The 56,169-nt window shown below is 57.5% G+C and carries 55 protein-coding genes and 3 pseudogenes (1 of these 58 only partly in view); 33 read left to right on the top strand and 25 right to left on the bottom strand.

Annotation, left to right across the window (positions count from 1 at the left end; translation table 11 throughout):
• Window positions 1–1,023, bottom strand: the 5' portion of a protein-coding gene (locus tag JJD74_RS21580) for an MFS transporter (RefSeq protein ID WP_042560157.1). The gene continues 276 nt to the left of window position 1, outside the view; the window shows 1,023 of its 1,299 coding nt (coding positions 1–1,023); the start codon lies at window positions 1,021–1,023; the stop codon falls past the left edge of the window.
• Window positions 1,024–1,097: 74 nt separating this feature from the next.
• Between JJD74_RS21580 and JJD74_RS21575 the strand changes: the two genes are divergently transcribed.
• Both JJD74_RS21575 and sthA read left to right on the top strand, forming a co-directional pair.
• Entirely contained in the window at window positions 1,098–2,144 is a 1,047-nt protein-coding gene (locus tag JJD74_RS21575) for an FAD:protein FMN transferase (RefSeq protein WP_200616765.1), read from the top strand.
• Window positions 2,145–2,345: 201 nt separating this feature from the next.
• Complete coding sequence (gene sthA, locus JJD74_RS21570; protein WP_042560156.1) at window positions 2,346–3,740, top strand: Si-specific NAD(P)(+) transhydrogenase; 1,395 nt, start codon at window positions 2,346–2,348, stop codon at window positions 3,738–3,740.
• Window positions 3,741–3,782: 42 nt separating this feature from the next.
• Here the strand turns inward: sthA and JJD74_RS21565 are convergent, their stop codons facing one another.
• Window positions 3,783–4,505 (bottom strand): glycerophosphodiester phosphodiesterase, encoded by a 723-nt coding sequence (locus JJD74_RS21565; RefSeq protein ID WP_042560155.1) that lies wholly within the window; start codon window positions 4,503–4,505, stop codon window positions 3,783–3,785.
• Window positions 4,506–4,519: 14 nt separating this feature from the next.
• A complete protein-coding gene (locus JJD74_RS21560) occupies window positions 4,520–5,101 on the bottom strand; it encodes a PilZ domain-containing protein (protein ID WP_047302229.1) in 582 nt (193 codons plus the stop codon).
• A 94-nt stretch (window positions 5,102–5,195) separates the two neighbouring features.
• Between JJD74_RS21560 and JJD74_RS21555 the strand changes: the two genes are divergently transcribed.
• From JJD74_RS21555 to JJD74_RS21545, 3 genes are all read left to right on the top strand, one after another.
• Window positions 5,196–6,446: a lipoprotein-releasing ABC transporter permease subunit gene (locus JJD74_RS21555; RefSeq protein WP_200616764.1), complete on the top strand. Its 1,251-nt coding sequence runs from the start codon at window positions 5,196–5,198 to the stop codon at window positions 6,444–6,446.
• 7 nt (window positions 6,447–6,453) lie between these two features.
• The gene (lolD, locus tag JJD74_RS21550; protein WP_164488114.1) at window positions 6,454–7,137 is read left to right on the top strand and encodes a lipoprotein-releasing ABC transporter ATP-binding protein LolD; all 684 of its coding nucleotides are present in this window, start codon (window positions 6,454–6,456) and stop codon (window positions 7,135–7,137) included.
• A 63-nt stretch (window positions 7,138–7,200) separates the two neighbouring features.
• Complete coding sequence (locus tag JJD74_RS21545; RefSeq protein WP_042560151.1) at window positions 7,201–8,445, top strand: lipoprotein-releasing ABC transporter permease subunit; 1,245 nt, start codon at window positions 7,201–7,203, stop codon at window positions 8,443–8,445.
• Between the two features lie 99 nt (window positions 8,446–8,544).
• Here the strand turns inward: JJD74_RS21545 and JJD74_RS21540 are convergent, their stop codons facing one another.
• Together JJD74_RS21540 and JJD74_RS21535 are read right to left on the bottom strand one after the other, a co-directional pair.
• Complete coding sequence (locus JJD74_RS21540) at window positions 8,545–9,894, bottom strand: heavy metal sensor histidine kinase (RefSeq protein WP_200616763.1); 1,350 nt, start codon at window positions 9,892–9,894, stop codon at window positions 8,545–8,547.
• A complete protein-coding gene (locus JJD74_RS21535; protein ID WP_200616762.1) occupies window positions 9,894–10,574 on the bottom strand; it encodes a heavy metal response regulator transcription factor in 681 nt (226 codons plus the stop codon). Before JJD74_RS21535 ends, JJD74_RS21540 begins: the two co-directional genes overlap by 1 nt.
• Window positions 10,575–10,748: 174 nt before the next feature.
• Between JJD74_RS21535 and copI the strand changes: the two genes are divergently transcribed.
• Window positions 10,749–11,282, top strand: coding sequence for a copper-resistant cuproprotein CopI (copI, locus tag JJD74_RS21530; RefSeq protein ID WP_042560147.1), 534 nt, complete (start codon window positions 10,749–10,751; stop codon window positions 11,280–11,282).
• 61 nt (window positions 11,283–11,343) lie between these two features.
• Window positions 11,344–12,174, top strand: a complete 831-nt coding sequence (gene queF, locus JJD74_RS21525) for an NADPH-dependent 7-cyano-7-deazaguanine reductase QueF (protein WP_042560146.1) — start codon at window positions 11,344–11,346, stop codon at window positions 12,172–12,174.
• Window positions 12,175–12,200: 26 nt separating this feature from the next.
• Here queF and JJD74_RS30910 read toward each other — a convergent pair.
• The 3 genes and pseudogenes from JJD74_RS30910 to JJD74_RS21515 all read right to left on the bottom strand — a co-directional run.
• Window positions 12,201–12,314, bottom strand: a pseudogene (locus JJD74_RS30910) (metal ABC transporter ATP-binding protein); the annotation flags it as partial.
• A gap of 47 nt (window positions 12,315–12,361) precedes the next feature.
• A complete protein-coding gene (locus JJD74_RS21520; RefSeq protein ID WP_042560145.1) occupies window positions 12,362–12,625 on the bottom strand; it encodes a DUF4404 family protein in 264 nt (87 codons plus the stop codon).
• A 109-nt stretch (window positions 12,626–12,734) separates the two neighbouring features.
• Window positions 12,735–13,355: an HAD family phosphatase gene (locus tag JJD74_RS21515; protein ID WP_200616761.1), complete on the bottom strand. Its 621-nt coding sequence runs from the start codon at window positions 13,353–13,355 to the stop codon at window positions 12,735–12,737.
• 198 nt (window positions 13,356–13,553) lie between these two features.
• Here JJD74_RS21515 and JJD74_RS21510 point away from each other — a divergent pair, with 198 nt between their 5' ends.
• Complete coding sequence (locus JJD74_RS21510) at window positions 13,554–14,243, top strand: MlaA family lipoprotein (RefSeq protein WP_042560143.1); 690 nt, start codon at window positions 13,554–13,556, stop codon at window positions 14,241–14,243.
• A gap of 53 nt (window positions 14,244–14,296) precedes the next feature.
• Here JJD74_RS21510 and JJD74_RS21505 read toward each other — a convergent pair whose 3' ends face one another.
• A complete protein-coding gene (locus JJD74_RS21505) occupies window positions 14,297–14,596 on the bottom strand; it encodes a PilZ domain-containing protein (RefSeq protein ID WP_042560142.1) in 300 nt (99 codons plus the stop codon).
• Window positions 14,597–14,870: 274 nt separating this feature from the next.
• Between JJD74_RS21505 and rssB the strand changes: the two genes are divergently transcribed.
• The gene (rssB, locus tag JJD74_RS21500) at window positions 14,871–16,052 is read left to right on the top strand and encodes a two-component system response regulator RssB (RefSeq protein ID WP_200616760.1); all 1,182 of its coding nucleotides are present in this window, start codon (window positions 14,871–14,873) and stop codon (window positions 16,050–16,052) included.
• Window positions 16,052–16,534, top strand: coding sequence for an anti-sigma factor antagonist RssC (rssC, locus tag JJD74_RS21495; RefSeq protein WP_042560140.1), 483 nt, complete (start codon window positions 16,052–16,054; stop codon window positions 16,532–16,534). Before rssB ends, rssC begins: the two co-directional genes overlap by 1 nt.
• Before the next feature lie 216 nt (window positions 16,535–16,750).
• Here rssC and tal read toward each other — a convergent pair whose 3' ends face one another.
• Window positions 16,751–17,677 carry a transaldolase gene (gene tal / locus JJD74_RS21490; RefSeq protein WP_200616759.1) on the bottom strand — a complete coding sequence of 309 codons (927 nt, stop codon included), beginning with the start codon at window positions 17,675–17,677 and terminating at the stop codon, window positions 16,751–16,753.
• Window positions 17,678–17,879: 202 nt separating this feature from the next.
• Window positions 17,880–18,842: a cellulase family glycosylhydrolase gene (locus JJD74_RS21485; RefSeq protein WP_115147220.1), complete on the bottom strand. Its 963-nt coding sequence runs from the start codon at window positions 18,840–18,842 to the stop codon at window positions 17,880–17,882.
• A gap of 291 nt (window positions 18,843–19,133) precedes the next feature.
• Between JJD74_RS21485 and JJD74_RS21480 the strand changes: the two genes are divergently transcribed.
• The 8 genes from JJD74_RS21480 (at window position 19,134) to JJD74_RS21445 (ending at window position 28,803) form a co-directional block, all read left to right on the top strand.
• Window positions 19,134–19,574 (top strand): low molecular weight protein-tyrosine-phosphatase, encoded by a 441-nt coding sequence (locus JJD74_RS21480; protein ID WP_042560138.1) that lies wholly within the window; start codon window positions 19,134–19,136, stop codon window positions 19,572–19,574.
• Between the two features lie 39 nt (window positions 19,575–19,613).
• Window positions 19,614–21,842, top strand: a complete 2,229-nt coding sequence (locus tag JJD74_RS21475; protein WP_200616758.1) for a polysaccharide biosynthesis tyrosine autokinase — start codon at window positions 19,614–19,616, stop codon at window positions 21,840–21,842.
• Between the two features lie 36 nt (window positions 21,843–21,878).
• Entirely contained in the window at window positions 21,879–22,961 is a 1,083-nt protein-coding gene (locus JJD74_RS21470; RefSeq protein WP_200616757.1) for a glycosyltransferase, read from the top strand.
• 15 nt (window positions 22,962–22,976) lie between these two features.
• On the top strand, window positions 22,977–24,089 hold the full coding sequence (locus JJD74_RS21465) for a polysaccharide pyruvyl transferase family protein (RefSeq protein WP_047302206.1): 1,113 nt from the start codon (window positions 22,977–22,979) through the stop codon (window positions 24,087–24,089).
• Complete coding sequence (locus JJD74_RS21460) at window positions 24,086–25,318, top strand: polysaccharide biosynthesis C-terminal domain-containing protein (protein ID WP_042560134.1); 1,233 nt, start codon at window positions 24,086–24,088, stop codon at window positions 25,316–25,318. The genes JJD74_RS21465 and JJD74_RS21460 overlap by 4 nt, the downstream gene beginning before the upstream one ends.
• Window positions 25,309–26,412 carry a hypothetical protein gene (locus JJD74_RS21455; protein WP_042560133.1) on the top strand — a complete coding sequence of 368 codons (1,104 nt, stop codon included), beginning with the start codon at window positions 25,309–25,311 and terminating at the stop codon, window positions 26,410–26,412. The genes JJD74_RS21460 and JJD74_RS21455 overlap by 10 nt, the downstream gene beginning before the upstream one ends.
• Before the next feature lie 12 nt (window positions 26,413–26,424).
• Window positions 26,425–27,474 (top strand): acyltransferase family protein, encoded by a 1,050-nt coding sequence (locus tag JJD74_RS21450; RefSeq protein WP_200616756.1) that lies wholly within the window; start codon window positions 26,425–26,427, stop codon window positions 27,472–27,474.
• Between the two features lie 198 nt (window positions 27,475–27,672).
• Window positions 27,673–28,803: an SGNH/GDSL hydrolase family protein gene (locus JJD74_RS21445; protein ID WP_115147224.1), complete on the top strand. Its 1,131-nt coding sequence runs from the start codon at window positions 27,673–27,675 to the stop codon at window positions 28,801–28,803.
• Between the two features lie 164 nt (window positions 28,804–28,967).
• On the opposite strand, the gene JJD74_RS21440 is transcribed toward JJD74_RS21445, so the two are convergent.
• Both JJD74_RS21440 and galU read right to left on the bottom strand, forming a co-directional pair.
• Window positions 28,968–29,378, bottom strand: coding sequence for a mannose-1-phosphate guanylyltransferase (locus JJD74_RS21440; protein ID WP_200616755.1), 411 nt, complete (start codon window positions 29,376–29,378; stop codon window positions 28,968–28,970).
• Between the two features lie 47 nt (window positions 29,379–29,425).
• Entirely contained in the window at window positions 29,426–30,259 is an 834-nt protein-coding gene (galU, locus tag JJD74_RS21435; RefSeq protein WP_200616754.1) for a UTP--glucose-1-phosphate uridylyltransferase GalU, read from the bottom strand.
• A 390-nt stretch (window positions 30,260–30,649) separates the two neighbouring features.
• Between galU and galE the strand changes: the two genes are divergently transcribed.
• The 6 genes from galE to JJD74_RS21405 all read left to right on the top strand — a co-directional run bounded on the left by galE (window position 30,650) and on the right by JJD74_RS21405 (window position 36,851).
• Window positions 30,650–31,666: a UDP-glucose 4-epimerase GalE gene (galE, locus tag JJD74_RS21430; protein ID WP_200616753.1), complete on the top strand. Its 1,017-nt coding sequence runs from the start codon at window positions 30,650–30,652 to the stop codon at window positions 31,664–31,666.
• A gap of 231 nt (window positions 31,667–31,897) precedes the next feature.
• Window positions 31,898–32,134 (top strand): hypothetical protein, encoded by a 237-nt coding sequence (locus JJD74_RS21425; RefSeq protein ID WP_016775457.1) that lies wholly within the window; start codon window positions 31,898–31,900, stop codon window positions 32,132–32,134.
• A 145-nt stretch (window positions 32,135–32,279) separates the two neighbouring features.
• Window positions 32,280–33,341: a polysaccharide biosynthesis/export family protein gene (locus tag JJD74_RS21420; protein ID WP_047302187.1), complete on the top strand. Its 1,062-nt coding sequence runs from the start codon at window positions 32,280–32,282 to the stop codon at window positions 33,339–33,341.
• 11 nt (window positions 33,342–33,352) lie between these two features.
• On the top strand, window positions 33,353–34,018 hold the full coding sequence (locus tag JJD74_RS21415; protein ID WP_047302185.1) for a YjbF family lipoprotein: 666 nt from the start codon (window positions 33,353–33,355) through the stop codon (window positions 34,016–34,018).
• A 29-nt stretch (window positions 34,019–34,047) separates the two neighbouring features.
• Window positions 34,048–34,776: a capsule biosynthesis GfcC family protein gene (locus JJD74_RS21410; protein ID WP_200616779.1), complete on the top strand. Its 729-nt coding sequence runs from the start codon at window positions 34,048–34,050 to the stop codon at window positions 34,774–34,776.
• Window positions 34,773–36,851 carry a YjbH domain-containing protein gene (locus tag JJD74_RS21405; protein ID WP_200616752.1) on the top strand — a complete coding sequence of 693 codons (2,079 nt, stop codon included), beginning with the start codon at window positions 34,773–34,775 and terminating at the stop codon, window positions 36,849–36,851. The genes JJD74_RS21410 and JJD74_RS21405 overlap by 4 nt, the downstream gene beginning before the upstream one ends.
• Window positions 36,852–37,721: 870 nt before the next feature.
• On the opposite strand, the gene JJD74_RS21400 is transcribed toward JJD74_RS21405, so the two are convergent.
• The 3 genes from JJD74_RS21400 to JJD74_RS21390 form a co-directional block, all read right to left on the bottom strand.
• Window positions 37,722–39,116, bottom strand: a complete 1,395-nt coding sequence (locus tag JJD74_RS21400) for an undecaprenyl-phosphate glucose phosphotransferase (protein ID WP_042560124.1) — start codon at window positions 39,114–39,116, stop codon at window positions 37,722–37,724.
• Window positions 39,117–39,505: 389 nt separating this feature from the next.
• Window positions 39,506–40,165 (bottom strand): winged helix-turn-helix domain-containing protein, encoded by a 660-nt coding sequence (locus tag JJD74_RS21395; protein ID WP_115147230.1) that lies wholly within the window; start codon window positions 40,163–40,165, stop codon window positions 39,506–39,508.
• A gap of 272 nt (window positions 40,166–40,437) precedes the next feature.
• A complete protein-coding gene (locus JJD74_RS21390; RefSeq protein WP_042560122.1) occupies window positions 40,438–41,178 on the bottom strand; it encodes a winged helix-turn-helix domain-containing protein in 741 nt (246 codons plus the stop codon).
• A gap of 567 nt (window positions 41,179–41,745) precedes the next feature.
• On the opposite strand from JJD74_RS21390, the gene JJD74_RS21385 reads away from it, so the two are divergent.
• Window positions 41,746–42,579 carry an undecaprenyl-diphosphate phosphatase gene (locus JJD74_RS21385; RefSeq protein ID WP_200616751.1) on the top strand — a complete coding sequence of 278 codons (834 nt, stop codon included), beginning with the start codon at window positions 41,746–41,748 and terminating at the stop codon, window positions 42,577–42,579.
• Here JJD74_RS21385 and JJD74_RS21380 read toward each other — a convergent pair whose 3' ends face one another.
• From JJD74_RS21380 to JJD74_RS31525, 3 genes are all read right to left on the bottom strand, one after another.
• The gene (locus tag JJD74_RS21380; protein ID WP_115147233.1) at window positions 42,580–42,951 is read right to left on the bottom strand and encodes a DUF2388 domain-containing protein; all 372 of its coding nucleotides are present in this window, start codon (window positions 42,949–42,951) and stop codon (window positions 42,580–42,582) included.
• Between the two features lie 75 nt (window positions 42,952–43,026).
• Window positions 43,027–44,013: a tRNA dihydrouridine(20/20a) synthase DusA gene (gene dusA / locus JJD74_RS21375; protein ID WP_200616750.1), complete on the bottom strand. Its 987-nt coding sequence runs from the start codon at window positions 44,011–44,013 to the stop codon at window positions 43,027–43,029.
• Between the two features lie 160 nt (window positions 44,014–44,173).
• Window positions 44,174–44,524: a DUF7079 family protein gene (locus JJD74_RS31525; RefSeq protein ID WP_234451823.1), complete on the bottom strand. Its 351-nt coding sequence runs from the start codon at window positions 44,522–44,524 to the stop codon at window positions 44,174–44,176.
• A gap of 583 nt (window positions 44,525–45,107) precedes the next feature.
• On the opposite strand from JJD74_RS31525, the gene JJD74_RS21370 reads away from it, so the two are divergent.
• The 4 genes and pseudogenes from JJD74_RS21370 to rimA all read left to right on the top strand — a co-directional run bounded on the left by JJD74_RS21370 (window position 45,108) and on the right by rimA (window position 48,776).
• Complete coding sequence (locus JJD74_RS21370) at window positions 45,108–45,470, top strand: DUF6124 family protein (protein WP_200616749.1); 363 nt, start codon at window positions 45,108–45,110, stop codon at window positions 45,468–45,470.
• 454 nt (window positions 45,471–45,924) lie between these two features.
• Window positions 45,925–47,001, top strand: a pseudogene (locus JJD74_RS31520) (methyl-accepting chemotaxis protein); the annotation flags it as partial.
• Window positions 46,987–47,859 carry a methyl-accepting chemotaxis protein gene (locus JJD74_RS31515; RefSeq protein ID WP_395602944.1) on the top strand — a complete coding sequence of 291 codons (873 nt, stop codon included), beginning with the start codon at window positions 46,987–46,989 and terminating at the stop codon, window positions 47,857–47,859. The pseudogene JJD74_RS31520 and the gene JJD74_RS31515, both read left to right, overlap by 15 nt.
• 137 nt (window positions 47,860–47,996) lie before the next feature.
• Window positions 47,997–48,776 (top strand): S6 modification regulatory phosphodiesterase RimA, encoded by a 780-nt coding sequence (gene rimA / locus JJD74_RS21360; protein ID WP_042560115.1) that lies wholly within the window; start codon window positions 47,997–47,999, stop codon window positions 48,774–48,776.
• Window positions 48,777–48,782: 6 nt separating this feature from the next.
• Here the strand turns inward: rimA and pseH are convergent, their stop codons facing one another.
• From pseH to JJD74_RS21335, 5 genes are all read right to left on the bottom strand, one after another.
• On the bottom strand, window positions 48,783–49,334 hold the full coding sequence (pseH, locus tag JJD74_RS21355) for a UDP-4-amino-4,6-dideoxy-N-acetyl-beta-L-altrosamine N-acetyltransferase (RefSeq protein WP_200616747.1): 552 nt from the start codon (window positions 49,332–49,334) through the stop codon (window positions 48,783–48,785).
• A gap of 154 nt (window positions 49,335–49,488) precedes the next feature.
• Window positions 49,489–49,908 carry a DUF6691 family protein gene (locus JJD74_RS21350; RefSeq protein ID WP_200616746.1) on the bottom strand — a complete coding sequence of 140 codons (420 nt, stop codon included), beginning with the start codon at window positions 49,906–49,908 and terminating at the stop codon, window positions 49,489–49,491.
• 2 nt (window positions 49,909–49,910) lie between these two features.
• A complete protein-coding gene (locus JJD74_RS21345; protein ID WP_042560112.1) occupies window positions 49,911–50,345 on the bottom strand; it encodes a YeeE/YedE family protein in 435 nt (144 codons plus the stop codon).
• A gap of 90 nt (window positions 50,346–50,435) precedes the next feature.
• A complete protein-coding gene (locus JJD74_RS21340; protein ID WP_042560111.1) occupies window positions 50,436–51,221 on the bottom strand; it encodes a transporter substrate-binding domain-containing protein in 786 nt (261 codons plus the stop codon).
• Between the two features lie 73 nt (window positions 51,222–51,294).
• A complete protein-coding gene (locus tag JJD74_RS21335) occupies window positions 51,295–51,936 on the bottom strand; it encodes an FMN-dependent NADH-azoreductase (protein WP_042560110.1) in 642 nt (213 codons plus the stop codon).
• Between the two features lie 102 nt (window positions 51,937–52,038).
• Between JJD74_RS21335 and JJD74_RS21330 the strand changes: the two genes are divergently transcribed.
• Complete coding sequence (locus tag JJD74_RS21330) at window positions 52,039–52,893, top strand: LysR family transcriptional regulator (protein ID WP_115147246.1); 855 nt, start codon at window positions 52,039–52,041, stop codon at window positions 52,891–52,893.
• 6 nt (window positions 52,894–52,899) lie between these two features.
• Here the strand turns inward: JJD74_RS21330 and JJD74_RS21325 are convergent, their stop codons facing one another.
• Complete coding sequence (locus JJD74_RS21325) at window positions 52,900–53,382, bottom strand: hypothetical protein (RefSeq protein ID WP_200616745.1); 483 nt, start codon at window positions 53,380–53,382, stop codon at window positions 52,900–52,902.
• A 163-nt stretch (window positions 53,383–53,545) separates the two neighbouring features.
• Between JJD74_RS21325 and JJD74_RS21320 the strand changes: the two genes are divergently transcribed.
• The 3 genes and pseudogenes from JJD74_RS21320 to JJD74_RS21310 form a co-directional block, all read left to right on the top strand.
• Window positions 53,546–54,211, top strand: a complete 666-nt coding sequence (locus JJD74_RS21320; protein WP_115147248.1) for a ribonuclease T2 — start codon at window positions 53,546–53,548, stop codon at window positions 54,209–54,211.
• Window positions 54,212–54,371: 160 nt separating this feature from the next.
• Complete coding sequence (locus tag JJD74_RS21315) at window positions 54,372–54,896, top strand: hypothetical protein (protein WP_200616744.1); 525 nt, start codon at window positions 54,372–54,374, stop codon at window positions 54,894–54,896.
• 168 nt (window positions 54,897–55,064) lie between these two features.
• Window positions 55,065–56,169, top strand: a pseudogene (locus JJD74_RS21310) (transposase); the annotation flags it as partial.

The raw sequence follows: 56,169 nt of genomic DNA, 5'->3' as shown, positions 1-56,169 counted from the left end.
AGAGCCGTACAGGAACGACAGCCACAACTCGACGATCAGCAGATGGCTGAAACTCGGGTTCGCCACCAGCCACGACAGTGCCGGATAAGCCGTCAGAATCGCCAGAATTGTCGCCGCCAGCAGTAGGGGTTTACGTCCGACCTTGTCGGACACCGCACCCATCACCGGCAACCAGAAGAAGTTCGACAGACCAATGCAGACCGTCACCAGCAAGGCGTCCAGGTCCGACAGATGCAGTTCGGATTTGCCGAAAGTCGGGGTGTAGGCGGTGATCAGGTAGAACGATACTGTGGTCATCACAACCAGCGCCATGCCGGCGATGACAATGCCAAAGTTCTGGCCGATCGAACGGACGATTTCGCGCAGGGTAGGGCGATGTTTACGCGCCTGGAATTCCGGGGTTTCTTCCAGCGAACGACGGATGACGAAGATCACCGGTACGATCATGCAGCCGATCAGAAACGGCACGCGCCAACCCCATTCGCCCATTTCCTCCGGGCTTAGCCAGTGATTGAGACCGACACCGAGCAGGCCGGCGAATACCACGGCCGCCTGTTGGCTGGCGGACTGCCAACTGACGAAGAAGCCCTTGCGGCCGGGGGTGGAGATTTCCGCCAGATACACCGACACGCCGCCCAGTTCCACGCCGGCCGAGAAGCCTTGCAGCAGGCGTCCGAACAGCACCAGCAACGGTGCTGCCACGCCAAGCGTTGCATAGCCGGGGACGCAGGCGATCAGCACGGTGCCGGCGGCCATCATTGCCAAGGTAATGATCAGGCCTTTGCGCCGGCCATGACGGTCGATGTAAGCGCCGAGGAAAATCGCCCCCAATGGACGCATCAGGAAGCCGGCGCCGAACGTCGCCAGCGACAGCATCAGGGATGCAAAGGCGCTGTCGGCGGGGAAGAAAGTTTTCGCTATGGCCGTGGCGTAGAAGCCGTAGACCATGAAGTCGAACATTTCGAGGAAATTGCCGCTGACAACGCGAAAAATCGCTTTGCCGTTGCCCGTGGTCGAGGACATTTGCAGATTCTCACTATTGAATTTGTATGAAGGCGTTGCATCCGTTTCGGAGCGAGCGCGCTCTGTAGTCCATAATGGCCGCCGCGGTTTTGCAGGGAGATGAAGATTTGTTAACTGGACGGTGCAGAGGGCTTGTGGTCCTGGCCGCTGTTTTGTCGGGCTGCGGCAACGGCGACAGCCTGGAAAACTTTGGCGGCGCGACCATGGGCAGCACGTATTCGATCAAGTACGTGCGTCATGCAGGTCAAGTGGATGCTGCGCGCGTGCGCAGCGAAGTGGAGGGCATCCTCGCCGAAATCGAGCGGCAAATGTCCACGTATCGCAGTGACTCGGATATCGAGCGCTTCAACGCGTTGCCCGCCAATACTTGTCAGAGAATGCCCGCGCCTGTCCTCGAGTTGGTCCGCGTAGGCGAGCAGCTGTCAGAGCAAAGCGAAGGTTCCTACGACCTGACCGTGGAGCCGCTGCTGAATCTGTGGGGTTTCGGCCCGCAAGGTCGCGAAGAAAAGGTCCCGAGCGCCGCTGCGTTGGCGGAGGTGTTGCAGAGGGTCGGTCACAAGCATTTGCGCATCGATGGCGAGCAGTTGTGCAAGGACGCCGCCGTCGAAGTCGACTTCAACAGTATCGCCGCCGGTTATGCCGTCGACACGATTGCCGCCAGGCTCGACGCCATGGGCATCCACGATTACCTCGCCGAGGCCACTGGCGAGCTCAAGGCCAAGGGCAAAAAACCTGACGGTTCGCCATGGCGCATTGCGTTGGAAGCGCCTCGCGACGATCAGCAGGTCGCCGAGCGCATCATCAACGTCGACGGCTACGGCGTTTCCACCTCGGGTGACTACCGCAACTATTTCCTGCAGGACGGTCGGCGTTATTCCCACACCTTCGATGCCCGCAGTGGCGCGCCCGTCCTACACGATCTGGCGTCGGTCACGGTAATTCATCCTTCAGCACTGATGGCCGATGGACTATCGACGCTGTTGCTGATTCTCGGGCCTGAAAGGGCGTGGGCCTATGCCGAAAAACATGACATTGGTGCATTCTTTGTCATTCGTGCCGATACAGGTTTTGTCATACGCACCAGCAAGGCTTTCGATCGGCTCTCGGGCGCAAAGAATTGACTGGGAGCAATACGAAAGCTGGCGTTGTAGTGCAGGCAAAAGTAGCCTACGACGCGACCAAGGGTTAATGTGCGCGGCGTTGACGCTTCTATAGACTGTGTCCGGGTTCTTTACTGACCCCCAATTGTTCCTTCACGCCGCCGTTCGGCGTGATTTAGCCGCCGGTGCTGCTGGCACCGCGGCCTGTTCTGAGGAGTACGCATGGCTGTCTACAACTACGACGTGGTGGTGCTGGGTTCCGGCCCGGCAGGAGAAGGCGCGGCAATGAACGCCGCCAAAGCAGGGCGCAAGGTCGCGATGGTCGACAGCCGTCGCCAGGTCGGCGGCAACTGCACCCACCTGGGCACCATCCCGTCCAAGGCACTGCGTCACTCGGTGCGGCAGATCATGCAGTTCAACACCAACCCTATGTTCCGGGCCATCGGCGAGCCGCGCTGGTTCTCCTTCCCGGACGTGTTGAAAAGCGCCGAGAAAGTCATTTCCAAACAAGTCGCCTCGCGCACTGGCTACTACGCCCGTAACCGTGTCGACGTGTTTTTCGGCACCGGCAGCTTCGCCGACGAGCAAACCATCGAAGTGGTCTGCGCCAATGGCGTGGTCGAAAAACTGGTAGCCAAGCACATCATCATCGCCACCGGTTCGCGCCCGTATCGCCCGGCAGACATCGATTTCCATCACCCGCGTATCTACGATAGCGACACCATCCTCAGCCTCGGCCACACCCCGCGCAAACTGATCGTTTACGGCGCCGGCGTGATCGGCTGCGAATACGCGTCGATCTTCAGTGGTCTGGGCGTGCTGGTCGAGCTGGTGGACAACCGCGGTCAGTTGCTGAGCTTCCTCGACTCGGAAATCTCCCAGGCGTTGAGCTACCACTTCAGCAACAACAACATCACCGTGCGCCACAACGAAGATTACGATCGCGTTGAAGGCGTCGACAACGGCGTGATCCTGCACCTGAAGTCCGGCAAGAAGATCAAGGCCGACGCCTTGCTCTGGTGCAACGGGCGTACCGGCAACACCGATCAGTTGGGTCTGGAAAACATCGGCGTCAAGGTCAACAGCCGTGGCCAGATCGAAGTCGACGAGGCTTATCGCACCTGCGTGCCGAACATCTACGGCGCGGGCGACGTGATCGGCTGGCCGAGCCTGGCCAGCGCTGCTCACGACCAGGGCCGTTCGGCCGCTGGCAGCATCGTGGATAACGCTAGCTGGCGCTTCGTCAATGACGTGCCGACCGGTATCTACACCATTCCGGAGATCAGCTCGATCGGCAAGAACGAGCAGGAACTGACCCAGGCCAAAGTGCCGTACGAAGTTGGCAAGGCGTTCTTCAAGAGCATGGCGCGGGCGCAGATTGCCGGCGAGCCGCAAGGCATGCTGAAGATCCTGTTCCACCGTGAAACCCTGGAAGTGCTGGGCGTTCACTGCTTCGGTTATCAGGCGTCGGAGATCGTTCACATCGGTCAGGCGATCATGAACCAGCCGGGCGAGCTGAACACGCTGAAGTACTTCGTCAACACCACGTTCAACTACCCGACCATGGCTGAAGCCTATCGGGTAGCGGCGTACGACGGCCTCAACCGGCTTTTTTGACGGGCTCCGGCCGGTGGCCTGAGCCGGCCGGGGAGACCGATTTCAGCAATTCTCGAGCGTGGCAGTGGCCAAACCGGGAAAGTCTGTAATCAGGCTGTCAACGCCGAAGTCGGCGAGTCTGCGCATCAGCGCAGGCTCGTTGACGGTCCACACCGACACATGCAGGCCCTGACGCTGCGCTTTTTGCAGGCGCTCAGGCGTACACAGCGTCCAGTTCAACGCCAGAATCTCGCAGCCGTAGCTTTGCGCGACCTTCAACGGGTCGAGCCAGGCGTACTCGGCGACCAGACCGCGCGACACATCCGGCACCAGATCCAGTGCAGCCTTCAACACTTCCCGCGAGCTCGAGGTGATGGTCACCTTGTCGAGCAAGCCGTGGCGTTGCGCCATTTCCCGAATCGCCAACACGGTCGTGGCTGCGCGGGTGCGTGAAGCGCTTTTGACTTCAAGCTGCCAGTGCTCGAAATCGCACTTCTCGAACAACTCTTCCAGCGTCGGAATCGGGCACGGCTTGATCCAGCCAGGGCCGCCCTTACGCGCATCAAATGTCACCAGATCGGCGGCAGTCTGCTCGACGACCTTGCCGCGACGGTCGGTGGTGCGCTTGAGCGTCGGGTCGTGAATGACCATCAGCTCGCCGTCCTTTGACAGGTGCAGATCCAGTTCGCAGCGGCGCACGCCGTGCTTGAGACATTCCTGAAAACTGGTCAGGGTGTTTTCCGGTGCTTCGCCCTTGGCGCCGCGGTGGCCGTAGATGAGGGTCACGGTTCTTCCTTAATTTAAATGCCTGATTCGTTCTGTTCGCGGGCCAGACGCCGTTCCTGAGCCTGCTTCTGCAAGATGTAGCGGGCAAGTAGCTGGCGCTGGGCATCGGTCAGGTGTTCGAACTCGGTCCCGACGTCATAACCCTCACCCTTGCGCTCGCAATGGGTGACACGGGCGCGCAGCAACAGGCCGAGCGCCTGGGGCATCAGCACCAGTTTGATTGACAGGTGTGCACCGGCTGCGATGGGCGTCGGGTGCTGGAAGTCGATCCCGCCCTCGGAGATGATCACCGGTTGCGGCTCGCCGATGTGGCCGAGCACGGTGAGGGCGACCACCTGGCTGAGCAGGTCGATGCGTTTGTTCTGGGATTTCAGGAACGCGGCGATGGCCCGATCGCGCTCGCTGATCTGGCGCAACAGGTGCTGCGACTCGAATTCGCTCAGGTGCAGCTCGCTGAGCAGGTTGAATAGAGGGGAAGCATCCTGCAACACTTCCTGGCCTGCGGCTTCGGGAGCGGACAGGGGCCGAATTTCCAGTGCGATCGTGTCCTCGATACGGTAGTATTCGCGGCGATCTTCTTCATCTAATGTCGACATGGCGAACCCATGGTAGCGGCGGTGGTCTGAGTGTAAAGCTGGTTATCGACCCCCGCCACAAGGACGTTCCTTTTCCCTCCGAACAAGCCCCGACATGTTCAGACCTCTCTTCGTATTTATCGGCACGCGTTATACCCGTGCAAAACGTCGCAATCATTTTGTGTCATTCATTTCCCTGACTTCGATGATCGGGCTCGCCCTTGGCGTGGTCGTGATGATCGTGGTGCTCTCGGTGATGAATGGCTTCGATCATGAGATGCGCACCCGCGTACTGGGCATGGTGCCCCACGCGACCATTGAATCCACTGATCCGATCAACGATTGGCAAAGCCTGGCCACCAAGGTCAAACAGAACCCGCAGGTGGCGGCCGTCGCGCCGTTCACCCAGATGCAGGGCCTGCTGACCAATAACGGTCAGGTCTCCAAGGTGTTGCTCAACGCCATCGACCCTGCGCTCGAGCGCAATGTGTCGATCATCGACAACTTCATGAAGCAGGGCAAACTCGACGACCTGACGCCGGGCAGCTTCGGCATCGTCATCGGCGACAAGGCCGCGACCAAGCTAGGCGTGGGTCTCGGTGACAAGGTCACTTTCGTTGCCCCGGAGGTCAGCGTGACCCCGGCCGGGATGTTCCCGCGCATGAAGCGCTTCACCGTGGTCGGCATTTTCCATGTCGGCGCCGGCGAGCTCGACGGTTATCTGGGCGTCACCAACCTGCAGGATCTGGCGAAAATGCATCGCTGGAAGCCTGATCAGGTGCAGGGCCTGCGTCTGAAGTTCGACGACCTGTTTCAGGCACCGCGTGCGGCATGGAGCATCGCCCAGCAACTTGGCGATGACCGTTTCTACGCCCGTGACTGGACCCGCACCCACGGCAATCTGTATCAGGCGATCCGCATGGAAAAAGCCATGATCGGTCTGCTGTTGCTGCTGATCGTTGCGGTGGCGGCGTTCAACATCATTTCCACGCTGGTGATGGTGGTGAACGACAAGAAGGGCGACATCGCCATTCTGCGCACCCTCGGCGCTACGCCGGGGACGATCATGCGTACGTTCATGGTGCAAGGCACGGTCATTGGTGTGGTCGGCACCGCCATTGGCGCGGTGCTCGGGATTCTCGCCGCGCTCAACGTCAGCGCTGCGATTTCGGCCCTTGAAGGGCTGCTCGGGCACAAGTTCCTTAATGCTGACGTGTATTTCATTGATTATCTTCCGTCGCAGGTGCAGAGCCAGGATGTGATCATGGTCTGCGCCGCTGCATTGGTTTTGAGTTTCCTCGCCACCCTGTATCCCGCCTGGCGTGCCGCGCGCACCCAGCCGGCGGAGGCGTTACGTTATGAGTGAGTCGGGCATGAGTGAAAAAGCAATCTTGAGCTGCCGCAACCTGGGCAAATCCTACGAGGAAGGTCCGGAGTCGGTAGAAGTGCTGGCCGGTCTGCAACTGGAGTTGAACCCGGGCGAGCGTGTGGCGATTGTCGGCACCTCGGGCTCGGGCAAAAGTACTTTGCTCAACCTGCTGGGCGGCCTCGACACGCCGACCCAGGGCAGTGTCTGGCTCGATGGTGAAGAATTGTCGGCGCTGAGCGAGAAGAAGCGCGGTCTGCTGCGTAACCGTTCGCTGGGCTTCGTCTACCAGTTCCACCACTTGCTGCCGGAATTCACCGCGCTGGAAAACGTCTGCATGCCGCTGCTGATCGGCAAGACGTCGATCCCTGAGGCACGTCAGCGCGCCACCGCGCTGCTGGAGCGAGTGGGGCTGGGCCATCGCCTGGAACACAAACCCTCCGAGCTGTCCGGCGGTGAACGCCAGCGTGTAGCGATTGCCCGCGCACTGGTGAATAAGCCGGGGCTGGTAATGCTCGATGAGCCGACCGGCAACCTCGACTCCCACACCGCCCAGGGCATTCAGGATTTGATGCTGGAACTCAGCACCTCGATGCGCACGGCGTTCCTGGTGGTGACCCACGACATGAACCTGGCTCGCCAGATGGATCGCGTCCTGCACCTGCAAAACGGTTGCCTGACGCCCATCTGATGAGTTGAAACCCGGCGTCTGAAAAGGCGTCGGGTCTTTTATTTTTATACGGTGCCCCAGCGAATGTTCAGACCGTTATCGATCTTTATCGGCACGCGCTATACCCGCGCCAAGCGCCGCAATCGCTTTGTTTCGTTCATTTCGATGACCTCGATGATCGGCCTCGCCCTCGGCGTGCTGGCGATGATCGTGGTGTTGTCGGTGATGAACGGCTTCCAGCGCGAAATGAGCTCGCGCATCCTCGGCATGGTGCCGCACGCAACCATCGTTGGCGTCAAACCGATTGACGATTGGCAGCCGGTAGCCGCCGCGGCCATGAAAAATCCCGAAGTGACCGCCGCCGTGCCGTTCACCGAAATGGAAGGCATGCTCTCCTACAAAGGTTTGATGCAGCCGATCCAGATCAGCGGCGTCGATCCGGCGCAGGAAGGCAAGGTGTCGATCGTCGCCCAGCACATTGTGCAGGGCCGTCTCGACGCGCTCAAACCAGGTGAGTTCGGTGTGGTCATTGGTGAAATTACCGCTCGCCGTTTCCGCCTGAATGTCGGCGACAAGATCACCCTGATCGTGCCGGAAGTCAGCACCGCGCCGGGCGGGATTACCCCGCGAATGCAGCGGCTCAACGTGGTCGGCGTGTTCAAGGTGGGGGCCGAGCTGGACGGCTCGATGGGCCTGATTCACGTAGCCGATGCCGCGACCATGCAGCGCTGGGAGCCGAATCAGGTGCAGAGCGTGCGTCTGGCAGTCAAAGACTTGTACGCCGCGCCGAAAGTGTCTTCAGACATCGCCGCCGGTCTTGGCGCCGAGTTCAAGGCGGACGACTGGACCCACACTCAGGGCAGTCTGTTCAGTGCGATGAAGATGGAAAAAACCATGATCGGCCTGTTGCTGCTGATGATTGTCGCGGTGGCGGCGTTCAACATCATCGCCACATTGATCATGGTGGTGAACGACAAGGGCGCGGACATTGCGATCCTGCGCACCATCGGCGCCACGCCCCGGCAGATCATGGCGATCTTCATGGTGCAGGGCACGGTGATTGGCATTGTCGGCACGCTGATTGGTGGTGTGCTGGGCGTGATCGCGGCGCTGAATGTCAGTGAACTGGTTGGCTGGTTCGAGCGAGTGAGCGGGCAGCACATCTTCAGCTCCGATGTGTATTTCGTCAGCAATCTGCCGTCTGAGTTGCAGGGTGGTGATGTGTTGCTGATCTGCTCCGCCGGGTTTGTCTTGAGCTTCCTCGCGACGCTGTATCCGGCGTGGCGAGCGGCGAAGATCGAGCCGGCTCACGCCCTGAGATATTCGTAAGCACTGACGCGAAATACTGTAGGAGCTGCGGCACGCTGCGATCTTTTGATCTTGATCTTTAAGATCAAAAGATCGCAGCGTGCCGCAGCTCCTACAGTTTCAATCTTCTTTGGGCAACTCAATCACAAACCGCGTCCAGCCCCGATCAGATTCGCAATGAATCTGCCCGCCGTGGGCCCGAACGATCGATTGAGTAATCGCCAATCCCAATCCCGCATGTTCGCTGCTACCTTCCTGCCGCGCCGGATCGGCCCGATAGAAACGGTCAAACAATCGCGGCAACAGCTGCGCTGAAATCTCACCGCCGGTGTTCTCGACCGATACACGCACAGCATTCGGCAGATCCTGGATCGCCAAGCGGACCTCCCCCGAGGCGGGCGTAAATCGCAGCGCGTTATCCAGCAGATTCGACAACGCTCGGCGCAACATGCTGCGGTCACCTTCGATTCGCGCAGTGCCTTCACGGCTCAACGTCACTGCGGCGTCCTCGGCCAACGGCGCAAAAAACTCCAACAGCGCATCCGCCTCATCCGCCAACGTTAGTGGTTCACGCTTGGGCATCAGCAAACCGTGATCAGCCTTGGCCAGATACAACATGTCATTGACCAGTTGCGCCATCCATTGCAGTTCTTCAAGGTTGCTGTGCAGCGCTTCGCGGTAATCCTCGATCGGCCGCGGGCGGGTGAGGGTGACCTGGGTGTGGGTCAGCAGGTTCGACAGTGGCGTGCGCAGCTCATGGGCGATGTCGGCCGAAAATGCCGAGAGCCGCTGAAACGAGTCGTCGAGGCGTGCGAGCATGGCGTTGAAACTGTGGGCCATTTCCGCAAGCTCTGGAGGCATTTGCGCTTCCGACAGTCGGGCATTGAGCGATTGCGCCGAAATCCCACGCGCCACCGCACTCATGCGCCGCAATGGGCGCAAGCCGCTGCGCGCGGCCCAGGCACCGAGCAACGCGGTAGCCAGCGCCGAAAGCCCGACGGTCAGCCAGATCAGATGCTGCATGCGTTGCAGAAAGTGCTGGTGATGGGTGATGTCCAGCAACAGCGTCAATTTTGGCGAGTCGGGTTTATCCGGGTAGAGCGGGGCATTCAGCACGCGGTACTCGGTGTCGCTATTGCTCACGGTCGACAGGCCGGATTGTTGCGGCAAGACATCTGGCACCTTGATCGAGCTGTCATACCAGCGTTGCCCGTCACCGCCAGTGATGCGTAACGACAGATCGGCTTGTCGGCTCAGTTCGTCCGCCAGCCGTGCCTCAGCCTCACTGGCCTGAACATCCTGCAAGGCGCGGCGCAGGCCGATCAGTTTGCCGTCGAGCAATTGCTGGTCGAGCTCAATGAAATGCGCCTCACTGGCGCGGTTGAACAGCACCCCGGCGAACAGTGAAACCACAGCGGTGCAGGCAGCAAACAACAAGGCCAGGCGTGAACTCAACGACAACCGGCGCATCAGGCTGGGCGCTCTTCAAGCACATAACCCATGCCGCGCACGGTGTGGATCAGCTTGTTGGGGAATTCGTCGTCGACCTTCAGGCGCAGGCGCCGGATCGCCACTTCGATGACGTTGGTGTCGCTGTCGAAATTCATGTCCCAGACCTGCGAGGCGATCAGCGATTTGGGCAGCACTTCCCCCTGACGGCGCAGAAGCATTTCCAGCAGGGCGAATTCCTTGGCGGTCAGATCGATGCGCTGGCCCTGGCGTTCGACTCGGCGACGGATCAGGTCCAGACGCAGATCGGCCAATTGCAGACTGGTTTCCTGCGGTGTGGCACTGCCCCGACGCAACAGGCTACGCACCCTAGCCAGCAGTTCGGAGAAGGCGAACGGTTTGACCAGGTAATCGTCGGCGCCGAGTTCCAGACCGTGAACCCTGTCCTCCACCGCGTCTTTTGCTGTCAGAAAAAGCACCGGCGTATCCAGGCCTGCATTACGGACTGTTTGCAGAATCTGCCAGCCATTGCGCCCGGGCAGCATCACGTCGAGGATCAGCAATGCGTAATCACCGCTCAAGGCCAGTTGCTGGCCGCTGTCGCCATCGGCCACCAGTTCGGTGTTGAAGCCGGCCTCGGTCAGGCCCTGACGCAGGTATTGGCCGGTTTTCGCTTGGTCTTCGACGATCAACAGTTTCATGGGCAACTCGGGTTGATTCAATGTGATTCGGGGTGTAGCAACGAAAGCTTTATACCGCGAGAGCAGGCAGCAACCGTCAACCTGACAAAGTTGTAATCTGCCTGTCAGGTAGATGCCAGCGCCGGCCGGCTAGAGTTTCCCACAGGCTGAACCTTATCTTGTTGGAGTACGACCATGTTTTCGCGCAAATCCCTGATGTTGACCGCTTGTTTGTTGGTATTGAGCGCGTCAGTGTCGGCCGGAGCAGGGCACACCTACGAATTCGGTCAACCGGCCACGGCAAGCAAAGCCACCCGAAGTATTGAAGTGGTGATGGGTGATATGTCGTTCGAGCCAAAGGCTATCAAGGTCGAGGCCGGTGAGACCGTTCGCTTTGTGCTGGTGAATAAAGGCCAGTTGCTGCATGAATTCAACCTCGGTGACGCGGCGATGCATGCCAGTCATCAGAAGGAAATGTTGCAGATGCAGCAGAGCGGCATGCTTACGCCTACTGGCATGAAGGAAATGTCCCACGACATGGCGGGCATGGATCACGCTGCGATGGGCCATGGCATGAAGCATGACGATCCGAACAGTGTGTTGGTCGAACCGGGTAAAACCGCTGAGTTGACCTGGACCTTCAGCAAGGCTACGGGTCTGGAGTTTGCCTGCAATATCCCCGGCCATTATCAGGCCGGTATGGTCGGCAAACTGACTGTCAGTCAGTAAGCACTCAAAGGTGCGGGCAAAGACTGGTAGAATCCGCTGATTCTTCAGTCAGGTTTCCGCCATGCATCCCGCAGCCGAACACTCGCCGCTGGGCAAATCCAGCGAATACATCGCCACCTACACACCGTCCTTGCTGTTCCCGATTCCGCGCACCGCGAAATGGGCGGAGCTGGGCCTGACCGCCGAAACCCTGCCGTATAAAGGCGTGGATTTCTGGAACTGCTTCGAACTGTCGTGGCTGCTGCCGTCAGGCAAACCGGTGGTGGCCATCGGCGAATTCAGCATTCCGGCGGATTCGCCGAATATCATCGAATCCAAGTCCTTCAAGCTGTATTTGAACTCGCTGAACCAGACGCCGTTTGCCGATAGCGCCACGCTGGAAGCGACGTTGGTCAAGGATCTGTCGGCAGCGGCCGGCAAACCGGTCGGCGTGCGGGTTCGCAGCCTGAAAGAAGTCGAAGCCGAAGGCGTCGTAGCGTTGCCGGGTGTGTGCATTGATGACCTGGAAATCAGCGTCAGCAACTATGAGCACCCGCGTCCGGAACTGCTGCGTTGCGATGATTCGCGCGTCGTCGAGGAGAGCGTGCACAGCCACCTGCTCAAGTCCAATTGCCCGGTGACCAGTCAGCCGGACTGGGGCAGTGTAGTGGTGGAATATCGCGGCGCGGCGCTGGATCACGCCAGTCTGCTGGAATACATCGTCAGCTTCCGTCAGCACTCAGACTTCCACGAGCAGTGTGTGGAGCGGATTTTCCTGGATCTGCAGCGTTTGTTGAAACCAGAAAAACTGACGGTATTTGCACGTTACGTGCGTCGCGGTGGGCTGGATATCAACCCGTACCGCAGCACCGAAAGCGCACAACTGCCGAACCACCGGCTCGTGCGTCAATAAAGATCGAGAATGTGCGATATCCAATGTGGGAGCGAGCCTGCTCGCGAATGCGGTGTGTCATTCAAGGATGATGTCGATTGACACGACGCCTTCGCGAGCAGGCTCGCTCCCACAGGGCGCTGTGTTTCAAGTCCGGAAATGAAAAAGCCCTGCCATCACTGGCAGGGCTTTTTTGTCTGGCGTGGAATCAGATCCCCATGCTGCCCAGTGTATTGATGATGTTGCGCAGGGTACCGGCAATGGCTGGGTGTTCGACCTCAAAACGTTCGACAGCCAGGTTCACGCCATCAGCGAGGCTGGCATCCTGGGTCTTGGTTTCGAGTTCAAGCTCCAGCTGAATCTGCTGCATCAGCGTACGCAGATCTTCCCGTTCGGCTTCAGTCAGCGGCGGATTCTGATCCAGCTGCTCGCGCAGGGTATCGAGCTGTTTTTGAAGTTCTTGAGCGGGCATGGTGTTTTCCTTTTTATCGAGAGGCACTGGCATTGACCGCAGCCACGCGCCAAAGGTCTATTGCTGACCTTTAGATTAATCCACTCTCGAGCACCCTGCATGATCCCGATCAGGGCTTTTCGCCTTTGAGGCGGCGCAAGCTGATGTCCGCCAGGCAGGTTTCCAGCTCGCCCAAATGATCGATCACCGAGTGCACGCCGAGGCCGAACAGCTGCATCGTCGCTTTGCCGCGCAACTGCTCCCGTTCCTTTTGGCTCAAGGCTTGCCATTCGCCCGGCGCCAGACCGCAGAGTGAACCGCAGGATGCCAGGCCGATTGTCCATAAGCCGGCATTGAGACCCGATTGCAGCAGTCGAGGCTCGCCGCTGACCAGTACGCAGCCGTCGAGGGTGCCAACGTTCAAGTCCATCAGCGCTTGCCAGCAGGCGTTGGGAGCGGGCCAGGGATTGATTGTTGCCGAATGTTGCGCAGGCTTGATCCACGCCGGTAAGGCAGCCGATAGCGGTCCCGCAATGGCTGCGGGCAGGTCGTCGATCCACGCGCAAGGAATGTGCTGGCGCTGCAGGCTCTGCAGACTTTCGAGCGCGCCCGGTGTGGTCTCGGCATGTTCGGGCAGGGCGGCGCTCTGTTGTCGGGCGCGGGCACCGAAATCCACCAGGCAACCACTGAGTCCGAACAGTATGGCGTTCAGGCCGGGCGCGGCGACGGGCAAGGTTTCGGCGTGTGACATGGCAACATCCCTGAAATATCCATGAGGCTAGAACGTGTCGATGACAGTTGCATGACGGCGGTGTGAATGGAGGTCTCGAGAAACGTCCTGCAAGTCACTGCATTCCCGGACTGCTCAAAAGGACTTTTGCGCTTATACTAGCGGCCTTACCGCCCAGGTCGAGATGCCTGTGCCAGTACAAATCCAAGGAGTTTCTCTATGCGCTTGAGCCCTTCGCTCGCTCAGCTTTGTGTATATGCCGGCCTGGTGCTGGCGCCGTTCGCCACTCAAGCGGCAACGGAAGAAGACCCTTGGGAAAGCGTCAACCGTCCGATCTTCCAGTTCAACGACTTCGTCGACACCTACGCGCTGAAGCCTTTGGCGCAGGGCTATGAATTCGTGACGCCGCAATTTGTCGAAGACGGCATCCACAACATGTTCCGCAACGTCGGTGACGTCACCAACCTGGCGAACAACATTCTGCAGGCCAAACCCGCTGCGGCTGGCGTCGACACCGCACGCCTGATCTTCAACACCACATTCGGCCTGCTTGGCTTCTTCGACGTCGGCACCCACATGGGCCTGACCCGTAGCGACGAAGACTTCGGTCAGACCCTCGGTTACTGGGGCGTGGGCAGCGGCCCGTACGTGATGCTGCCGCTGATGGGCCCGAGCACCCTGCGTGACGCACCGTCCAAGTATGTCGACGGCTTCACCGGCATGTACCGCTACATCAACGATGTGCCCGTGCGTAACTCGATATTCGGCCTGAACATCGTCGACACCCGCGCCAGCCTGCTGTCCAGCGAGAAGCTGATCAGCGGCGACAAGTACACCTTCATTCGTAACGCCTACTTGCAAAACCGCGAGTTCAAGGTGAAGGACGGCCAGGTCGAAGACGATTTTTGATCTCGACCGGTGAAAAAAGAAGGCGACCCTCGGGTCGCCTTTTTTGTGTGCGCTTATTTCATCTTCAGGATGCTCAGGCCAAGCTTTTGGCTGTCGCCCTCCTGAGCCTTGACCCAAACCACTTCGGTCTCGGCTTCAAGACCGCTGAGTGCCGAGTGCTCGGAGTCAATGCTCACGTACAAACGATCACCCACCTTGAAGCTGCGCGGTGCTTCAACCTGCATGCCGCTGCTGGAGAGGTCGATGCACACGGCCGAGACCTGATCCCCTTCATGAATCAACACGACATCGGCATCGACACGCATGCGGATGAAATCGCGCTTTTCGCTGTAGTCCCGACCGGTTTGACTCATGGTTCTGACCTTCCATTGGGTTACGGTTTGAGCAGTTCTTATAACTCTCGGTGATTTGACAAGTAAAGTCGTCAAGCGACCATCGGCGCATGCTTGAAACGCCCAGCGGATGGGAGTACCGTCTGCGCCTTAGAAGGGCACCTCTGGTGCAACCGTGTACGCAGCTAACGCGCGAAAGCGGTGCAGCAGAGAGGCTAGAAAGCGAATCCAGTAGTCTGCGCAGGGCCGTTGCCCCGCCAACTACGCCAACCTAATTCTGGCGCCGTTTGCCCACATGCCAAAAACCAGTGCCACGCTGCTGATAATCGATGATGACGAAGTAGTGCGCGCGAGCCTCGCGGCCTATTTGGAAGACAGTGGTTTCAGCGTCCTGCAGGCCAGCAACGGCCAACAGGGTCTTCAGGTATTCGAGCAAGACAAGCCCGACTTGGTCATCTGCGATCTGCGCATGCCGCAGATGGGCGGTCTCGAACTCATCCGTCAGGTCACCGAGCTGTCACCGCAAACGCCGGTGATCGTGGTTTCGGGTGCCGGCGTGATGAACGACGCGGTCGAGGCGCTGCGCCTGGGCGCGGCGGATTACCTGATCAAGCCTCTCGAAGATCTGGCTGTGCTCGAGCACTCTGTGCGCCGGGCCCTGGATCGTGCGCGCCTGCTGCTGGAAAACCAGCGCTACCGCGAGAAGCTCGAAACGGCCAACCGCGAGCTCGAAGCCAGCCTGAACCTGCTCCAGGAAGACCAGAACGCCGGTCGCCAGGTGCAGATGAACATGCTGCCGGAAAGTCCGTGGAGCATCGACGAGTTCAAGTTTGCCCACCAGATCATCCCGTCGTTGTACCTGTCGGGTGATTTTGTCGACTATTTCCGTGTCGACGAGCGCCGGGTTGCATTTTATCTGGCGGACGTATCGGGTCATGGCGCCTCTTCAGCCTTCGTCACCGTGCTGCTGAAGTTCATGACCACGCGCTTGCTGTTCGAATCCAAGCGCAACGGCACTTTGCCTGAATTCAAGCCTTCGGAAGTCCTTGGTCATATCAACCGGGGGCTGATCAGTTGTAAGCTGGGTAAACACGTCACAATGGTCGGTGGAGTCATCGACGAGGAGACCGGTTTGTTGACCTATAGCATCGGCGGCCATCTGCCGTTGCCTGTGTTGTACACGCCTGACAGTGTTCGATATCTCGAAGGGCGCGGTCTGCCGGTGGGCCTCTTCAATGAAGCCACCTACGAAGATCACGTGCTTGAGCTGCCGCCGACGTTCAGCCTGACGCTGATGTCTGACGGCATTCTGGATCTATTGCCAGAACCTACGCTCAAAGAAAAAGAAGCCGCTTTGCCTCAACGGGTGAAGTCGGCGGGCGGCAGCCTGGATGGTCTGCGGCAAGTTTTTGGATTGGCCACGCTGGGGGAGATGCCGGATGATATCGCCCTGTTGGTGTTGAGCAGGAATCTTTAATGAGTACCGGTAGAATCCAGTTCGCCGAGCAGGATGGCACCTTCGTCCTGAAGTTCGTTGGTGAAGTTCGCCTGACCCTGTGTTCGGCGTTGGATGCGACTATTGAGAAAATCTTCACCGCGCTGAATTTCAACGCGATCGTGATTGATTTGACCGAAACCCGCAGCATCGACAGCACGACATTGGGCCTGTTGGCCAAGCTGTCGATCCTGTCGCGGCAGAAGGTTGGTTTGCTGCCGACCGTGGTCACCACCCACGATGACATCACCCGTCTGCTGCAATCGATGGGCTTCGAGCAGGTGTTCAACATCGTCAATCACCCCGTGCCGTGCCCGGAGTGCCTCGATGACCTGCCGGATCAGGATCAGTCGGAAGAAGTGGTGCGGATCAAGGTGCTGGAAGCGCACAAGATCCTCATGGGCCTGAATGATTCCAATCGTGAAGCGTTTCACGATCTGGTGAATGCGCTCGAACGGCACTGATTACCTGAAGTGATGTTTGCCGGGCTGGCCTCTTCGCGAGCAGGCTCGCTCCCACAGGGTTACGGGGAGACCACAGCATTTCCATACACCCGCATATCCTGTAGGCGCGAGCTCGCTCGCGAAGGCGTCAGCTCAGACGCTACATTTTCAAGTATCTAGCCAATAAAAAAGGGCGAACCCACCAGGGTCCGCCCTTTTTGCATTTGCCGAACTAGATTACAGCTTGGCCTGCAGCAACGCCTCGAGCTTTTCCTGGTCACGGGCGAACTGACGAATGCCTTCAGCCAGTTTCTCGGTGGCCATCGCGTCTTCGTTGGACAACCAGCGGAACTGCGCTTCATTGAGGCTCAGGCGCGCTTCACCCGCGTGTCCTGGCGCCAGTTTGCGCTCCAGCTTGCCAGTGTCGGCCGCCAGTTTGTCGATCAGGTCCGGGCTGATGGTCAGGCGGTCGCAGCCAGCCAGTTGCTCGATCTGGTTGAGGTTGCGGAAGCTCGCACCCATGACCACGGTCTTGTAGTCATTGGCCTTGTAGTAGTTGTAGATGCGCGTTACGGACTGCACACCCGGATCGTCGGCGCCGGTGTAGTCGTTGCCGTTGGCCTTCTTGTACCAGTCGTAGATCCGGCCTACGAACGGCGAGATCAGGAACACACCGGCATCGGCGCAAGCTGCCGCTTGGGCGAAGGAGAACAACAAGGTCAGGTTGGTCTGAATGCCTTCCTTCTCCAGTACTTCGGCGGCACGGATGCCTTCCCAGGTCGAAGCAATCTTGATCAGCACGCGGTCACGGCCAATGCCGGCCTTGTCGTAAAGCTCGATCAGGCGATGCGCGCGTTTCAGCACGGCGTCCTTGTCGAACGACAGGCGCGCGTCCACTTCGGTGGAGATACGGCCCGGGATTACTTTGAGGATTTCCTGACCCACCGCAACGCCGAAACGGTCGCTGGCCAGGCCAACATCGCCCTTGCAGTCGCTGACGCAAGCATTCAGCAGTTCGGCATAACCAGGAATGGCCGAAGCTTTAAGCAGCAGGGAAGGGTTGGTGGTGGCGTCGACCGGTTTGACTCGGGAGATCGCTTCGAGGTCGCCGGTGTCGGCCACAACGGTGGTGAATTGTTTAAGTTGTTCCAGCTTGGAAGTCATGGGTGTGCTCTGTCCTGTGGGTCTGACGACATTACCCGAGCGCTGACAGCCACTCAAGGGCGCGTGCGTGGATCGATGGCCCCTGAGGCAACAACCTGAAAACGATTGTTTGAAAGGCGGGGCGCGGTATCGATGAATACGACGTCAAAACCCCTGACAGGTTCAAAGCAACTGACCTGCGTACAGATCAGTCGCACAGTATCTACTGCATGTTCAACTGAGTGGCGGCGGCCATTTTCGCCGGTTTCGGTTGCCCGTCTGTGGTCAGCAGGCCGAAGTTCTTCTCGCGTTCGTTACTGCCCGATGCGCTGTTGCGCCATTCGTAGATCGATGTCAGCGCAATGTTGAGCTTTTTCACATCGGCGATAAACGCGCTGACCTTGCTGGCCTGCCCGTCGATGCCGCCATTGGAGCTGAGCGCCGATACGCCCCATTCACTGATGACCCCAGGCAGATGAAAGTTTTGCTGGATAAACGACTGTGCATTGCTGATTTGCGTGGCCGTCATGCCGTACGGGTGATAGGAAATCGCGTCGAGGCATTTCGGGTACTCACTGACGATCCTGTTAAGCGCCACCGTTGACGCAGAGCCTGCGGTCGGTGCCCGGGCAAAACCGAAGCCGACCACTGGCGTGGTTTGCGCTGTGGCCTGCAACGACTTGCACACGGCGCTCATGAACGGCACGAACGTCGTAGCGAAATTGCGCGTTGGCCAGTAGGTTTCAAGGTCGGGCTCGTTCCAGATCTCGATCGCCACCAGTTGTGAACTGTAGGTTTTCTCCAGGCCTGTCAGTGCGGTGGCGAACGATTCGCCAGCCTTTGTCAGTTCACCGACGTTGTCGGGTGTCGGGGTCAACGGCTTGATCGCGCGCACGGTCAGCAATACAGGCAAACCCGCGGATTGTGCGGCTGCAAAGGCATCGCTGACCTGTTTCTGATAAGCCTTGGCGCTGAGACTGTCGCTCCATACGCCGAAGCGCACAAAACTGAAGCCTGCGGCTTTGATATGGCCAGCATCCTCGGCGGAGAAGTTCTGGATCTTGACCTGGATTCCGACGGTCTTGGCGGGGAGATTGGGAAACAGTTCGCTGGCATGAACTTGAGGTGCGGCACTGAGCGCCAACAACAGCGAGGCACTGAGGCGTTTGAGATGGGCTGATTGCATGTCTGCTCTCCAATGAGAATGACAACGGCGAATAGTTCTCTGGGCGTCTGTTGTTTGAAACTAACAATCGCGCGAAGTGCGCGAATGTTATTTTTTGTCGGAAATCATTCGCGTGAAAATCACAGTTATTTTTAGTCCGCTAATTCTGGTTGGGGGGCTTTTAAGCGCTGTGGTACTTAGTGTTCCGGTACTAACAGGGTGAATCTATTTTCTGAGTGCAGGAAGATCTAGTGGGTTCATTAAAGTTCGCTCTAGATGTTGGCAGTTTGATATTACACAGGAAAGTAAACCTTGTTCAAAAAGATCCTTGTCGTCTGCGTTGGCAATATATGCCGAAGTCCTACCGCAGAACTGTTGCTGCGTAACGCGCTGGCCCCCGGAGCAATCTCGGTGACCTCCGCAGGCCTCGCGGCACGTGTCGGAGAAGGCGTTGAAGCTTCGGCGCGGCAGGTTCTGGAAGACCACGGGCATAGCGCCGAAGGCTTCAGGGCGCGGCAACTGACCTCGGACATCGTCAATGAATCAGATCTGATTCTGGTCATGGAAAAGCAACACGTTAACCAAGTATTGAATATTGCCTCCCATGCGCGGGGCAAAGTCTTTCTGCTCGGCAAATGGCAGAGCGAACGAGAGATACAAGATCCATACCGTCAAGGCAAGGCCGCTTTTATTCATGCCCATGCATTGATTGAAGATGCTGTCAGCGCATGGGCGCAACGTCTTGTACGTTGATCAATATTCTTCAGATCAGTGAATGGTAAGAACAGACTTATGCAGTTACCGTCAGTAATCGCCAACCGTGACAACGATCAAGACAGTATTGATCTACTCGGCATATTCGGCAGTTTGATAGACCAGAAATGGTTGATCGGCGCACTCACCGGTGCCTTTATGGCTGCCGGCGTTGCCTATGCGGTGTTGGCCACGCCTGTGTACCTGGCGAACGCGCTGGTGCAGGTCGAACCGAAAAAGAACGACATGCTCGGTTTTTCCGACCTCAACAGCATGCTCGGTGGGCAATCGCCGTCGGTGACCGAAATTGGCATCATCAAGTCGCGCGCGGTGATCGGCAAAACCGTCGATGACCTGCGGTTGGATATCGATGTCACGCCTAATACCTTTCCGCTGATTGGCGGTTTTCTCGCTCGCCGTTATCGCGGCGAAACCGAGTTCAGCGTCGCGCCGCCAAAGTTCGGCATGAACAGCTATGCGTGGGGCGGCGAGCGTGTCGAGATCGCCCGGCTGGACCTGCCAAAAGAACTGCTGGGCAAAAAGCTCACGCTGATTGCCGGTGAACAACATCACTTCAAGCTGTTTGATGAAAACGACAACGTGCTGGTAGACGGTGTTGTCGGTGAAGCCTTCGCACAAGATGACGTAAAGGGGCTGATCGCCCAGCTGTCGGCCAATCCTGGCACGCAGTTCCAGGTGGTGCGCAATCCACGGATCGTGACCATCCAGAGCTATCAGGATGCGCTGGATATTTCCGAGCAGGGCAAAGAGTCGGGCATCATCCGCCTCGCGCTGGCCAGCGCCGATGCGCCTGAGGCGGTGAAGATCCTCAACAAGATCGCGGCGCTGTACGTCGAGCAGAATGTGCGCCGCACGTCTGCCGAAGCGGCGCAGAGCCTGGCTTTCCTGCAGAGCCAGCTACCGCAGGTCAAACGTGATCTGGCCAAGGCCAGTGATGCGCTCAACGCCTACCAGACGCACGGCAAGACCGTGAATATCTCGCTGGAAACCCAGTCGGTGCTCGGTCAGACCGTGGCGCTCGATACACGGATTTCCGAGCTGAAAATGCAGCAGGCGGAGATGGATCGCAAGTTCACCAAACAGCATCCGGCCTATCGCGCCTTGATGAGCCAGATCGGCGAATTGACGCAACAGCAGAGGTCGCTTGAAGGCAAGGTTCAGGATTTGCCGGCCACGCAACAGGAGCTGTTGAACCTGACCCGCGATGTTGAAGTGGCCTCGCAGATCTACACGCAATTGCTGAACAAATCCCAGGAACTGGACATCGTCCGTGCCGGCGCAGTCGGCAACGTGCGCTTGATCGACACGGCGGATGCCGACCTGACCAGCCCGGTCAAACCGAAAAAAGCCCTGATCGTGCTTATCGCAACCTTCCTCGGCGCCTTCGTCGGCGTCGCCCTGGTGTTGCTGCGCAAATCCCTCAGTCGTGGCCTGGAAGGGCCGGAGGCGATCGAGCAACTTGGCTTGCCGGTGTACGCATCGATTCCTTACAGCGCGCTGCAACAGGAAGAGGACGGCAAAAAGGGTCGCGCCCGCGATGGCGTGGACAAACCGGCGTACCTGTTGGCGTTGCGCAACCCGACGGATCTGTCCATCGAGTCGATCCGCAGCCTGCGTACCTGCCTGCACTTCGCCGGACTGGACTCGACCAACAACCGCATCATGATTTCCGGGCCGAGCCCGCAGGTCGGCAAGACGTTCGTCTCTTCCAACCTTGCCGCCGTCATGGCGCAAAGCGGTCAGCGTGTGGTGCTGATCGACGCCGACATGCGCAAAGGGCATCTGCACAAAACCCTCAACGTACCGATCGCCAATGGTTTGTCGGATCTGCTGGTCAAGCGCTGCAGCCTCGAGCAGTCGATCAAAAAAATCGAAGGCGCTGACCTGCATTTCATCAGTCGCGGGCAGGTGCCGCCCAATCCTTCCGAGCTGTTGATGCACGCCAACTTCCGCGAGTTGCTGGCAGAGCTCAGCGAGCTGTATGACGTGGTGATCATCGATACGCCGCCGCTGCTGGCGGTGACCGATGCGGCCATTGTTGGCCGTGAGGCGGGCATCAGCCTGATCGTCACGCGCTTCGGGGTGAACCCGGCCAAGGAAATCGAATTGACCATTCGCCGCTTCGCGCAGAACGGCATCGAGTTGAAAGGTGCGGTGTTCAACGGCGTCGAGAAGCGCGCGGCCAGTTACTACGGCAACGGCGGCTACGGCTATTACAACTACGAATACGCCTCCGACAAATCCTGATTTGCCGCGATTTTTCTAAATTTGGAGTGGGTGGTTGTGAAAAAAATACTGCACGTGGCTGAGACGATAAAAGGTGGCGTTGCGACGGTCATTCGCACGATTTCGACGTCGCCCGAAGACGATGCTGCCAATTACGAGCTGGTTTATCTGGTCCCGCAGGATCAGGAAAAAGAGCTGCACGGCATTGCTGCGCAGCAGATCCGCACCTTCGCCCGAACCGGGCGCAACGTGCCGTCGCTGCTGCGTTTCGCCTGGCGCCTGGCGCAGGTGATGATCAAGGAAAAACCCGATGTGGTGCATCTGCACAGCACCTTTTCCGGGGTGATCGGCCGTTGCGTTTGCGTGCTGTTGCGACCTTGGCGCAAGCCGAAAATCGTCTACTGCCCGCATGCGTTTTCGTTTCTGATGGAAAGCTCGCCGATCAAGCAGAAAGTTTATGCGTGGATCGAGCGTGTCTTGCAGAAGGTCACCGACGTGATCATCTGCGTCAGCCAGTACGAACTCGATAAAGCCGCGAGTTTCGGCATCGAGCGCAAGCGCATGCGCCTGATCTACAACGGCATTCATCGCCGGGACGAGGCGGCAAAAATCGCCAACCCCGAGCCGATTCATCTGTTGTTTGTCGGCCGCCTCGACTACCAGAAAGGTTTTGACGTGTTGCTCAAGGCCTACGCCAAGGTGCAGCGCAACGATCTGAAACTGACGGTGGTCGGCAGTGCGGTCAACGAGGACGTGGTCGAGTGCCCGCCCATGGATGGCGTTGAATATCTGCCGTGGGTCACACCGAGTGAAGTGCACGCGCTGTATCAACAAGCCGATGCGTTGATCGTCCCGAGTCGCTGGGAAGGTTTTGCCATGGTGCCGCTGGAAGGCATGGCCATGGGGCTGCCGGTGATCGCCAGTGACTGCACGTCGCTGCCCGAGCTGGTCAGCAACGAGGTGTCCGGTTACGTCTTCCCGACCGGTGATCACCAGGCGCTGGCGGACGTGCTGGCGAAAATCCAGAAGCCGCGGTTGCTCGACCTCGGCAACGAGGGCCGCAGCATTGTCCGCGAGCGTTTCAGCGCCGCGTTGATGATCCGCCAGACCTACGACCTGTATCGCGCTCCCACTTATTAAGTAGAACTCAAGCTTATGAACGTAACGATTTTGCATGGCTACAGTGCGTCCAACTCCGGTGACGGTCTTCTTGTCGATCTGGCCATTGCCCTGGTGCAGCGCAACTTTGGTGACGACACCGCGATCAGCGTTGTCGCGTCCGATCCGCAATCCTTCAGCTACCTGCCGCACCCACGTTTTGACGCGCCGGTGATGGCGGCCAAAGGGCTGGGGCGGGTCAAGCAAGCGGTGTTTCTCAATCAGTCCTACGCAGGGCTCGCCGATCTGTTGCGCAAGACTGACCTGATCGTCGGCGTCGGCGGCGGTTACATGCGCTCAAAAAGTGCGTTCGAGCACATCAAGTTGAAACTCGGCCACGCCAAGCAACTGGAAACCGCGATCCTCAGCAAAGTGCCGTCGGTGTACCTGCCGCAAAGCATCGGCCCGTTCCATGGCGAGAGCAGCAAAATCGTCGAGCATTACGCCAGCGCCGACGCGGTGTTCGTGCGCGACAATCGTTCGTCGGCGATCTTCGATGCCTGTGACAACGTCTATCGTGCGCCGGATCTGGCCGTGCAATCGTTGGCCAGCAAAATTCTGCAGCAACCCAAGTTCACCCGTTGCGCCGCGTCCCCGGCCACGGTGTGCGTCGTGCTGCGCAAGCCTCCTGAGTGGAGCAAGGAAAAGAAGGTCGCCTACGTCGCCAATCTGAAGCTGCTGCTGCAACGCCTGAAGAACAAAAGCAAAGTGGTCTGCGCCGTGCAAAGCGCTGTGCGTGGCAACGATGACGGCGCGTTCTATCGCGAACTGGGCATCAGCGAAGACTTGCTGTCGCTGAAGGCGACAATTGCCAAGTATCAGCCGGATCTGGTGATTTCCGTGCGCTTGCACGGCGCGATCGAATCGCTGCTCTCGGGCGTGCCGGCATACCACATCAGCTACGAACGCAAAGGCTTCGGCGCCTATCAGGACATGGGTGTCGAGGACTGGGTGATCAACGGCGGCGACATCAATGTCGACACCATCATCAACACGGTTTACGCGCCGAACGCGCTGTCGAATTTCGGTAAACGCCTGACCGACACCTGCCGCGAGATCGAGGCAAAAACCGTGGCCATGGACGAGATCATCAAAGGGATCGTTCGATGATATTTCGGCTACTGCTTCGCGGCGGAGCCTTGGGCGCGAAGTTTTTGCTGGTGCTGGCGATCACTCATTATCTCGGTTATGAGGCATTGGGCTTTTACGGCGTGGTGGTCGCGGCATCGTTGATTGCCTCGAAGTTCTACAGCGTCGGCTTCAGTTCGGAAATCAATCGGCTGATCAGTGTCGGCGGCAGTTCGCGCCGGGTCGTCGATAAGGTTTTGCTGCTGTATCTGGCGGTGGGGCTGGTGTTATCGGTGGTGACAGTGCTGATTTACTCACTGTTCCAGGCTGTCGAGGCGCCGATGGCGCTGATCCTCTGCGTAACCCTGGTGTTGCTCACCGAACACCTGTCGTTCGAAATCAACTCGTTCGTGTTTTCCGCGCAGAAAGCCACTGCGGGCGCGCTGCTGTTTTTCATCAAGACTGGCCTGTGGGCGTTGTTGGCGGTGGGCGGGATGATGCTCGGCTGGGTGTCGGGCATTACCAGTGTGTTGTGGCTGTGGGTGGTCGCCAACGTGCTGGTGATCATCGCCGGCTACCTGATTGTGGTGAACGTGCATCGGGGACGAGAAGCCGGAACGCTGGCCACCGCGACTGTGTGGAAGGCCGGGTTGCCGTTCTACCTCGGCACCGGTCTGATCGCGTTGAGTCAGTACGCCGAGCGCTTTCTGATCATCGACCTCGAACCCTACGCCAGCCTCGGTAAATACGTGTACGCGTGGTCGGCGGCCAACACTTTGCAAGCGTTGTCCTACGCGGTGGTGGCGGTGGTCGGCATTCCGGTGTTGGCCAAACGTTTTCAGGCCGATCAGCAAGCGTTCACGGTCAGGCAATTGTTCGTCAACAAATGGGTCATGCGCTCACTGGCGGTGTCCGCTGTAGTAGCGGTGGCGATTTATCTGTTCTTCAACGTGGTGCTCGATTACGTCGCGACCAGCGTGCCACGTCCGGACAACGCGATCCTCGCTGTGCTGATCTTCTCTTTCGCCTTGCGCGCGATTGGCGACATCGTCTGGGGCGGTTTGATTGCCTCGAAAAACAGTCGCGTTTCACTCGCCAGCGCGGCGATCTGCCTGTTGGTTTCGGTGCCGGTCAGCTACCTGCTGATCAAGCACTATTCGATCTATGGCGCGGCGTGGGGCAACGTCTTTGCGGTCATCGTGCAGCTTGGCGTGATTGCCGTGTTGACCCGTGTGACCGGCGTGAAGAAGGCCGCTGTGTCATGGGCCTGAAGCTGCCGTGCATCGAGTTTCGTGGCAAGAAACTTGATTCGTACGTGTCGTTCCTGATCCTCTTCACAGGCCTGTTTCTGTCGGTGGCCATGCCGCTGCTGGTCCCTCGCGCGCCCGGGCCGGATGCCATGACGTTATGGTCGTCCTATGCACGCGCCGACAACTGCAATTTCTGGAACCCGTTCTCGCCGGATCGCTCCTCCTACGAGTGTTCGGCGTTCCTGCTGCGGCCCACCGGGATCAACCTGACCAATGCCTGGGCCTACGGCATGTTCTGCAACTTCTTCCTCACGGCGATTCCGGTGGTGGTGTTTCGGCGCATGCCGCTGGCGATCTTCGGCACCCTGTGTCTGTGGGGCATCGTCCGCTCGTTTTTTCTGGAAAACCTGACCAAGGAAATCATCGTCTCGGTGGCGGTGCTGAGCATTTTGCTCAGCTCGTTGACGCGTAAATATCGCGGCGGGTTTTTCCTGTCGGCGGTGATCTACGGCGTATTGATCCGGCCTTACTGGATACTGTTTTCGCTGTCCTGGGTCGGCGTCTGTGTGATGAAGAAGTATGTGTCGCGCATGACCTTTTTCCTGATGCTGTTCATGTTCTATCTGGCGGTTGCCATGGCGATTCAGTTGGCGCTCGGGTTTCCGGTGTCGTCGATTCGCGCGAGTAACAACGAATTGCGCACGGCGGGGGAGGAGGGCTCGAAATCGTTGATCGTGTCGTGGCTCAGCGGCAGTGACTTCGTCTCGCAAGCGCTGGACTCGATGATCATCTTCTTCCGGTTGTCGTTCCCCGTGGAGCTGATTCTGCTGTCCGGGCCGGGTCAGGCGATCTTCGTTGCCTTGATGATCATGACCGCGCTGCTGCTGTTCAAAGTCATCACCTCCACCGATTACAAGGGCACACCGATCCAGACCAAACCCAAGGAACTGATCGCGATTCCGCTGGCGTTTTTGCTGGTGCAGGGTTTGTTCGAACCGGACTTCGGCTCCTTCGCCCGGCACTTCTCGATGGTCGTGCCAGTGCTGTTCGTGGGCCTGGGATTGATGCTGCGCGCGAACAAACCGGTGCAGGTTGAATCAAGAATTCTGAATTGAGGCAGGTGCTTTATGTCGAGCAAAAAAAAGTCCCTGGAGATCGAAACCCTGCGCGGCCTGGCGTGCCTGCTGCTGGTGCTTTATCACGTCATCGGCCCGTTGGGCGGCGGCTTGAAGATCGATCTGGGCTCACCGTTTCGAGTGCTCGCCGACTCGATGGTGTACGTGCGCATGCCGCTGTTCACCTTCATTTCCGGCTACATCTACTCGATTTACAAAATCCGCGGGAATGACTTTTCCACGTTCTTCACCGGCAAGGTTCGGCGGCTGATCGTGCCGCTGTTTTGCGTGGGCGTGCCGTTCTCGGTGCTGCAAGCGGTCGGCCCTGGGGTGAACAAGGATGTCGGTGTGATCGACGCGTTGTTGTCGTTCTGGGTGCCGATCAACCACTTCTGGTTCTTGCAGGCGGTGTTCATCATTTTCATGTTCGTCGGCTTGCTGGAGTGGCGTGGTCTGCTGCGTTCGCCCACGCGCCTGTATCTGCTGTTTGCCTTTGCCGCAGCGATATTTCTGCTGCCACCGTTCACGTTCGACGCGTTCGGCATCAACGGCGCAATCTACCTGCTGCCGTTTTTCGTGGCGGGGATGATCGGCCAAGAGAGCGTCGACGCGTTGAGGCAGCGATTCAAGATGATCGGGCCGTTGGTGTTTGTGCTGATCTCGCTGACGCTGTTGTATGTCGCGGCGGTGGATCGCGAGCTGATTGTTGATCGCCGTAGTGTGATTGGTCTGACGGTGGGTTGCGTGTCCTGTTTCGCGCTGCTGTCGAGCGATATGCGCTCGAAGTGGCTGACCTGGCTGGGCGGTTATTCCTATGCGATTTTCCTCTTCCATGTTCTGTTTGCCGCCACTTCGCGGTTTGTCCTGGGACGTTTGGGCGTGAAGGATGAGAGCGTGCTGGTGCTCGGCGGCGTGGCGTGCGGGTTGCTTGGACCTGTGGTGTTGTCGATGGTTTTCAGTCGTTTCAACGTGACCTCGGTGCTGTTTCTGGGGGAGCGGGCGGCAAGCAAAAAACCACTGGTACCCATCCCCCCGGTGGTGCCAACCCAATCATCCCTGTAAGTCACACCATCCCTGTGTGAGCTGGCTTGCCAGCGATGGCGGTGGATCAGGTAATGAATCTGTGCCTGACTCGGCCCCATCGCTGGCAAGCCAGCTCCCACAGGTTTATTGGTATGCACAGATTTAATGGATGACCACAAACCCTGTGTGAGCGAGCTTGCTCGCGAAGGGGCCGTAACTGAATGAAGGAATTTATGCATGTTGGCAGTTGATGACGCTCAGCCGGTTGCGGCCGCGGTGGTTGAGGTGGGGGATGCGCGCGAGCGCTTTGCCCAGTGGCGTGAAGGCAAGGCCGGCAAGGTGCTGGCCGTTTCGGTGATCGGCGACAGCTACAGCGCCGGACAGGATTTCTATCTGAACAAACTGGTGCAGCGGGTGGCCGGGGAGGTGGGTTTTGCCGGGCCTGGCTACGTCGGTTTCAACCACGGCGCGGCGCTGGGCGGCACACACTTCAAATACACCCGCAGCAGCGAGAAGTATTTCGGCGGCGACTGGAAGGTCTCCGGGCTTGGCCAGGCCAGCCCCGATAGCCGAACGGTGACAGGGCGGCCCGGTGCATGGTTGCAGGTCGATGCCAGCCCGACACCGGCGATCAACACCGTCGTCACTCAAGCGAAATTACTTTATCTGGGCAACGGTGAGTCCAGTGAGATCCGCTATCGCTGGACGCCATCGCAAGACTGGAAACCCTTGAAGCTCGCTGGTTCCGGCGTACAAGAGGTGCCATTGCCTGACACGCCGACAGCGGCGGATTGGGCGTTCCGTCTCGAAGTGGTGAACGGCGCGCCAACCCTGTTCGGCTTGTGGATGAGCAACGATCAGGGCGGCGTGCGGGTGTCCAAACTGGCGGCCTCCGGTGCGGCATCCGCTGACTTCTACCACAGCGATCCGAAGTGGCAGACACAATGGAAAGCGGCCGTGTCGAAGATTCCTGCCGACGTTTATCTGATCATGCTCGGTGGCAACGATCAGGGCTTTGGCGTGAAGCCGCAGACGTATTTGCACAATGTGCAGGGGCTGGTGGCAATGATCCGCGAGATTCAGCCAGCGGCGAGCATCAACCTGATCATGCGTCAGGACACCACGCGCTCCAGTGCCTATCCGATGTCGGCTTATGCGCAGGTTTTGCAGCCTTGGGCTCAGTCCCAGCATCTGGGGTACGCCAATCTGCAATGCGCGTTCGGCAGCGACGTCAAACGCTACGCGGCGGCGATGATCGGCCCGGACAAGATTCATCCGGTGCCGGCCACGGGCGGCAAGGTGATTGCCGATTATTTCTATGGCTGGATCACTGGTGCCAAGGACGGTTGCGCCGCTTCCCCACTTTGATCGTTCCCCTGTCCTGCGTGTGAAGGCATGAAAACGCATACCCCTGTAGGAGCTGCCGAAGGCTGCGATCTTTTGACTTTGTTTTCCAAGATCAAAAGATCGCAGCCTTCGGCAGCTCCTACAGAGATAACCGGGATTTACGATCCACAGGTCAACGTTGGGGCTTACGCTTTTTCGAAGGCGTCCAGTTGACTCAACAACTCCGCAAGCTTCTGCGGCATCAACCGCGTATCACAACGCGTCTCCACGTTGATGATGATCGCCGGGTCGTTGCAGCAGATGCGCACCCGGAAGCGCCAGTCGCTGAAAATCACTTTCAGGCCGTCGTGGTCATCGATTTCCAGCGCCTGCTCGCCATAGAGCTTTTTCAGGTGAGCGAGCAGGGGATAGGGATCGGCCAGTGGCCGGCGAATGTCGCCGGAGGACGGAAACATGCCGATGCGCTCCACCAGCAAAATGGTGCCCAGCCAGGACTCGTTGGCGCTGGGCAACGGCTGCTGACGCGACAACCAACCGACCACCCCGAGGTTGCCCACCTCACGTTCAATGTCTGCCGAATGTTGTGCAATGTTCATAGAGGCCTGCCTGAAATGATAAGTGGGCGGTGGGTGCGTGGGCTGTCTCAGCGACCCTTGAGGTAGACGTTTTCGTAGCAGAAGTTGGTCGCTTGCAGGTAACCCTCGGCGTCGCCGCAGTCGAAGCGCAGGCCTTTGAACTTGTAGGCCAGTACGCAACCGTTTTGCGCCTGTTTCATCAGGGCGTCGGTGATCTGGATCTCGCCGCCCTTGCCCGGCTGGGTGTCGGCGATCAGGTCGAAAATGTCGGGCGTCAGGATGTAGCGACCGATGATCGCCAGGTTCGAAGGCGCATCCTGCGGCGCCGGTTTTTCGACCATGTTGTTGACCCGATAAATGCCATCGGAAATCAGCTCGCCGGCAATCACGCCGTACTTGTGCGTCTGATCGGCCGGGACTTCCTGGATCGCTACGATCGAGCAGCGGAATTTCTTGTAGAGCTGGATCATCTGCGTGAGCACGCCATCACCTTCCAGGTTTAGGCACAGGTCATCGGCCAGGACCACGGCGAATGGCTCGTCGCCGATCAACGGACGACCGCTGAGAATCGCGTGGCCCAGGCCTTTCATTTCTACCTGGCGCGTGTAGGAGAAGGTGCAGGTGTCGATCAGCTCGCGGGTGCCGGCAAGGAACTTATCTTTCTCGGTGCCGCGGATCTGGTGTTCAAGTTCGTAGCTGATATCGAAATGATCTTCCAGCGCACGCTTGCCCCGGCCGGTGACGATGGCCATGTGTTGCAAGCCAGCGTCTCGCGCTTCTTCAACGGCGTACTCGATCAACGGCTTGTTGACGATCGGCAGCATCTCTTTCGGCATGGCTTTGGTGGCTGGCAAGAAACGCGTGCCATATCCGGCAGCGGGAAACAAACATTTACGAATCATAAAAGTATCCTGGACAGTCATGGAACACAGCCAACGGGTGCGCGCACTAACGAAGGAGTGCAAGTTTCAATAGTTATTGAACGACTGCTTTAATACCTGAGTCAGGTTATTAATAGCAATTGAATGCGCCGGTAAATCGCAACAATGTTATGAGATGTCGGATGGCGCGTTATTAGTTATTTTTAGTCGGTATCTGTTGATAGTGATGAGTGCACTTGCAGTGCTAATAAGTACCGGGCAATACAGTGTGACCTGCAAAAATATTTATTGCCAGTCATTGAACTAGTTTTGTTTTCGGTTGTTGTCGCCTGGTTTGTGTGGATTGCGACACATCTCCACAACAACAGGCTTGACACGCTACTTGTTACTTATCCAATCACGGACCGCGCTATGAAGATTCTGGTAACCGGTGGCGCCGGCTATATCGGCTCGCACACCACACTTGCGCTGCTTGAAGCAGGTTATGAAGTTGTCGTGCTGGATAATCTTTGCAACAGCAGCGATGCGGCACTGCATGCGGTGGAGGCGATCTGCGGCAAGAGTGCGCAGATGATTCGCGGTGATGTCTGCGATCGGGCGCTGCTTGACCGGATATTCAACGAGCATGCCATCGACGGCGTGCTGCATTTCGCCGGTCTCAAAGCGGTCGGCGAGAGCGTGCGCAAGCCGCTTGAGTATTACGAGAACAACGTCAGCGGCAGCATCACGTTGTGTCAGGCGATGGCGGCGGCTGGGGTGTTTCGCCTGGTGTTCAGCTCATCGGCCACGGTCTACGGCGAGCCGGCGCAGATGCCGATCCGCGAAGACTTTCCGACCGGTACCCCGACCAATCCCTACGGGCAATCCAAGCTGATCGTCGAAAACGTCCTGCGTGATCTGTGCCAGTCCGAGCCGCGCTGGAGCATCGCCTTGCTGCGTTACTTCAACCCGATCGGCGCGCACCACAGCGGCCATATGGGTGAAGACCCGAACGGCATTCCCAACAACCTGCTGCCTTATATCAGCCAGGTCGCGGTGGGCAGCCTGCAAGAGTTGTCGATTTTTGGCGACGATTACCCCACGGTCGATGGCACCGGAGTGCGTGACTACATCCATGTGGTCGACCTGGCCGACGGGCATTTGAAAGCCTTGCAGTCGATTTCCGGACGCAGCGGCATTCATACCTGGAACCTCGGCACAGGCGATGGCTACAGCGTGTTGCAAGTGTTACGTGCTTTTGAGCAGGCCTGCGGACAACCCGTGCCATATCGGGTGATGCCGCGACGTTCGGGGGATATCGCCGAGAGTTGGGCCGACGCGTCCAAAGCTGCGCAAGAGCTGGGCTGGAAAGCCAGGCGTAACTTGCAGGACATGGTCACCGACACGTGGCGCTGGCAATCGAACCATCCGAAGGGCTATCTCCGATAATGTCGTTTTGATGCCCAATGTTAGTTTCGGTCAGGTGTTAGATATCGTCGGGAAAATACGCTGGAAATGCCTTTTGCAAGTCCGTAGATATAAACCTGCCGTTCGACTTTTATCAGTTGCGTAAGACTGTGAAAGAACAACGGATCTTGTTCGCATTTTTCGCGGACTTGAACTCTACCACCTCTAGCACCGGCCGGTTTTTAACAGGTCGAATGTTAGAAAGGAGTTGATATGAAGAAAGTGATGGCAGTTGCCCTGTTGACGATGTTGAGCAACTGGGCTGCCGCAGCTGAAGCGCCGCTTACTGCGGTGACCAATGTGGGCGGTAGTGTAGCGGCTTCGCAAGCCCCTGCAGCCAGTACTGCAATGGTCGCCAGTGCAGTAGCGGCGTCCAACAGCGGTGGCAGTGCCAACGGCGGTACCACCGGTACGACGGGTACCACCGGTACAACCGGCACGCATAACTAACAGCGGTTTTTGTTAGTGCAGTACAGGGTCGCCCGACGCAAGTCGGGTGACTTCTTTTTTTAGATCCGCCCTTGAATAGCGTAGTGCCATTATGACTCGTAGTTTTTCTCTTTTAATGTTGGCAAGTCTCGCTTTACAAGGTTGCATGTTTTCCCCCGGCCAGTACCTGAGCACCAGCGACATCACCCGCCAGGGTGCCAGTGAGAGCAGTCGGGTCGAGCTGATTCCGATCACGCCCAAGCTGATCTCCACCACCCGCGCCACGCAAAAGCGCACGTCGCTGCCGCCGGAGTTATTGACGACCCCGGCCGAGTACCGCATCGGCAATAACGATGTCTTGTACATCACGGTCTGGGATCACCCCGAGCTGACAGCGCCGTCCGGTGCGCAGCAACAGATCGATGCCAACGGCCGTCTGGTGCGTTCCGATGGCACGCTGTATTACCCGTTTATCAAGGAAGTCCAGGCCACCGGCCGGACCATCCAGCAACTGCGCGCAGACATCGAACAACGGCTGTCGGCGTTCATCGCCGAGCCGCAGGTGGACGTCGCCGTGTTGCGTTTCGCCAGCCAGAAAGTGGTGGTCACCGGCGCGGTTACGAAGGCCGGCCCGCAGGCGATTTCGACCAATCCGCTGAGCGTGGTCGAAGCGCTGGGTTCGGCCGGCATCGATACCAGCAACGCGGACTTGTCCGGCCTGCTGCTGACGCGTAACGGGCGGGTGTATCCGCTCAATCTCGACTCGCTCAACCAGCATGATTCCGAGTTGCAAGGCGTGTACCTCAAGGGCGGCGATCAGTTGTACCTGCCGTACAACGACAACAAGCGAATTTACGTCATGGGTGAGGTCAACCAGCCACGCGCATTGAGCTTCAAGACGGCGACGATGAACCTCTCCGATGTGCTCGGTTCGGTCGGCGGCTTGAGCCAGACCACCTCCAACGGCAACGCGGTTTACGTCATTCGCGGCGTAGAGAACCTCGACGTCGAGCCGGCGAAAATCTACCAGTTGAATGCCCAGTCGCCGACCGCCATGGCGCTCGCCACGCATTTCGAAGTGCGCCCGCAGGATGTCGTTTATGTCGGCCCTGCGAACGTGACGCGCTGGAACCGCTTCATCAGCCAATTGGTGCCGTCGGCGTCGATTGTCGGATCCGGGGCTTCCGCTGCGAAGAACTGGAGCGAATTCAGTAACAACAGCAAATAAGGCCGCCGACTGTGAACACGTTGAAAGTGGGTGTCTGCCTGATGGCGGCCCTGTTGTTGTGCGGCTGTAACCCACTGATGAGCGCGTCGCTGAACAACCTCAAATCGGCGGTGATCGGCCCTGACGAAGTGGACGTGACGCCGGCCCAGGTGGCCGAGGTCAGCTATCCGCAACTCAAGTTGACCACGCCGTCCGGCTCCGGGGTGCTGGCGTTGGTGCGTGAGCGTGAAGACCTGCAGTTCTGGGTCGCCTCCGGCAAGCAAGTGCTGCTGCTGCGCGATGGCCTCGCCGTGCGCAGCATTGGTCTGGGCCTTGAGGGCGATCTCGACGGCACGCGTCTGGCGGATGACTCGCCGTTCAAATCAGGCCTGCATCAAGTCGCCGATGGCTTTACCACGCGGCGCTGGATCGACCTCTACAAGGGCCAGGAAGTGGGGGTGATCGTCAACAGTCGCTTCACCCGCCGCTCGACGGAAACCCTCGACATTCTTGACAAGGAATACACCGTGCTACGTGTCGATGAGCACATTGACGCTCCGGCCATCGGCCTGAGTGCGACCAATCGTTATTGGGTCGATCCGCGTGACGGTTTCATCTTCAAGAGTGAGCAGCAACTGACCTCGCAACTGCGCGTCAGAATCGTGCAACTGACACCTGATCGCAGGCATCTGCCGTGAAGCGTCTTGGCTTTTTTTCAGCGTGTCTGATGGTGATTGCCGGTGTGAGCCAGGCCGCTGTCACGGTGACGGGCGATGTCGCCAATCCCGGGCCGGTCGAACTGCCGGCGGGCGGGCGCTTGCTCGATGTGATCAACGAAGCGGTGCCCAATGCCGAAGGTTATTGGTTGGCGGGGGTGTTGCTGCGCCAGTCATTGCTGGAGGAGCAGACGCGACTCAAGGCTGGCGTGCTGTTTGATCTGGATGTCTTGCAGCGCATGGCGTTGCTCTTTGACATGCCGAGCCGTGTGGCGCTGGCGCAACGGTTGACCGAGCAAGTCCGGCAGATGCCGGTGACTGGCCGGCAGATCGCCGATCTCGATCCGGTCGCGGTGGAAGTCGGCTTCGCGCGCAACATCCGTCTGGACGATGGCGATCGTCTGATCTACCCCAAGCGCATCGACGAAGTGGAAGTGCTCGGTGCTGTCGCCGAGCCTTGCCACTTGCCGTATCAACCGTTGCAGGAGGCTCGCGAATACCTGCAAGGCTGTTCGATCCTGAGCGATGCCGAGGCCGATTACCTGTGGCTGATCCAGCCCAACGGTGTTACGCGGCGCGTCGGTATTGCGCATTGGAATCGCGAGAGCGGGCACATTCCCGTCGCCGGCAGCAAGATTCTGGTGCCGGTCAAAAATGATGATCTTGATCCGCCTCTTCCTGAACTGAATCAGCAGTTGGCCGAATTGATTGCCACGCAATTGGCTGAGGTGGTTCGTTGAATTTTCGTTTTGCAGCTGTTTTTTTATTGCCCGTTGGTCTGGCCCATGCCGAGCCGCGTATTACTCAAAGTGACTTCGGTGGCACGGGCCTGTTGCAGACGCCGACGGCGCGCATGGCCCCGGCCGGCGAGTTGAGCGTCAACGCCAACCGCACCGAGCCTTACAGCCGTTACAGCGTTTCGTTGCAGCCTCTGGATTGGCTCGAAGGCTCGTTTCGCTACACCGCGATCACCAACCGGGCGTACGGCTCCGAGGCCCTCAGCGGCAGCCAAAGCTATAAGGATAAGGCGGTCGACGCCAAAGTCCGGCTGTGGCAGGAAAGCCATTGGCTGCCCGATGTGGCGCTGGGCTTCCGAGATATCGGCGGTACGGGTTTGTTCTCCAGTGAATATTTCGTCGCCAATAAGCGCTACGACAATTTCGATTTCAGCGCCGGCATTGCCTGGGGTTACCTGGGCAATCGCGGCGACATCGACAACCCGCTGGGCTATGTCAGTGATCGCTTCGATACCCGGCCCGCGCTCGAAGGCACCGGTGACGTCAACTCAGGTTCGTACTTTCGCGGTAAACCTTCGTTTTTCGGCGGCGTGAGTTATCAGACGCCATGGGATCGCCTGAGCCTGAAACTCGAATACGAAGGCAACGACTACAAGCACGAGCCGAAGGACAACGTGATCAAGCAGGACTCGCCGATCAACTTCGGCGCGGTGTTCAAGGTCGCGGATTCGGTCGACATCAGTGCGGCGTGGGAGCGCGGTAACACGGCGATGTTCGGCGTGACATTTCACACCAATTTCGTCAGCCGCAAGGCGCCGGCCAAGACCTACGACCCAACCCCCGAACCGCTGCCGGCGAAGATGCCGACCACCTCGATGGAGCGGGTCGACTGGGCTAACGTCTCGCAGCGGTTGCAGCAAAATGCCGGGTACAAAGTCGAGCGCATCACTCAGCGCGATTCCGAGCTGATCGTGTATGGCGAGCAGCAGCGTTATTTTCATTCGTCCAAAGCGGTCGGTCGTGCGAGCCGGGTTCTCGACAACAGCGTCAACGACGACATCAACTGGTTCACCGTGGTCAACAAGCGTTACGACCTGCCACTGGAAGAAACCAGCGTGCCGCGCGAGACCTTTCGTGAAGTGATCAACAACGAGGAGCCGGTGCTGTCGTTGCACCGCACCACCGAAATCAATCCGGCGATGCCGCGCAACGAGAAAACGCTCTACAGCGAAGCGCCGCAGCACTTCAGTTATGGCGTGGGTCTGGGCTTCAAGCAAAACGTCGGCGGCCCTGACGGTTTGCTCTATCAGTTCAGTGCCGACGCGGACGCCGAGTACCGCTTCAACCGCAGCACGTGGTGGAGCGGTTTGCTCAGTGCCAACCTGATCAACAACTTCGACAAATTCACCTACGACGCACCCAGCGGGTTGCCGCGCGTGCGTACGGATTTGCGTCGGTACCTGACCGAGTCGGAAGTGACCATGCCGATGTTCCAGCTGAGCCACACCGAACAGTTGGATAAAGACTTGTACGGCATGGTTTACGGCGGTTATCTGGAGTCGATGTTTGCCGGGGTAGGGGGCGAAGTGCTGTTCCGCCCGACCGGCGAACGCTGGTCGGTGGGCGCGGACCTCAACTACGTGCGCCAGCGTGAATTCGACCAGGGTTTCGGCCTGCGTGATTACTCGGTGGTGACCGGTCATGTCACCGGTTATACCGACTTGCCTTACGACATGCTGGCGGCTGTCAGCGTCGGCCGTTACCTGGCCGGCGACTGGGGCGGCACGATGGACATTTCCCGAGAGTTTTCCAACGGCGTGCGGGTCGGCGCCTGGGCAACGATAACCACGGCCAGTAGCGCCGAGTACGGTGAAGGTAGCTTCGACAAGGGGCTCTATCTGTCGATCCCGTTCGACGAAATGATGAGCATGTCGACCATGCGCCGGGCCAACCTGGTCTGGGCACCGCTGACCCGAGACGGCGGCGCGCGGCTTAATCGTGGTTATCAACTGCACTCGATGACCGATAGCCGCGATGACGATATGTTCTATCGCAACTTTGAGAAGATCACTGAGTAATCACTGATCTTCCGAACATTCAACCCGTGTGGCTGGCTTGCCAGCCGACCCGTTTTTGTCTGAATACACTGAGTTCAAACTGTGGGAGCCAGCCTGCTGGCGATAGCCATATATCAGGCACAGTTGATATTGCGGATGTATCCGAATCCCTGTGGGAGCTGGCTTGCCAGCGAAGGCGTCCGCTTGGTTGATGATGTTTTTGTTGGTTGGGGTACATATCCGTTGCTGTGGTAACGGCTACTTAGGGTTCCGCCCTTACGGCGGGTCACCTTTTCCAAACGCCGAAAAGGTAACCCAAAAGGCTTTGCCCTGACGTCCGGCCCACTCGCTAAAGCTCGGGGTTCCTTCGCTCCGGAATCCATCCGGGGCATCGATTCCGGTTTGCTTCGCTGCACCTCCTTTCGATGTCCTCCCCGGATGAATCCCTGCACTCAGCCTCCCGACGGGCTTTCAAGATCAAGAACCGCACTCGAGCTAACGCTCATTGTGTTGAGTGGTGAGAAGCAAGGGCGGCACATTCAGCACTGATGTTGACTGACTGACCTTGCGCAATCGCTGGCAAGCCATCCCCACAGGGTCATTCGCCGCAGCCCCAAACTCTGATCCACCACAAATCCCCTGTAGGAGCTGCGGAACGCTGCGATCTTTTGATCCTGATCTTTACGATCAAAAGATCGCAGCCTCGTTTCACTCGACAGCTCCTACAGGGTCAGATGTCGAAACCAAAGATCCGATTCATACCCATTCCCCCATGGGCTCTTAGTGAGCCCCGAGTCAGGGTCCATATCCGACTTCGGTCAACCCCAAATCCCAGGCACAAAAAAGGGGACTTTCGTCCCCCTGCGGTCATGCATTGCGTAACGCCAACCCTCAGTAGATATCCTTCGACAACAACGTAAACGGTGTCTTCACCAGGATCTTCAGGTCGAGCCACAGCGACCAGCTGTTGATGTACTGCAGGTCAATCTCGACACGTCGCTGCATCTTGTCGATGGTATCGGTCTCACCCCGGCAGCCACTGATTTGGGCGAGGCCGGTAATGCCTGGCTTAATCCGATGACGCGCCATGTAAGCGAGGATTTTCCCCGAGTAGAAATTGTTGTGCGCGACGGCATGAGGACGTGGGCCGACCAGCGCCATGTGCCCTTGCAGCACGTTGAACAATTGCGGCAGTTCATCCAGCGAAGTGCGGCGGATGAAGCGTCCGACCGGGGTGATGCGCGAATCGTTGCGGCTGGCCTGCTTGACCTCTTTGTCATCGTGCACGCGCATCGAGCGGAATTTCCAGACCTGAATCACCTTGCCATTCCAGCCGTGGCGATCCTGCTTGAAAAACACCGGGCCCGGCGAGTTGATCTTCACGGCCAAGGCAATGATCGCCAGCACCGGACTCAACAGGATGATCGCCAGCAGCGCGACGCTTTTCTCCATCAGGCTTTTACTCAGTGCAGCGGTCGGACGGCTGGTCAGCGGGCTCTCGTTCAGGTAGATCGCCGGCAGGCCGTCCACGACTTTCACCGAATGATTGAGCAGCGTCAGGCTGTTCAAGTCCGGCACCCAGACCACATCCACGTTGGCGCCGAGCAAGTCGACATACATGGCTTCGATTTTCGCCGCTTCCGACAGCGGCAGGGTGATGTACAAACGGCGGATATCGTGGGCTTCGATCAACGCCAGCAGATCTTCCTGGGCGCCGACCACGCGAGGTGCATCCGAGGTAAGCGAAGGCACCTTGCCGTTGCTGATCAACCCCACCAGCGGCAGGTTTTCAATTTGGCTCAGCTTCTTCGCCAGCCCCAGCGCCAACTCACCGGTGCCGACGATCAAGGTCTTGTGCTCGCTTTTACGCGAACGCTGGTAGAACTTCGAAAACGCATGCAGCGGCGCGTACAACAGTGCCTGGCCAAGGAAGCCGTACACCGCCCAACTGAGGATGACCTGTCGGGAAAACAACTCATCGGCTTTGCACACAAACGCGATGAAAGCCAACGCCGCCATGGTCATGGACCAGCCCATGAACAGGCGTCCCAGCCCCGTCAGATAGTTATCCCGTTTACGATAAACGCCGCTGAACGTGTAAGCCGGCACTGATGCCAGTACCGCCAGCGTTGCGCACATCCGGTAGTAGAACGCGACGGTTCCCGTGTGTTGCTCCGCCAATACAAACAGCAGGGCTACGATAAAGCCCTGTGCCAGCGCCCATTGTCCCCAGAAGGTAAGTCCCTTGAGGCCCGTGCTTCGATTGATACTAAGAGAAAGATCCATACGATATCCCCAAAAGACGTCCATTCAGGTTTCAACAGTTGAAAGCCGAGTTGTTAGTCAGATGTATTGTTTTTGTTCTGGTTAGTGTTCTGAGGTAACAACGTCGATATGCCGAACTGTCGTCAGTCAATAGACTAATTTATTGTCGGGAATGGTGTCTGACGAGTTCTAACAAGGTGGCACAATGCCAACTTTTTAATAATTAAATAGTTGGTTGTTAGAAAAGGTCGCAGAGGAGGGGGTGAATAGTTGTTGTTGTATTTGTTACTGTTAGAGGGTGGAGGCAGGGATTTTTATTCTAATCAGGGAGATGGAACCAAACAGAGTGCTCTTGTTGTTTTTGTAATCGCACTGTTATCTGTTTGTGTGTTCGCAGATATTGCCTGTGTTTACGCGACGATGTCCTGGATGAGGCAATAACCGCGATTTCTCACGGCACGGAACAGTCGCTCACCTTGGCTGGCACTTTTGAATTTGTCTTGCAGACGGCTCAGACACATTTCCAGTCCGCGATACTGCTCCGGCTCTCGGCCGATGCTCAGGATCAAGTCATCTCGACTGACCACACGGTCTTCGTGATGCAGCATTTTTCTCACCAGTGCCGTTTCCAGGCCGGTAAGACTGATTTCGATATCGTCTTTGACCAATGCGCCTTGATCATTATCCAGATGCCAGGTTTCGGTACACGGCGTAACGCCTTCATTACCAACAGGCAGTTTGCCGGATTCGCCGGTTATGGCCGGGGCGCTGCGAAAGGGATTGCTTGATTGTGCTGCCCGCCACTCGGATTCGAGTGTGGCCAATATACGCTGGGTGTCATGTTCAATCGTGCGGGCAACGTGCTTTCGGGTGCCGCTTGGGTAAGTGAACTCCATCAGCATGGGAGCGGAAGAGGGCGAAGTAGCACCTTCAATAAACATTTGTGCCTGAGACGTGCCCAGTGAATTGAAGCGCTCGCTCGACAGGATGTTCTCGAGTTCACGTTGCGACGCTGTGCTGTTGGTCACGACAACAAAGTATTTTCTGGGGAGGGTTGTACTAGTTTCCATGTCTCTCTCCTTAACTGCGTACCAAAATTGGCTAAAAGGTGAATCGGCAGGCGAGCAATGACTTCCTTGGAAGTAATCCACAGGCAGGGTCTGGGCCCGAAAATGGCCCTCGATAAGTTCCACTCGTTCTGCTGCTATGTTGTTGAGTTTATTGTTATGTTATTGCGCTCATTTGATCGCTTTTTTATAGGTAGGCGTGAAATAAAACCATAGATATATCGTTGCATCAGACGATCCTTCGTGAGCATGCAAAAGGGATGGCTGCCCGAGACTCAGGCAGTCGATATCAGGCCCCGCATCAAACGATAGCCATAGCCGCGGATGCTCTGAATCGCGTTTGTACCATACACGTCCTTGATTTTTCCACGCAAGCGACTGATGGACTTCTCCAGCGCACGAGGATCGTAGAAATTGGGATTGAGCCCCATGATGTTGGCGATTTCATCATGGCTCAGAATGTGATTATTACTCTGCGCAAACGCTTCAAGGATTTTCATCTCGGCAAACGAGATGTCCAGGCGTTTATTTGTGCTCAGCAGACAGATCCGAGTTGGATCAAGTGTCAGTTTGATGTCTCTTTGCCATTCTTCACTGCTGAAGAATTCTCCTAACGACTCGGCGCTATCGTCGGAAAGGGTGTTGATTTTGATACAGAAGTCGGCACCGGCAAGGTAGTACTTGATCTTGTTGAAAGCACCGCGGCCAGTGATAACGGCACAAATGAGCGGCTTAAAGTTGTCTTTGCGCAGGTTCTCGACCAGTGCAAGATTGTCTTCGAGTGCTTGTGGGCTGTCGATGACAATGAAGATTGCTCGATACAATGCAGAATCTTCATTCTGCATATAGGCATCAGTGTACGAGTTGGCTTCAAGCGCCACATCGGTTCGCACAAGCTTTGCGAGTAGCGCACTAAAATGCTCCGCCACGCCACGGGTTCGACCCAAAGTGAGTACACCTGGTTCGTCGATTGTCGGGCGCGGACTTCTAGTCGCCAAGTTCCCTGAGAGCATCATGCATTGACTCGAAATTAGGTGCTGACATCAGGATGTTAAAGCACAGGTTCTCATCTGTGACTGACAATTGGTAACATTTACGCCGTTTTTAGACGTAGCTCCCGAGTTTTCTAACAATAAATAAGCTTTTCAAGCTTTTAGTTGATTTTCTCGGCTTCGTGAACTAGTGAGTATGTGGTGGCAATATGAAATTGTGCCACTATTTTGAACTCATGACGACATCTTTGTTTATGTCCATTGGCCACTGTATAGCCAGCCTTCAATATGTGAGGCAGGTCACACTTTATTGGCGCAATGAAATTTTTCCTACTAAGTGCCTAAATAATTTCACATTAGTTCGTACGCGGACGTTTATTAACATGGCTTGAGTGTGTCTTTTGATAAGACGTAATCTCCTCGGCCAACAAGAGCAAAGATCGCAGCCTTCGGCAGCGCCTACATTTGGAAAGCATTCACCTGTAGGAGCTGCCGAAGGCTGCGATCTTTTGATCTTTGTATTATTTCAGATACTCAATCCCTGAGTGTTATCGACCAGTCGCTCACCAAGAGCGCTCTGACGGAGGATTAATGGATTTCTGGACCTTTTTCCAGGTGTTGATTTTGGGTGCAGTAGAAGGCCTCACCGAATTCTTGCCGATCTCCAGTACTGGCCACCAGATTATCGTTGCCGACTTGCTGGAGTTTGGCGGTGAACGCGCCATGGCGTTCAACATCATTATTCAACTGGGTGCCATTCTTGCCGTGGTCTGGGAATTCCGGCCGAAGATCATCGAAATCGTCAAAGGCTTGCCGACCGAGCGCAATGCGCAACGATTCACCCTCAACCTGTTGATCGCCTTTCTGCCGGCCGTGGTTCTGGGTGTTCTCTTCGCTGACGCCATTCATCACTACTTGTTTAACCCGATCACAGTCGCCGTCGCTTTGGTTGTCGGCGGTATCGTGATGTTGTGGGCCGAACAGCGCAGCCATGTGATTCGCGTCGAGCATGTCGATGACATGCGCTGGTCTGACGCGCTTAAGGTCGGTTTCGTACAGTGTCTGGCGATGATTCCCGGCACCTCGCGTTCCGGATCTACCATCATCGGCGGCCTGCTGTTCGGTCTGTCGCGCAAAGCCGCCACCGAGTTCTCGTTTTTCCTGGCCATGCCCACCATGGTCGGTGCCGCCGTGTACTCAGGCTACAAATACCGCGACCTGTTCCAGCCAAGCGACCTGCCGGTCTTCGCCTTGGGCTTCGTCACCGCATTCATCTTCGCCATGATCGCCGTGCGCGGCTTGCTCAAGTTCATCGCCAACCATAGCTATGCCGCGTTCGCCTGGTATCGGATCGCGTTTGGCTTGTTGATTCTGGCCACTTGGATGTTTGGCTGGGTGAACTGGACGGCGGCTGCGGCGGGCTGATTACTGGCTGCTGATCAGCGCGGCGACGGCGAGATCGTTTAATTCGCTGTCGGGGGATTCCCGACGAAAACGCTGCAAGGCCGAAGTGAAATACGCGGCTTGCAGCATGCCGTCGCTGGCGAGGAAATAGCGCGCGTCTTCCTGCTCCTCGGCGGAGTAAACACGTTTGAAGTTTTCGGTCGTATTATTCGTCGCAGAAAAAGGTGTGAGAAACAGCACAAGGATGGAGAAACCGGAAAATTGCGTGGCCTGCCACGGCGTATCGGTGCTCCCCATGCAGAACCCGTCGCAATGTGCATAAACATTCGAGGTGAAGCTAAACAAGGCGAGCAGGCAGTAACGCTTCAAGCGAGAAAAAATAAACGCGGGCATAAACAAAAGACATCCTGTCAGTACAACAACACTCCGGGCAACGCTCATTCGTTGCCCACACATACAACGCGTCGATCAACGACCCGCCAATAACTCCGCCGCCTGATCCAGCAACGCCAACGGATCCTTGGCCTTGTGAATATCCACCGACAACAGTTGCCGAAACTTGCGCGCCCCCGGAAACCCGGTGCCCAGGCCCAGCACATGGCGCGTGATGTGGTGCATCGCCCCGCCGGCCAGCAAATGCTCGGCTATATAAGGTCGCAACTGCGCCAATGCTTCCGCACGGCTGATCACCGGCGCCGAACTGCCGAACAACTGCTGATCCACCTCCGCCAGCAGATACGGATTGTGATAAGCCTCACGCCCCAGCATCACACCGTCAAAGGTCTGCAAATGCTCATGGCAGGCCTCCATCGTCTTGATCCCGCCGTTCAACACAAACTCCAACTCCGGAAAATCCGCCTTCAACCGCGCCGCGACGTCATAGCGCAATGGCGGAATGTCGCGATTCTCCTTCGGCGACAAGCCCTCCAGAATCGCAATCCGCGCATGCACCGTAAAACTGGTACACCCGGCATCCCGCACCGTCCCGACGAAATCACACAGCTCCTCGTAACTGTCCCGCCCATTAATCCCGATCCGATGCTTGACCGTCACCGGAATCGACACCGCATCTCGCATCGCCTTCACACAATCCGCCACCAACTGCGGATGACCCATCAGGCACGCGCCGATCATGTTGTTCTGCACGCGATCGCTCGGGCAACCGACGTTGAGATTCACCTCGTCGTAACCGTGCTCCTGCGCCATGCGAGCGCAAGCGGCCAGATCGAGTGGCACGCTACCGCCCAACTGCAAGGCCAACGGGTGTTCGGCTTCGTTGTGACGGAGGAAACGTTCGTGATCGCCGTTTAGCAGCGCGCCGGTGGTGACCATCTCGGTGTAGAGGAGGGCGTTCTTCGACAGGAGGCGTAGGAAGAAACGGCAATGGCGGTCAGTCCAATCCATCATCGGGGCGACGGAGAAGCGGCGGGAGAGTGGGGCGGGTTGTAGAGGCATTGGGGGAATCTGGATCAGAGGGGCGAAGGTGGGGGAGTTTATCAGGAATGGGGTGGGCAGAGCCTTACGCACTTTGATCGATGTGGCCTTGCTTGGTGGTGACACGCCGACGCTGGTCGGCCGAGTATCGTGATTTGCACCAGATCGTGCCTAAAACAGCTCATTTTCGATAGTGAGCGGAGATATCTCTCCAAATGTATTTGTATCGGAACTCAAGCCAACGGATTAACAGTTTGTCTCTCTGACGTCGAAAGCGACTACTTGCTCGGGCTTCCAACATTTGCGCGATGTCAGAATTTAATTGTTCTGGGTCAAACAAAGACCAGATGATTGGAATCACGCAGTCAAAATTCGTGTAGCAGACAGGTGCGACTTCCTCGTAGAGCATCCGTTTTATTTCTAGCGGGTCGTAATCTTCGGTCCGTCGGGCGATAGATTTGTAGTCCACCTCATTGTCGACGAACGTATCGGACAATGCCCAGTAGATGTCATATCGATCTTTTGCAGTCATTGTGCGATTCAAATTAGCGTTGGTCGTTTTCATCGCGAAAAGGCCGTCAGCGACTTTGACTCTTGGTCGTACATGAGGGGCTGGGGTTTCAATGTGATACGCGCGGCTGGCTTTGCCATGTTTGACTCCCTGTCATCGAATTAACCGCTGCCGACTGTATCAGACTTGCTTTCGTCAGTGACGGGCGACAATGCACGCGTCATTTTTCGTCAATTTAAACAGAAATGCTTGCTCTTGTTTAAATGAATCACGCTGGCACAACCCGAGCCCTACACCACCTTGCGCCACCCCCTACACGTAAGACAGAATCCGCCGGCTTGTACGTCTAGCACGCAGGTTCTATCGTCCCAATGTCACTGAAAACCAGTGATCGGGTTTGGTAGCCCGCTTCGTGTCTAGATGCATGCGTCACCTTGTTCAGTCGCTTTCCCAGGACTCGGATTTCATGGTGGTCATGCGTGGGGCCCATTCGTGGGCGCCGGGTTCTAGTGCGACCGGTCTACCAACCCGCGTATGGCCGCCACCCATCGTTTGGTAGCGTGGGTGATGGCTTCTTTTAGTAATCGCGCTAGAGGTTCCATCTATGTTCAAACCATCACCCAACCCGCCAGAAACCGATCCCGCATCCCCCTACGAATCCCCCAATTCCAAAAAACTCCACGAAGCCGCCGAGCGTGCGCTCGATCACTACCTCCTTCCCGCCAGCCAGATCATGGCCAGCACCGACGAGCCCGAACGCATGTACCTCGCCAATCCGAAGTACGACATGGAATCCCTGTTGGCCAATGCCTGCGAAACTCTGGGTTCTGCCTCCGAGATGCTCAACAACTTTGCCGCGACGCTGGATAACTCGCGCCGCAAATCTGCGCTTGGCATTGCGCAGGTGGTGATGTTGGCGGAGTTGGCGGTGAATCAGGCGTTGGATAAGGTTGAAATCAAGCCGTAAACCAGTGTCCCTCTGCGGCATGCGGCACGCCGTTGCTGCAGAGGGGCGGGGTTCTGATTTGGAATTTTCAGCGTCTTTTTGCGCCAGTAGCGATGTGCCACAATTCGTGATGGCAATGCGTCATCATGCCGAGCTAAAAGTCCACTTCCTGTACAAAAATAAAAAGTTGTACAAGTTTTCCTAAAGTTTATAGCATCCCTTCCAGATACTTTGCTGAATCGATAAATCTTGCGTGCAGACGCCCTGTTTGCGACGTGATGGTTTGTCTGCCGATGCTCGCGTCGGGTTTCTCTTTGACGCATCAACAGCATCGCATTTTGCATTTCCGGGACAGCTGGAGCGTCCCGTATTACGCCTTGGATGACGACCCCCCGAATGTCTGGACGGTGACCGCGGTTGCCAAAGATCTATTTTTTGTGCCCGGCGTTTCGCGTCAGGGCGTTTGAGGCTGAATATGGCAGTAGCATCGAATTTCCTGGGTGACATCAAAGTTTCCCGCAAGCTGGGAACCGGTTTTGGCATTCTGTTGCTGGCTGTTTTGGCGGTTGCCTTCATTGGCTATAACAGCAACAGCGTGCTGGTTGATCGCTTGAGTACGACGCGTCTGATTGGCACGTTGAATGACGCTACGCAAGATATGCGTCTGTCCGAGAAACAGTACGAAGCCGCCGCTGACGCCGCTTTCGCCGACTCTTATCACGCGCAGCTGAATGTCTTGCAGGGCCTTGTGAGCAAGGCCTTGGAAACGTTGACGCGTGCTGAAAACCAGCAAGCCTTGAAGGCGTTGCAAGCCACGATTGTTACCTATGACCAGAAGGTAAAGCGCCTGATCGATGCCGATAAGTCGACGACGGATGCCCTGAAACCGTTGGGTGCGCTGTCGGACAAGTACGCGCAGACCTTTGGCGACATGCTTGAAAGCACTACGATCGGTGCCTTGGCGTCCGCCGATGGCGAACGCGTGCGGGAGCTGCGCACGGTGGCCGATTTGCGCTACGGCATGACCACGTTTCGCCTGATGTTGCGCCGTTACATTGCGGTGCCTAACGACGCGAACAAAAAAGTGCTGATGGACACCATCGACACGTTCCTGAGCGATATCACCAAAGCGCGTTCCAGCCTGCCGGCGACCCTGTCGAGTCAACTGGAAGAAGCGCACGCGGGCATCCGTCGTTATCGCGAAGTATTGATGGAAGTGGCCGGGCTGTTTGAGCAGAAGCAGAACATGCGCGAGCAGGTCGACCAGGAAAGCAAGGCGATGGACAAGATCATGACTGGCCTGATGGACACCCAGCAGCGCCTGGCGCGGGAAGATCAGCGCTCGGCCTTTGTTCAGATGGCCGTATTGACCGTGTTGGCGCTGGTGATCGGACTGTTTGCTTCGGTGGTCATCTCGCGCCAGATCACTTCGCCGCTGGCGCTGACGGTTGATCTGGCTCGGCGTATTGCCAAAGGCGATCTGACGGTACAGGCCAAATCAAACCGCAAAGATGAGTTGGGCGATCTGCAAAATGCGATGCAGGACATGGCGCAGAACCTGAACACGCTGGTTCAAGGTATCGGCAATGGCGTCACGCATATTTCCACTTCTGCGGAAAAACTCTCGGCCATGAGCGAGCAGACCAGCGCGGGTGTGCGTCAGCAGAAAAGTGAAGTGGATCAAGTCGCCACGGCGATGCATGAAATGGCCTCGACCGTGCAGGAAGTTGCGCGTAACACGACCGATGCGTCCGCTGCCGCGACCTTGGCCGATCAACAGGCGCGTCACGGCAGTACGGTGGTGAAGCAGGCGACGGCGCAGATCAGTGAGCTCGCGGTGGCCATTGAAGAGTTGGGCGGTGCGATGAACGTGCTGTCTCAGGACAGTGAGCAGATCGGCAAAGTGATCGATGTGATCAAAGCCGTTGCGGAGCAGACCAATCTGCTCGCGTTGAACGCCGCTATCGAAGCGGCGCGAGCGGGGGAGCAGGGTCGTGGTTTCGCCGTGGTGGCAGACGAAGTGCGTTCGTTGGCCCAGCGGACACAGGACTCGACCAAGGAAATCGAAGCGCTGATCGTCACCCTGCAACAGGGCACGCAAGCGGCTTCTGCGCTGATGGCTTCCAGCCGCGAGCGCACTCTCGATACGGTGGAGTTGGCGCAGAAAGCCGAGTTGGCGATTACCGAGATCAATCAGTCCATCGGCACGATCCAGGAAATGAGCTTGCAGATCTCGGCCGCGGCCGAGCAGCAAAGTGCAGTGGCCGACGAGATCAATCGCAGCATCGTCAGCGTGCGTGATGTGGCCGACCAGTCGGCGGTTGCCAGCGAAGAGAGTGCGGCCGCAACGATTGAGCTGGCGTCGCTGGGACAGGACCTGCAGCGAATGACCGCGCATTTCCGCACCTGATTCGGTGAACGATGAGCCCACGGCACCTTCAAAATATTCAGGCGCCGTTGGGCTGCAGTTATGGCTGGTCAGCACATAACCTGAGCAGCTGTTTATTTATCACCATGGAGGGTTACAACCCGTTATCAGAGGGTGTCATGACCGACTTTTCAAAATCATCCGCCTCGCCCGGAGGCTGCCAGGGCTGTAAAAACAAAGGCGCGCCGGATATGAATTTCGCCTTCGCGTTCCAGCCCATAGTGGATCTGCGCGATCAAACGACTTTTGCCCATGAAGCCTTGGTTCGCGGCGTGAATGGTGAGGGCGCCTTGTCAGTCCTGGAGCAGGTGGACGATCAAAACCGTTATCGATTCGATCAACTGTGTCGAGTTCGGGCGATTTCCACGGCGGCTCAGTTAGGGATGACCGAGTACCTGTCGATCAACTTTTTGCCGAATGCCGTTTACCGTCCGGAACTGTGCATTCGCAGCACACTTGAAGCAGCGCGCGCTCACGGGTTTCCGCTAGATCGCTTGATCTTCGAAGCGGTTGAGGGCGAGTACGTTGAAAAGAACAGCCACCTGACGAATATCTTGCGTGAGTACCGCGAGTTTGGTTTCAAGACAGCGATCGATGACTTTGGCGCAGGCTATTCCGGTCTTAACCTGTTGGCAGATTTTCAGCCGGATTTGATCAAGCTGGATATGGCGCTGGTCCGCGATATTCACCTTGACCGTGTACGCCAGACCATTGTGCGTAACGTCGTGAACATGTGCAGAGAGTTGGGCGTGGAGGTGATCGCCGAGGGCATAGAAGATGCCCAGGAAAGAGACTTTCTCGCCGATTGCGGCATTTATCTGATGCAGGGTTATTGGTTCGCCAAACCTGCTTTCAAATCGCTGGCGCAGATCCCCACGGGTGCGTGGCTGAAGAGATGACCTCTCTCAGCTCGCACTGAGCCGCTCGATTACGGGGGCCAGTGCCGGACGTTTGCTGAGCCATTCTTCCTTGGTAATCCCCAACAGAACGACGTCAATCCGAACCCCATCCTTCACCACGTTCTGCCGCCTCACACCTTCAATCTCAAACCCAAACTTCTGATGCATCTTCACCACCGCCGAATTCATCGCCAGCACTTCGCAATTCAGCTTCTCCAACCCCGCCACATCAAATGCGTAATCAAGCATCCAGAATTCGACCACGCTGCCCAAGCCCTTACCCTGCAAACCGAGGTCCAGATAAAACGCCCAATCCGCCGTCTTGTGCAGTTGGTTAATCGCATTCAGCGAAACAACCCCGACCGCCTGTTCATCCTTGATCACCACAAACACTTGCTGCCGTGGATTGCCCTGCAAAGAGGCCAGCCAGTTGGCATGTTCCTGTTCGGTGATTTCGTGGGAGGTGTACATGAATTTGCGCACGTCTTCCTGGTTGCGCAGGGTGCGGACATGGGCCTGGAGGGCGGGGCTCGCGTCGGTGAGGGGGAGGAATTGCATGGGGATGTCCTTGTCTGGCAGGTGAGCGATTCTGAACCGGCGCTGTCGATCAGGGAAGTTGCATGTCGCCGCATGCGGTGCAGTATCGGCAGCAGTCTCAATCAGTACAGCTTCGGCATTTTGCACGATAACTGGCTATGCGATTGATCGAGAGTCAGGCGTTGCGTCGGGCTTCCAGTACGCTAAACAGCAACATGCCCGCCAACATCGCCAGGACGAACACGATCACTTGCCAATGGCCTGTCAGCAGGATGGTCACTGCCGGTCCGGGGCAGATACCGGCAATTCCCCAGCCAACGCCGAACAGTAGACTGCCGCCAATCAATCGTCGGTCGAGTTCCCGTTTGACGGGTAACTGCATGGGGTTTCCCAGCAGGGATCGGGATTGCCGACGGGCCCAGGTCAAGGGGCCGATGGCGACGGCAATTGCCCCCACCATGACCAATGCCAGAGAGGGATCCCAAGCACCGGCCAAATCCAGAAATGCCAGTACTTTTTCCGGGTTGGCCATGCCCGCCAGAAGCAGACCCAGGCCGAAAAGCAGGCCAGCAATGAAAGCGTTCAGCTTGATCATGTTCATGCTCCCAGCAGATGGCGCAGGACAAACACCGTCATGAACCCACTGAACATGAAACAAGCAGTGGCAGCCATTGAACGCGGTGAAAGGCGCGATATGCCGCAAACCCCATGACCACTCGTGCAACCTGAACCGTATCGTGTGCCAATGCCGACCAACAGCCCGGCGACGATCAGCCCCAACCAGCCACTTTGGAATTCGATGCGCGGCAACGTGGTGAACAATCCCCAAAGCACTGGCGCGACGAGCAGGCCTAGGAGAAACAGTGCTTTCTCACTTGTCCCTTCACGGCTGCGTTGCAGCAGACTGCCGATCAGGCCGCTTATTCCCGCGATTCGACCATTGCCGACAACCAACAGGCTGGCCGCCAGGCCAATCAGTGCGCCACCGGCAAGGGATGACCACGGAGTGAAGTTGAGCCAGTCGACATGCATGGGGCACCTCGGGTACTGAAAGTGTGAATTTTGGGCAGATGGAGAGGTGATTAATCCACTCTCTCCACAGTTAGTGCCAATCCCGCCTGCTTACTGCGGAACCGCCAGCCACTCGCCAATGACCTTCTGATATTTGCCGGTTACTTTGCTCAAGTGCAACCACTGATCAACGTACAGCTTCCAGCTGATGTCATCACGCGGCAGCAGGTAGGCCTTTTCCCCGTACTGCATGAACTGCTGCGGATTGACCGCGCACAACCCCGGTTTCAACTTCTGCTGATACAGCGCTTCCGAGGCGTCGGTGATCATCACGTCGGCCTTGTTGTCGAGCAGTTGCTGGAAGATCGTCACATTGTCGTGCAGGGCCAGTTGCGCTTTTGGCAGGAAGGCGTGGACGAAGGCTTCGTTGGTGCCGCCGGCCGGTTCAACCAGGCGCACGTTGGGCTGGTTGATCTGCTCGACAGTCTGGTACCTGGATTGATCGGCGCAGCGCACCAGCGGGATCTTGCCGTCGACGTCGAGGGTGTTGCTGAAGAAGGCCTTTTTCTGCCGCTCCAGCGTCACCGAAATGCCGCCCATGCCGATGTCACATTTGCCGGCCTGCATGTCTGGCATCAGGGTTTTCCAGGTGGTCTGCACCCATTCGACCTTGACCCCGAGGCTGTCGGCCAGCGAGCGCGCCATGCTGATGTCTATGCCCTCGAAATCACCGTCGGTGCGTTTGAAGGTGTAGGGCTTGTAGTCGCCGGTGGTGCAGACGCGCAGTTGGCCTTGTTGCTGGATGGTGTCGAGGTGCGAAGTGGCTTCCTCGGCTTGGACGCTGGTGCCGAGTGTCAGTAGGCCGCAGAAGATCATCGTGCTTTTTAGTGTTGTCATTGTGATCGGGCTTATGCAGGGAAGGGTTGCTCAGTGTAGTGAATGCCTTTCCCGGGTGTCATCCCGATGACGTTCAGCGAGTGAGTCGGTCGGCCAGATCCCGTGCCTGTTGCGAGGCGACAAGGCGCGAATCGCGATCCATTTCTTCACCGAGAATCGTCTTCTCGACGATCAGCGCGTGTACATCAGTGATACCGATAAATTCGAGCCACGCTTCAATGTACGGTTTCTGAAAGTCGAAACGCTCGGCGGGCGTGGTGGATTGCGCGGAGAAATCCAGGCCGCGCGCATAGGCGACCACGGCGGTTTTGCCTCGCAGCAAACCTTGCGGGCCACGCTCGGGATCGAAGCTGAAGAGGATGTCTTTCTGCGACACCAGGTCGATGTAGTGCTTGAGTTTGTAGGGGATGCTGTAATTCCACAGCGGCACCGACATCACAAGCATGTCAGCGCGGTGCAGGTGTGCGGCGAGTTTTTCAAGTTCTTCCCAGGCCGATTGCTGAGCCGGTGTCCGTGGCTTGCCGCTGAGGCCGGCGTATTTGGCGTTCATTGCCTCTTCATCGAACTCCGGAAGTTGCAGGCCCCACAGATCCAGCGTTTCGACTTGGGTGTGCGGGTTGTGTTGCTGATGGCGCTCGATGAAGTTGCGGGCGACTTCCAGGGAGGCGGAGCGTTGTTTGCGCGGTGAACATTCGATGTGAAGAAGGGTGGTCACGGTAGAGCCTCGGCATGCGATGAGAGAGTGCGAGGCATTGCAACATAGCTGGATTCAAACTATAAATCGTAAATATTCAAGTCATTGATCACGTATCTCACTATGTTTGACGCTCTCCTACTCAGGACTTTTGTCACCGTCGTCGATGAAGACGGTTTCAGCCGCGCCGCCGAAAAATTGCATCTGACTCAGTCGGCGGTCAGTGGTCATCTGCGCCGGCTAGAGGAGCAGATCGGCAAACCCTTGCTCAAACGCACCACACGGTCCCAGCAACTGACGCCGGATGGCGAACGACTGATCGCCTATGCGCGGACGATTCTGGCGTTGAACCGCGATGCCTGGGCGCAGCTGACGCGCACGCCGTTCGCGGGGCGCGTGCGGATCGGCGTGTCGGAGGATTTTGTTGAGGCGCGTCTATTGCGAGCTTTGCAGGATTGCGCGGCGCAGCATCCGGGGATGGAGATCGACGTCCAGGTCAATATTCCCGGCACGTTGCTCGGCCTGATGAAACAGGGCGAGTTGGAACTGGTGATTGGATCGCTCTGCGAGACCGGGGCCTCCGGACTTTTGCTTTGGCAGGAACCGTTGGTGTGGGCGTGGTCGGCGCAACCGCTTGTGCATCTGCCGTCACCGTTGCCGCTGGCGCTATTCCCCGAGCCGTGTCCGTATCGCGAAGCCGCATTGACCCGACTGGCGCAGGCCGGCATTGCCCAGCGCACCGCGATGCTGTGCACCAGCACCGCCGCTTTGCGCGCGGCGGCGTTGTCCGGGTTTGCCGTCTCGCCGATGGCAGCCAGTCAGCTCGGTCCGGGGCTCGCCGCGTTGGGGCCCGAACTGGGGTTGCCGCTGTTGCCGGATGTGCAATTTCGTTTGTTTACAGCCTCGCACGCCGATCCGCAGATGATCGCCGCTGTTTCGCAGGTGATCGTCGATTTCTGCTCGGCGCGCAGGCAGTAATCTTTCCTACAGCGCGAGTCCTTCCTGCACCACCGACAACAGGTTGTTCTCCGTCAGCGCGATGGCATCCAGCTGTTGCCCGGTTTCAACGGTTTGCATCCACCAGTGGCTTTCGTGATGTTCATCGACGGTGCGCAGCAGATAGGTGTTTCTGTCCGGCAGGGTGATTTGCACGCGTCCGGCGCCGTCTTCGGTAAATCGTGCGATGGGATCAAAGGTCAGGGTTTGGTTATTCGCTTCGATCACCAACTGATCGATAGCGTAATCGTGGGATTCGCCGTCCGGAGAGGTTTCGCAGATATGCGTAGGATTGCGCCGAATTTTCAGGCCGACTTCGGTCACCGGTTGCAGCCAGGTTTCGATGCGGTGGTACAGGGCATACACCTGCGCGGGCCAGCAATCGATCTCCAGTTCGGCGCAGGTGATGTCGTCCGCGTGGCTATGCCGGGTTTGCTTGAGCTTCGCGGCGAGTTCGTCTGCTTTACTCATTTCGGTTCCCTGTTTGTGGTGTCTGCTTATTAATCGTAGACCTTTCAACGGCGTACAACGTTGCCGTGCGTCATGCGCTTGCAACACAAGCGTGTCCAAATCTGCGCTGACCAGTCTGGTCAGGTTAGAAACCACGGACGCAGGCGTCCCAAGGAGCGGGTACATGAAAAAGCTGTTTACAATTTTGGCAGTGATTGCGCTGACGGCCGGTAGCATCGGCCTGAGTTCGGCGCGCCAATCGCAGTCGAGCAAGGCGCAAGCGGAGTCGGTGGCGGGGGTGTTCGATTATTACCTGCTGACGCTGTCCTGGTCGCCGACCTTCTGTTTGACACACAAGGACGACGTGCAGTGTTCCGGCAAGGGTTATGGCTTTGTCCTGCACGGCTTGTGGCCGCAATACGCCAAGGGCGGCTGGCCGCAATCCTGTCCGCCGCTGACCACACTGTCGGCCGCGGAAAGCAACAAAGGCATGACGTTGTTCCCGACCAAAAAACTCCTCGATCACGAATGGTCCAAGCACGGCACTTGCAGCGGCCTCGGTGCAATGGGGTACCTGGATGCGGCGGATAAAGCGGTTGGCACGGTGAAAATTCCCCAGGAGTTGCAACCGTTCAGTACGTCGTATTACTTCGAGGCGCAGGAAATTTCCGACTTGTTTCGCAAGGCCAATCCGGGGATTCCCGCTGATGGCATCGCGGTGATTTGCAGTGGCCCGGAGTTGTCGGAAGTGCGCGTGTGCATGGGCAAGGATCTGCAGTTTGGCGCGTGCGGCAAGGGTGTGAAGACTCAGTGCCGCGCGGGGGATATTCGGGTGCCTCCGGCGCGGTGATGTGATCGCCATTTGCTCATCAAATGCAGGCGCCAAAATGGGCGCCTGCAGACGTAGACGCTAATCATGCAAATGCATTGGGGCTGTTTACCGCCCATATAGCCGGGGCCAAATCTGCAAGTGACTTGCTGTTTGACTCAATCATGAAGGAGTTTTCGTGATGTATAAGTTGTTCCTTTGTGTGGTTCTAGCTATTTGTTCCGGGTGTGCAAAAGACCATTTACAGCCTCCAGCAAATTTGATTTTTGTATCTGTAGAAAGAGAACGATCTCTTTTATACGTAATCAGGTATCAGTCGGATGTTGACGTTCTGGACCTTTTTGGCCGAGGAGAAAGGCAGGGAATGATCTCAGGCACGCTTAGGTGTGCTTTGGCAGATGACCACGACTTTTCGGTTGGTAAAGCCATACGATTTTCTGCAATCGGCTTGATCAGGTCTGAAAAAAATCAAGCTAACGAGACAAAATTCTCGTATCTCACCCCTGCGTTTATCACTGAAACCTCTGACAACCGTAGCTCGGAAAGAGACTTGTCAGTAGCAGAAATGAACCAACTTCTTTCCAACAAACAACAAATCCCCTGCAAAGTCGTCGTCACCGCCTACGGCTATAAACCCTATTATTCAAACACCATGCACATTCCCGTCGCGGACTTGCTCCGGGAAATCAACAAACCTCGCTCATAAAACCGGGGGGCTGGCAAATCCCCCTGTACCCCTCGGCTCATTCGCCTGAGCAAAAATAATTTCGACCCACGGCAGTCATCCAATCGCGCATTGCCCCCGGTGTCAGGATAGTTGTCGCCTCTCCGATTTTTCCTAAAAAAGCATATCGGGGGCGGAAAGAGACTGGTCGTGCCGTACTATTCACCTGAACGCAGAGCCGCATTACTTAAAATGCTGCTTCCCCCGCTGAACCTGTCGATGGCCGAGGTTTCCCGGCGCGAAGGGGTCAGCGAAATGTCTTTGTCCAACTGGCGCAAGCAGCTCAGTTCTGAAGGAAATGCAGTGTCCGAAAACAAGCCGTTGACCGAGAACTGGTCAGCCGAAACCAAGTTTGCTGTCGTGCTTGAAGCCGCCGGTTTGTCCGAGATCGACCTCGGCGAGTATTGCCGCCGCAAAGGTCTTTACCCCGAACAAATCACGGCTTGGCGACAAGCTTTTATCACCGGCCAGAAATCGACAAAGGCTCAGCAAAAAGAAGATCGCGAGCAATCTCGCAAGGACAAGAAACGCATCCAGGAACTTGAGCGCGAACTGCGCCGCAAAGACAAGGCGCTCGCTGAAACAGCCGCGTTGTTGGTGCTGCGAAAAAAGCTCAACGACTACTGGGGGACGAACGACAACGAGGACAACTAACATCTTTGCCAGAGCGCCAGTTAATCGTTGCCTGGCTGGGTAGCGCGGTGGCGGCAGGAGCCAGAAAAATCAGGGCGTGCCAGGAAATCGGTCTATCGCTGCGGACTTTGCAACGTTGGACTGAAACAGAGGTTATCCAGGCCGATGCCCGAACGATTGTCACACGGCCAACACCGCGAAATGCACTGAGCGAAGTCGAGCGTCAGACCATTGTGACGCTGTGTAACAGCCCGGAGTACGCCCACTTGCCGCCGAGCCAGATCGTGCCGCGGCTGGCCGATCAAGGGCGTTATGTGGCGTCGGAGGCGACGTTTTATCGCGTTCTACGTGCGGCAGGCCAACAACAACATCGAGGCCGCAGCCAGCGGCCCAGAAGGCACGCAGCACCGACAACGCATGCGGCCAAAGCGCCCAATCAGGTGTGGTCGTGGGACATCACGTATCTGCCCTCGCCGATACGCGGAAAGTATTACTACCTCTATCTGATCGAGGATATTTACAGCCGCAAGGCCGTGGGCTGGGAGGTCTACGACGCGGAAAGCGGTGAAAAAGCCGCCGCGCTGCTGCAACGCAGCGTGATCGGTGAGCAGTGTTTACACGA

This window comes from Pseudomonas sp. MF6776 (genome assembly GCF_016613125.1).
GTDB classification, from domain to species: Bacteria; Pseudomonadota; Gammaproteobacteria; order Pseudomonadales; family Pseudomonadaceae; genus Aquipseudomonas; species Aquipseudomonas iridis.
Note: the sequence above shows the minus strand (reverse complement) of the source record. Positions and strands in the feature narration are given on the sequence as shown.

Bases quoted from the DNA above. Each gene is read 5' to 3' on its own strand.
- dusA (WP_200616750.1), bottom strand. From the start codon at position 44,013: ATGCCTCTACAACCCGCCCCACTCTCCCGCCGCTTCTCCGTCGCCCCG.
- JJD74_RS21475 (WP_200616758.1), top strand. From the start codon at position 19,614: ATGCAGTTACCGTCAGTAATCGCCAACCGTGACAACGATCAAGACAGT.
- JJD74_RS21315 (WP_200616744.1), top strand. From the start codon at position 54,372: ATGTATAAGTTGTTCCTTTGTGTGGTTCTAGCTATTTGTTCCGGGTGT.
- rssB (WP_200616760.1), top strand. From the start codon at position 14,871: ATGCCAAAAACCAGTGCCACGCTGCTGATAATCGATGATGACGAAGTA.
- JJD74_RS21445 (WP_115147224.1), top strand. From the start codon at position 27,673: ATGTTGGCAGTTGATGACGCTCAGCCGGTTGCGGCCGCGGTGGTTGAG.
- JJD74_RS21515 (WP_200616761.1), bottom strand. From the start codon at position 13,355: ATGTCACACGCCGAAACCTTGCCCGTCGCCGCGCCCGGCCTGAACGCC.
- JJD74_RS21465 (WP_047302206.1), top strand. From the start codon at position 22,977: ATGAACGTAACGATTTTGCATGGCTACAGTGCGTCCAACTCCGGTGAC.
- JJD74_RS21520 (WP_042560145.1), bottom strand. From the start codon at position 12,625: ATGCCCGCTCAAGAACTTCAAAAACAGCTCGATACCCTGCGCGAGCAG.
- JJD74_RS21455 (WP_042560133.1), top strand. From the start codon at position 25,309: ATGGGCCTGAAGCTGCCGTGCATCGAGTTTCGTGGCAAGAAACTTGAT.
- JJD74_RS21545 (WP_042560151.1), top strand. From the start codon at position 7,201: ATGTTCAGACCGTTATCGATCTTTATCGGCACGCGCTATACCCGCGCC.
- JJD74_RS21420 (WP_047302187.1), top strand. From the start codon at position 32,280: ATGTTTTCCCCCGGCCAGTACCTGAGCACCAGCGACATCACCCGCCAG.
- copI (WP_042560147.1), top strand. From the start codon at position 10,749: ATGTTTTCGCGCAAATCCCTGATGTTGACCGCTTGTTTGTTGGTATTG.
- rimA (WP_042560115.1), top strand. From the start codon at position 47,997: ATGACCGACTTTTCAAAATCATCCGCCTCGCCCGGAGGCTGCCAGGGC.
- rssC (WP_042560140.1), top strand. From the start codon at position 16,052: ATGAGTACCGGTAGAATCCAGTTCGCCGAGCAGGATGGCACCTTCGTC.
- JJD74_RS21345 (WP_042560112.1), bottom strand. From the start codon at position 50,345: ATGCATGTCGACTGGCTCAACTTCACTCCGTGGTCATCCCTTGCCGGT.
- JJD74_RS21340 (WP_042560111.1), bottom strand. From the start codon at position 51,221: ATGACAACACTAAAAAGCACGATGATCTTCTGCGGCCTACTGACACTC.
- JJD74_RS21400 (WP_042560124.1), bottom strand. From the start codon at position 39,116: ATGGATCTTTCTCTTAGTATCAATCGAAGCACGGGCCTCAAGGGACTT.
- JJD74_RS21510 (WP_042560143.1), top strand. From the start codon at position 13,554: ATGCGCTTGAGCCCTTCGCTCGCTCAGCTTTGTGTATATGCCGGCCTG.
- JJD74_RS21555 (WP_200616764.1), top strand. From the start codon at position 5,196: ATGTTCAGACCTCTCTTCGTATTTATCGGCACGCGTTATACCCGTGCA.
- JJD74_RS21320 (WP_115147248.1), top strand. From the start codon at position 53,546: ATGAAAAAGCTGTTTACAATTTTGGCAGTGATTGCGCTGACGGCCGGT.
- JJD74_RS31525 (WP_234451823.1), bottom strand. From the start codon at position 44,524: ATGACTGCAAAAGATCGATATGACATCTACTGGGCATTGTCCGATACG.
- JJD74_RS21505 (WP_042560142.1), bottom strand. From the start codon at position 14,596: ATGAGTCAAACCGGTCGGGACTACAGCGAAAAGCGCGATTTCATCCGC.
- JJD74_RS21535 (WP_200616762.1), bottom strand. From the start codon at position 10,574: ATGAAACTGTTGATCGTCGAAGACCAAGCGAAAACCGGCCAATACCTG.
- JJD74_RS21330 (WP_115147246.1), top strand. From the start codon at position 52,039: ATGTTTGACGCTCTCCTACTCAGGACTTTTGTCACCGTCGTCGATGAA.
- JJD74_RS21380 (WP_115147233.1), bottom strand. From the start codon at position 42,951: ATGCCCGCGTTTATTTTTTCTCGCTTGAAGCGTTACTGCCTGCTCGCC.
- JJD74_RS21560 (WP_047302229.1), bottom strand. From the start codon at position 5,101: ATGTCGACATTAGATGAAGAAGATCGCCGCGAATACTACCGTATCGAG.
- JJD74_RS21350 (WP_200616746.1), bottom strand. From the start codon at position 49,908: ATGATCAAGCTGAACGCTTTCATTGCTGGCCTGCTTTTCGGCCTGGGT.
- pseH (WP_200616747.1), bottom strand. From the start codon at position 49,334: ATGCAATTCCTCCCCCTCACCGACGCGAGCCCCGCCCTCCAGGCCCAT.
- JJD74_RS21390 (WP_042560122.1), bottom strand. From the start codon at position 41,178: ATGATGCTCTCAGGGAACTTGGCGACTAGAAGTCCGCGCCCGACAATC.
- JJD74_RS21370 (WP_200616749.1), top strand. From the start codon at position 45,108: ATGTTCAAACCATCACCCAACCCGCCAGAAACCGATCCCGCATCCCCC.
- JJD74_RS21460 (WP_042560134.1), top strand. From the start codon at position 24,086: ATGATATTTCGGCTACTGCTTCGCGGCGGAGCCTTGGGCGCGAAGTTT.
- queF (WP_042560146.1), top strand. From the start codon at position 11,344: ATGCATCCCGCAGCCGAACACTCGCCGCTGGGCAAATCCAGCGAATAC.
- JJD74_RS21385 (WP_200616751.1), top strand. From the start codon at position 41,746: ATGGATTTCTGGACCTTTTTCCAGGTGTTGATTTTGGGTGCAGTAGAA.
- galU (WP_200616754.1), bottom strand. From the start codon at position 30,259: ATGATTCGTAAATGTTTGTTTCCCGCTGCCGGATATGGCACGCGTTTC.
- JJD74_RS21395 (WP_115147230.1), bottom strand. From the start codon at position 40,165: ATGGAAACTAGTACAACCCTCCCCAGAAAATACTTTGTTGTCGTGACC.
- galE (WP_200616753.1), top strand. From the start codon at position 30,650: ATGAAGATTCTGGTAACCGGTGGCGCCGGCTATATCGGCTCGCACACC.
- JJD74_RS21450 (WP_200616756.1), top strand. From the start codon at position 26,425: ATGTCGAGCAAAAAAAAGTCCCTGGAGATCGAAACCCTGCGCGGCCTG.
- JJD74_RS21540 (WP_200616763.1), bottom strand. From the start codon at position 9,894: ATGCGCCGGTTGTCGTTGAGTTCACGCCTGGCCTTGTTGTTTGCTGCC.
- JJD74_RS21425 (WP_016775457.1), top strand. From the start codon at position 31,898: ATGAAGAAAGTGATGGCAGTTGCCCTGTTGACGATGTTGAGCAACTGG.
- JJD74_RS21440 (WP_200616755.1), bottom strand. From the start codon at position 29,378: ATGAACATTGCACAACATTCGGCAGACATTGAACGTGAGGTGGGCAAC.
- lolD (WP_164488114.1), top strand. From the start codon at position 6,454: ATGAGTGAAAAAGCAATCTTGAGCTGCCGCAACCTGGGCAAATCCTAC.
- tal (WP_200616759.1), bottom strand. From the start codon at position 17,677: ATGACTTCCAAGCTGGAACAACTTAAACAATTCACCACCGTTGTGGCC.
- JJD74_RS21485 (WP_115147220.1), bottom strand. From the start codon at position 18,842: ATGCAATCAGCCCATCTCAAACGCCTCAGTGCCTCGCTGTTGTTGGCG.
- JJD74_RS21410 (WP_200616779.1), top strand. From the start codon at position 34,048: ATGGTGATTGCCGGTGTGAGCCAGGCCGCTGTCACGGTGACGGGCGAT.
- JJD74_RS31515 (WP_395602944.1), top strand. From the start codon at position 46,987: ATGCAGGACATGGCGCAGAACCTGAACACGCTGGTTCAAGGTATCGGC.
- JJD74_RS21325 (WP_200616745.1), bottom strand. From the start codon at position 53,382: ATGAGTAAAGCAGACGAACTCGCCGCGAAGCTCAAGCAAACCCGGCAT.
- JJD74_RS21575 (WP_200616765.1), top strand. From the start codon at position 1,098: ATGGCCGCCGCGGTTTTGCAGGGAGATGAAGATTTGTTAACTGGACGG.
- sthA (WP_042560156.1), top strand. From the start codon at position 2,346: ATGGCTGTCTACAACTACGACGTGGTGGTGCTGGGTTCCGGCCCGGCA.